This is a genomic window from Flammeovirga pacifica (assembly GCF_000807855.2).
Lineage (GTDB): Bacteria > Bacteroidota > Bacteroidia > Cytophagales > Flammeovirgaceae > Flammeovirga > Flammeovirga pacifica.
The window spans coordinates 4,776,070-4,833,740 of record NZ_JRYR02000001.1; the positions used below are offsets into that span (position 1 = coordinate 4,776,070).

The window sequence follows — 57,671 nt, forward strand, 5'->3', positions numbered from 1 at the left end:
GATCAATCACTTTGTCCATCTTCAACATTTGTAATTTCTATGTTAGCAAATTGCGGCTGTATGTCTGCTTCTTCATTATTATTTTTAGAACAAGATGCGAAAAACAATGCAGCAATAAATAAAAGCGAAATATTCTTGAAAGTATTCATTTTTTTATGTTTAAGTTTTGATGAGATACATATATGAAAACGGCAATACTGAACCTAGGATTTACTGATTTGGCCGTATTACTTACCAATTTTGTCAGAATTGAAAAAAGAATATGGACGCATACTTTTTGATAGAATAATTTGGAACCACCAAATAAATTAATACCTGAAGAGCTGATTTGTAAAAGCAAAAAAGACCTAGGCAGTAATTACTGCCTAGGTCAATATCTTATTTCACTATTAATAACCCTTACTTACTTTTAATTAGTAGGCAGAAACGCCCCTGTTGAAATAGTTAAGTCTTCAGATTTGATAATTCCTTGACTTTCTCCAACATACTCAAACTGAGCATGTATTTGATAAAAGCCTTCCGTTTTAGGTGTAAATTTAGTAGTAAAGTTCAATTCTTTTTGACCTTCATTAGTAGGTACTTTACCAATTAAATCGAACGATATTACTTCTCCAGTTTCTTCATGTGTAAACACTAAAACAGCATTGTTGTAATATCCATTAGGAGTATAAAGCTTAGTGTTTACGGTATTTTCTTGATCAATCACAAAGGTTTGTCCATCTTCAACATTTGTAATTTCTATGTTAGCAAATTGTGGCTGTATATCTGCCTCTTCATTATTATTTTTAGAACAAGAAGCGAAAAACAATGCAGCAATAAATAGAAGTGAAATATTCTTTAATGTATTCATTTTTTTATGTTTAAGTTTTGATCAGATACATATAAGAAAACGGCAATACTTAATGTAGGATTTACTGATTTGGTCGTATTACTTACCAATTTTGCCGAATGTGATAAAAGAATGCTAATACATACCCTGATAGAATAAATTGGAATTATTCTATCAATTAAGAATTGAAGATTGCTTTATAAAAACAAAAAGACCTAGGCAGTATGTACTACCTAGGTCAATATCTTAATTCACTATATTTTAAATAATCCTGATTTTTATCTTTTTTATTCTTCTGGTAAGAACGCACCACTAGCAACATTCAACTCATCAGAAATAATAATGCTTTGTGCATCATCTCCAGAGTAATCAAATTGTGCATGTAGTTGGTATGTACCAGGAGCTTTTGGTGCAACTGTAGCAGATAGGTAAACTGTTTTTTCTCCAGCAATATTAGGATTTTTACCTACTAGGTCTACAATAATTGTTTCTTCTCCTTCAGTAGCTTTAAATACTAATTTAGAGTTACTGAATTCGCCATTTGGAATATATAAAGTAGCTGTGATAGTAGCTTCTTCATTTAGAGTGAACATCTGTCCATCTTCTACATTAGTGATTTCTATATTTGCCATTGCAGGTATTGTTTCTTCGTTGTCATCTTTAGAACAAGAAGCGAAAAACAATGCAGCAATAAATAAAAGTGAAATATTCTTTAAAGTATTCATTTTTTTATGTTTAAGTTTTAATGTAACCCATATAGAAAAACGGTAATATTTTATTTAGGATTTACCTATTTAGTCGTATTACTTGCCAATTTTGTCGGAATAATAAAATAAATGCTTTGGATAGAATATGTGGGATTATTCAATCAATTAAGATTGGTAGATTGAATTATAAAAACAAAAAAGACCTAGGCAGTATGTACTACCTAGGTCTATATCTTAATTCACTATAATTTTAATAACCCTGATTTTTATCTTTTTACTCTTCTGGTAAGAACGCGCCACTAGCAACATTCAACTCATCAGAGATCACAATACTTTGTGCTTCATCTCCTGAGTAATCAAATTGTGCATGTAGTTGGTATGTACCAGGAGCTTTTGGTGTAACTGTAGCAGATAGGTAAACTGTTTTTTCTCCAGCATTTTTTGGAGTTTTACCTACTAGGTCTACAATAATTGTTTCTTCTCCTTCAGTTGCTTTAAAAACTAATTTAGAGTTACTGAATTCTCCATTTGGAATATATAGAGTAGCTTCGATTGTAGCTTCTTCATTAAGAGTGAACATTTGTCCATCTTCTACATTAGTAATTTCAATGTTTGCTACTGCAGGTGTTGTTTCTTCGTTGTCATCTTTTGAACAAGAAGCAAACACTAGTGTAGCGAAAAATAATACTGATATGTAATGTAAAAATTTCATTTTCAAATTAATTTTAGTTCGTTATTAAATACATATCAGATAACGGCAACAAAATGAGGGGGGTTTACCAATTTGGTCGTTTTGTTTACCAATTTGGTCGTTTTGTATTAAAAAGATTTAATTCTCTTAGATCCTCTTAGTTCAGAAGGAGTATATCCATAGTATTTTTTAAAAGCTCCTGTAAATTTTGATAAATGATTGTATCCTACTTGTTTACCAATATCGCCGATCTTATAATCAGTCATTCTTAATAGTCGATGAGCATCCATCATTCTATGAGAAGTAATAAAAGAAAAAATGGATTGGTCAAAAATACTTTTAAAGTCTTCTTTTAGTTTAGTTTCTCCAATACCAAACTTTTGAGATATATCTCTAGTAGTTGGAATAGAATGATAATCGGATAATATATAATCCTTTATTTCGAAGTATTGTTCTAATAGATCATCAGCAATAACTTTATCTGATGTCTTTTTTTTGTGTTCAATCATTTTCTTAAGTAGCATTCCCATCAATTGCATACCTAGTCCCATGATAATAGCATTTCTGCCTATGGTTAGCTTTTGAGCCTGAAAGATATCTTCTATTAATCCTTCTAATTCTGTTGTACTTCCTTCGTAATAATTCCTGTTGACTAAATAATCAATAAATTCATTGGTATCTTTTTCATTTAAATTGACAAGTGGACCAATTTCTTTAAAGTCCATCCTCATACCAATCCAATCTACTTCAATATTTTTCTCTAGTGTAGTCAGTAAATGCCTTTTATTATGGCGCATCATAATATTGTATTGTACACCGTGTTCTCCCAAGTTTACTTCACCATCATCATTTTCATAATCATTAATAGACAGGCTAGAGTTTTTTCTTAAAAATAGAAAGAAGAGTTGTTGCTGTTCTGCGTAATTATCATCTTTAACAAAGAAATCTTGTTTGAGTTTACAGCGATTGACACTCATTTTAAAGGGAGCATTGATGTCGAAATATTCTAAATAGATTTCACCGTATTTATCATCATTTAAAATGTAATGTCTATTAAATAGTTCTCCACCTAAATCGTCTTTTAGTTTTTGATAAGTAACATCAAAACTAGTAGAATCAAAATAGAGTATTTTTGTATCTTTTGAATTCATAAAAAGGGATGGAAATTTTTAGTTAATGAAATATACTCATTAGAATAATTATTACTTTCTTTTTCTCTTATATAAAAAGGAATGATTGAATAAGGAGTAGTGACAATGGATTGCTGAAAACGAATTAAAACCCGCTTTGCTTCTTTATTCTCATTGTGTTGTACAGCTCTTATATCTTTTATATAAAGTTGATTCTCTTTTGCCAATTGTAGGATGTTCTCTAAAGCATCTATTGGGTATATTAAACAAAAAGTCCCGTCAATGGAGAGAAGCTCGCTTACTTTTCTCATTAACTGATGTAATTTAAGAGAATCGGTGTGTCTGGCTAAATTTCTTTCCTTCGTATCTGCTTTAAGTGCATCATCAAAATAGGGGGGATTAGAAACGATCAGATCAAATGTTGTCGAAAATTGATACGTTAACACATCACATTGGAATACTTTTAATCTGTTATTCCAAGGACTGTTTTCAAAATTTTCTAAGGATTGATGATAAGCTCCTGCATCAATATCAATGGCAGTTACTGTACTGCTAAGATAACGTTGTGCCATCATTAAGCTAATTAAGCCAGAACCACAACCCACATCTAAAATATGTACAGGCTCAATTTCAGCTTGTGCCCAAGCACCCAATAAGATCGCATCAGTACCGATTTTCATCGCACACTTTTCTTGACTGACCGAAAATTCTTTAAAATGAAATGAGGCGTATTTAGTCATTCTTTTCTATTAAATGAAGGAAAGATAACAGCGATCATAAAATTAATCATATCTTCTATATATATAAATGATCTTATCACTTTCCCTTCTAAAAGGTAGGGTATAGTAACAAAGACTTTTGAATTCTCACAAATTATATGATTTTTTAAATTCCTATAAACTATTAGTGAACAATCTATGTTAAACCAAAAAAATAACGAAAATTCATATTTATATCTTTATAACATCACCCTTTGATAGATTGAACGAATAGCAATAATGCCATGTTATTTTTTCATTAATCTCTTCAAATAAGGTTTTGTTAATATATTCGTTAAGCTATTATTCTTATTTTTGCAACCGAATGAATGATAAAGAAAAGGTGATTTGTCTTTTTTTTATCAAAACTCATTCAGCAATTACTACTTAAACTAATATTGTTGTAAATAAATCAGCAGTCAAAATAATGTCTACTACAAAATTATTTCCGATAAAAGGAAAAGTTCAAAACTATGCTTGGGGCGGAGCCAATTTTATTCCTGAAATGATTGGAATTGAAAAAGAAGATCAACCTTATGCAGAATACTGGATGGGTGCTCATGATAATGCACCTGCAAAAGTTGGAGACAATCAGTTCTTAAATGAAATGGTTAAGTCTAACCCTGAAGGTACTATTGGTAAATATATCAATGATAAATTCGGTAGATTACCTTTCTTATTTAAAGTTCTTGATGTAAATGATGTTCTTTCTATTCAGGTTCATCCAACAAAAGTAGAAGCTGAGAAAGGTTTTGCTAGAGAAAACCAAGAAGGTATTCCTTTAACAGCCTCTCATAGAAATTATAAAGACGACAACCATAAACCTGAAATTATGGTGGCGTTGAGTGAATTTTGGTTATTGCATGGTTTTAAACCAAAAGCAGAACTAAGAGAAACTCTTGTAAACGTACCAGAATTCAATTATTTAGTAGATACTTTTGATGCAGAAGGATATTTCGGTTTGTATAAAACTGTGATGGAATATTCGGCAGAGGAGATCAATACTAAACTTCGTTCTTTGGTAGATCGAGTAATGCCTCTTTACAGAGAGAATAAATTAGAAAAGTCTTCTCCAGATTATTGGACAGCAAAGTCTGTTGCATTAAATGAAGAAGGGGCTGATTTGGATAGAGGTATTTATTCAATTTATTTCTTCAATATTGTTAGAGCAGACATCGGAGATGCTATTTTCCAAGATGCTGGTTTACCACATGCTTATATGGAAGGTCAGAATATGGAATTAATGGCCAATTCTGATAACGTATTAAGAGGTGGTCTTACTCCAAAACATATTGATGTACCAGAATTATTGAAGCACGTAACTTTCGAGGAAACTATTCCTAATATCATGAAAGGCGAGTTGCAAGAAGATGGTATTGAAAGAATTTACAAAAGCCCAGCACCAGATTTTGAATTAAGTAGAGTCGCTATTTCTAATGGAGAAACATATAAGAATGTAGCTAAAACGGCTCAAATTATTATTGTTTCTGAAGGTGAAGCTACAGTTAAAGAAGGTGATACAACTGTAACCATCAAGAGAGGTGAAGTTGTGCTTCTTTTAGTAGATGCGGATTATACAATTACTACTACAGACAAAGCGGTGCTATTTAAAGCCTCTGCACCTGTAGCATAATTTGATTTATATATCATTCTACATAAGGTGAAACCATCTTATAGTTTAGATAAAAAAAAGCCTTGTCTGTTTGGACAAGGCTTTTTACTTATGCTTGGTTTATTATTTCCTTTATCTTTTTCAATCTTTCATCGAGTGTTCCATTAATAATGTGGTAACCACCATAAATATCAGTCAACTCTTTTTTATAAGTATTGAATAAAAGTTCTCTTATTTCTTTTGATGGAGTCTCTCTGTATTCATCATATTCCCAAGGGAGATCAATATCCATTAGGAAGACCAAATCGAATGCTTGTAAAGAAAGGTGGTCTTTTATCCAGGGATCGCAAGTTTGATATTTAAATTCAGACCATACTTTTATTACTTCTAATCCAGTATCACAAAAGAGATAATCATTGGCTAGATCTGCGTTTATTTTTTGTATTTGAAACTGTTTTTGAGCAATCAACGCCAAGTCCTTATAATTATAAGGGCGTTGCAGTTGATCTAGATAATCTCTAGCGTATTCATTTACCCACAGAGTATCATACCATTCTGCTAACTGTTGAGTTACAGTACTCTTTCCTGTTGATTCAGGACCTGTAATTAATATTTTTTTTACTTGAGAATTGTGCATACGTTAAACAACACTACTATTTTATGTGGTTGTCAAAATAAAATTGATAGAATAATAGTACACTTACTCATTAAACTGTTTTAAGCTGTTTATGATTCCAATAATTCAATTTTAATTGTGATTTATTGGTATAGGCGTACCTGTTTCTGTAAAATGTTCAATTTTACTGGGGAGATGACAACTAAATAGTTATTAAAAAAATTATAAAAATAAAGTTTGTATATACTGTTTTAAATCGGCTGCTGAATCAATTTTCTCTTTCAATTGATGTAATTTTAATGTATTTGTTTCGAAGTTTTCTTTTAATTGAAATGATTTTCTTTTTATCGCCCGACCTTGTAAACCAGTATAATTAAGATAAACAAATTGATCTAGATTAGAGTTTAAAAATTCGTCTTTTTCGTGATCTAATAATTCTGATTTCTTAATTAATGAAGTAATAATTTTATTCACCTCATCTTTTGATAGCTCAATTTTTTCAGTCACAAACTTTTGGTATAAATGAATAAGAGAGAATAAGTCGTTCTCTTTTTTTGCTTTAATCACTAAAGACATATTTAAATGCCTCTCTTCCTTTTCTAGTTTATCTTGTACCAAATCAGGATGCAATTTTTTTGCCAACTGTTTGTATAAAAAAACTATAGAATCTTTTGGGGATTCTTTATGCTTTGTTATTTCCTTTTTTGGTGATGTTTCTTCTTGAATCACCTTGTCTAAAACTTCTTTTTTCTCTTGTTCAAATACAATAGGAGCAATTTTTTTTTGAAAATATTCTTCTACACTAGATGGATTTTTGATTAAAAATGCCCAATCTTCTTCAGTAATCAATGTATTAAGATTGACTTTTGATTTAGAACGAAATTTTAATTCAAGTAATATGGATTGTTTAAGCTCTTTTTTAATCTGCGATTTAGTATTCTTGATAGTGTTGTTTTCTATCGAATGGTAATACTGTGGAATAAGCTGATGTATTTTGCTATCAAATACAAATGGAGAATGTAAGGCAGTGGTTAGTAAATTTTGAACAATTATTTGATATACCTCTAATTGTTTATCATTTAGTTTAGCGTCTTTTTTAATAAAAAATAGATGTTCTAATAGCTCTTTTATTTGTTGAATGTATTTTTGATGGGCATCACCCACATGTAATTTATATTCTTCTACAGTCTCTTTAAACTCATCGTAAAGTCTTTTATTTCTTCTATCTTTTTTCTCAACTTCATTCCATAATTTATTTAATCGATCTTCTTCTGTCTTAGGTTTTTTTTTAGATTTTCTCTTAACTATTTTATCAAATAATATTAATTGTTCCTCTTTCATTTTATAAATGCTTAATTTTAGCTTTCGCCCAATATCATTAATTATTAGGAATATACCCCGATTTAATTTATGGCAACTTACCAAGAAATCAAACACAAATATTATATAGATCATAAAGAAGCTCATACATTTTTTGAACAGTTACATAGTCAAACTGGCGGAGAGCTTTTGAATGATAATAAAATACTCAAAATTAATAATGCAATAGGTAAAGTACAGTTTCATCGTTTTATTCATTTTGATCAAATTAGATTAATTACCCAAAGATGTCACTTAAACGAGACGGTAAGTGTAGAGCATATTCCATCTGAAATTCAAAAAGATTACCTATTTTTTGTTTTACATAAAAGTGGTACGGTACATCATTTATTTAAAAATGATGAAACTATTTCTGTCTATGGAAAAGACAGTCAACAAGGGGTGGTGATTACTAATTTTATGTCTTCTTTGATAAACATAGGTGAGGAGGGATTACCTTCGGAATGGGCTACTATGGTGGTAAAAAAGTCTTTTATCATAGATTTATTAGAGGATGTTCCAGAAGGTTTTGTTGATTTTATATTAAGTGATAAACATTGGTTACTATTCGAGCCTGTTAATTTTGCTATATCACAATCTTTAAATGAAATTTTTAGTAATGAAGATGATTTTGCCTTTAATAACTTCAAAATCTACGGAAGAGCTATCGATTTAGTGGGGGAGTTGCTTAAACACATGTCGAATAGAAATTTTGAGGATATAAGTAATCTAACACCTCAGGATGCTAAAAGAATGTTTGAGGTGAAAGACTATATTTGTCGTGACCTATCAATAACGCCTAGTTTAGAGGAAATATGTAAAGAATTTGGATTAAGTAGATCTAAATTGATAAGAGATTTTAAAACCGAATTTGGGGTGCCTGTCTATAAATTTTTCAATAAGATGAGAATGCAATTGGCCAGAGAGTTATTGGTAGAAAAGCAATATTCAGTAACAGAAGTATCTCAGCATTTGGGTTTCAAGGGATTATCTAAATTTTCTGATGCCTTTAAGAAATTCTATAATATTTCTCCAAAATCTATGATTGAACAACATAAAATTAAATAAGTTGTTCACATTTAGTGCTTTAAGGAATAGAGTTATCAACATATGTGAATAAACTATGTTGATAACTCTATTTTTTGTGAATTATTAATCCATTTTCTTTAATGTACCTGATGATGATGTTTTTACATCAAAACTAGGAGAACCTTTATAATAAAGGCTGCCACTTGAGCTTAATTGACCTATTAGTGTTTTAGTAGCATGAATATAGGCACTTCCAGACGAGCTGATAGAAAAATTAGCATAAGAAACTTTTAATCTTTCTGCATTTAAGCGACCTGATGAGGATAAAGCACCTGAAATAGATGTTGCATTACCATCAAGAGAAATACTTCCACTACTACTTAATGCTGTAGTGACTTTTAATGCATTTACATGTTGTATCTCTACATCTCCTGAAGAAGATGTTTTAATATTTAGTTCATTATTTACCTCGGATACATCGTTAACTCTGATTTGACCACTTGATGAAGAGGATACTGAAAAGTTAGGTTGTATAATTTTATCAATATCAAGATCTCCCGAACTACTTATACTTACTTTATTTAAGAAAGGAGTTGTAATGTAGATTTTTACAGAATGATCACTAAAAAGACGATCAAATTGAATCGCCCAATTTTTTCCACTTACTGTTGTTTTTAAGGCATTAACGGCATCTTCTTCACCTGTGACTCTTACCTCTACATCTTCGCCATAAGTAACGAATACATTCATAGAGCCTTTTACATCAATACTTTCAAAAGCATCAAGGTACAATTGTTTTTCTATCACTGGCCCCTCTGCTTTTTTAGCAATAATACCGCAACTAGTAAGGGATACAATAATTAATAAAGATAGTTGAATGAATATTTTTTTCATGGTTGAAGTCTTTTATTAATATTTAAGAGGAAAATGCAATTTGCTGAAGAATGGATTGATAAATCTTTTGAAATTCTTCTTTTTCAACTTTTTGAGAATTGACCTGAGCAACTTCAAATAAAGAAGTGTATTTAGAGGAAGTAGTGTGTTTTTTCTTTTTCATTAGTGGATGAATTTTACTTTAAAATCGTGCTTTCATATACATGACCCTTATAAAGAAAAATACCCCTACACGTTATCCGTTTTTTTTTGATTTATTTTAGAAACACTCTTAAAAAGTTACTGTCATAATATTTTTTACCATGTAAATTGTATTCCAAAATTGGCAGAAATCCACATTGGTCCACTTTCAAAATCATTTTTCCAAAAATGAGGAGGCACATTCATGGTTCTATTATCTAACACAGGACTCCAATTGACAGTAGGACCTGCTAAAATATTAATGTGTTTACCAATGGGTTGAACATATCTAATTTTAGTATTGATATAAAATGAAGTCCAATCGTTAAACTCATTATTAGAACTAATAATTGCACCAGCTTCTATGTTCAATCTTTTGAGTGGGAATGTACCGATACCGTAACCAAATCCAGGCCCTTCTTTATGAAAGTCCGATTCGAAATTATATTTTAATTGGAAGTAGTTGTATAGTTTTTTTGATCCAGACCTAAAATAGAAGTTAGCCCAAGTGGTTTCATCCCCTTCTATACCCGCAGAATGATACCCGTCGCTATACCATGCAAAAAGTCCAATAGGTAATGCATTGGCACCTTTTTTCGCAGAATTGATCAAACCAATTTGTACTCCATTCATCTTTTTAGCATAGTTGTAAATACCAGCTATTTGTACCCCACTAATTGTATCAGTTACGGTATTCGAGATACCAGCAACTTGTATTCCTCTAATTTTTTGACTGTAATTATAAATTCCAGACAGTTGCATTCCGTTCGATGTTTTTACAGTTGTACCTGTAATACCATTTATTTGAAGTCCGTTAAATTGGTCGGCATAACTATATATACCACCAATCTGAATACCGTTCACTTTTTTTGTTGTGGTAGCTACAATACCACCAATTTGAATACCTGTTGTAGCCTTTAGAGATAAATCAGTAATGCCACCAACATGCAACCCAATAACAGAGTCTTTGGCAACATTTAAAATACCTCCTATGTTTATGCCGTTTACTTTCCCTAAATTATAGTTGGTAATACCACCAACTTGTAATCCGGTAACATCACCACCAACAATATTGGCTAATCCACCAACTTGAAAACCCCTCATATTAAAACGATTGATATTGGCTAAACCTCCAATCTCTATCCCTTTAACACCTGCAGAATACCCCATCAAAGCATTAATAGAAAAACGATTTTCATAAGATCCGCCTAAGAAATTGGCATTACTTAAAAAAGGAACTAATGTAAATTGAAATACTCTTGTTTCCACTTGCTCGATGTTATTCGAAATGACATCCACTTTTTTCGGAACAAATTTTTGGACGATACCCAATGTATGCGGGCTGGTTGCTGTTAAAGCAAAATCACTATCTATTGGTCCAGGCTGATCCAAATAAGGAGTGAGACTGACATTATATTTTATGAAATTGGTTTCTTTATCTGGGTCAAATTGTACCATAGTATCATAAAAACCTCTTCCTCTAAAAAAGACACCTTCATTTAGCTGTTCTACAGGAATTTCCATACGATAGTACCCCGTTGAATCTGTAAGTGTTAGAATTTTTTTACGGCTATCGTAAACAACTACATTTTCAATTCCTTTTCCCGTCACCTCATCAATTACTTTTCCTATAAGCGGAATGTCTTCTTTTAAACGCTCTTGTTCAGCAGGAGTCAGACGTTTTTTGTCTTCCATAGGACGAATCGTTAAAGTAAACGCTTCTCTTATGATAATATGAGAATTACCTACTTGTTTAAACTCATAAGCATCACCTAATACATCGTACAAAACATTTTCGATAGTTTTATTCTGAATCTTTTTAGAAATCAACTGGTTTTTATCGATGATGGAAGAATTGTAGGAGAATAAGAAGCCACCCTTATTGGATATGATGGATAAGGCATCTTCAATAGGTTCATTTTTAATATTGATACTAATGACTCTGTTCAATAAGCTTTCGTTATCTGCAGCAATGGTATAGGAAGAAATGAAAACGAAGAAAGTCAAGAATTTGATGATACAATTTTTCATTAATCTACTAAATACTGCTTATCGGCTGTTTTTTGAACTCTTAAATTTAGGGTCACTTCTAATACTTGGAAAATACTCTCAATGCTATCATGATCGAAAGAACTAGTAATATTTTTCTGATACAAGTTCTCATTATTCACTTCAATATTCACTTGATAAGCATTTTCTATAGTGGAGATCACTTCTTGGAAAGGCGCGTCCTTGAATTCTAATTGCTGATCTTTCCAGAACATTTCATTGATCACATTCACTTCTTGCTCGGAAGGACTTGCTGTGTTGGGTTCATAAATACCTTTTTTCCCTTTAGGAAGTAATACATATTCTTTATTAGGAGCTGTGAGTTTTACCAAACCTTCCGTTACAGTAACAGTAACTTTATTATTAAGTGTATTTACATTAAACTTCGTACCTAATACCGTCACATCACCATATTTTGTGTGGACTATGAAGGGTTGATTTTCGTTATGACTTACTTCAAAATAAGCCTCCCCATCTAATGTCATTTCTCGAGAATTACCTTCAAAAGATTGTACAGCTAGTGCACTTTGTTGATTTAAAGTAATGATAGAACCATCATTTAAAGTGTCAAGTAATGGTGTATCCTGACTTTCTATTTTAGTGTATAATGTATCTTGAGTGGTATCGTCTTGTTGAAAAAAGCGAATACCCAAAAATAACAATAACATTGCGGCAACAACCGCTGAAATAGTTTGCCAAGGTATGAATTTGATAGTTTTTTGAGGCTTTTTGTCTATCTCAAGAGACATTTTATTCCATGCCTTATCTATATCCACCTCAACTTTAAGTTGGTGTGTAGCTTCCCATACAGCCTTCATTCCTTCAAAATGAAGCTGATGTTCATTGCTTTCTTTCATCCATTCTTGCAGTTGAATTTCCTCCTTAGGGGAAATCTCTCCAGAAAGATGTTTAGCAATTAATATATCTTCTATTTTTTGATTCTCTTCCATAGTTATTATTAGGACACTTCATCATTATTTTACCCCTATTCTTATTCAAAAAAGAAGGAGAAAAAGGCAATAATTATTGAAATGAATGAGGAAAGTTCTGTTTTTAAATATTTCAATGCAGAAGACATCTGATTTTCTACTGTCTTAACACTGATGTTTAATTGAGTAGCAATTTCTGAATATTTTAATCCTTCGAAACGACTTAACAGAAAAATGTTTTTCCTTTTATCAGGCATTTGATTAATGGCTGATTGAATTTTATCATCTAATTCAGAAGCTTCAAGGTCTTCTTCTACATGTTGCGAAGAAGAAGTATGATCCACGTGTACTTTATAGTTTTCTTTTACTTCAGTATGACGAATCACATTGAGACATTTATTTCTTACAGCCCTAAAGAGATAGGCCTCAAGAGAGGTATCGATATCTATTTGTTCTTTTTGTTCCCACAGTTTTATCAAGACATCATGAACTACATCTTCAGATGCCTGAATATCCTTTAGGAATGTATTAGCGTAGGCACATAATTTAGGGTATTGTGCCTTAAACAACACCTCGAACTGTTCTTTAGAAATGATTTCTTTTACCAATACTATTCTATTTAATTCGAATTTAGTTTTTGATTCTTCACCTAAGCATGCAATATAGGTATATTCAAAATTTATTACCTTTAAACCTGAGTTTGATAAAAAAATATTCACATTTAGTCATTTTTTTAGCCAGAAAATACATTTATCTATTTATGTGATTTATCCATACTCTTTTTTGTTCTGCAAACTTTAAAACGTTTTTCATGTCAGATTTTTTAGTGTCGGTTACACCCACTTCAATTTTTTATTTTACTTATACTTGGATAGGGCTAGGGGTTATCACGTTCTTGTGCCTTTTTATTGGCAGGGTAACTGCTCCATTTGGAAGACATTCCAGAACAGATTGGGGACCCATGATTTCTAATTCTTGGGGTTGGTTTTTTATGGAGATTATCTCTCCCATTGGATTGTGGATTGGCTTTTATATAGGAAGTAATGCTTTTGAAGATTACTCTTTATGGTCTCTAGTAGGTATGAGTTTATGGACCCTACATTATATTAATAGGACTTTTATTTTTCCTTTTAGAATGCCCAATCAGAAAAAGAAAATGCCCATGATAATCATGTCATCTGCTATTTTTTTTAATTCGATTAATGGGACGTTGAATGGTCTTTTTTTAGGCTATCAGTGGTTTGAAAATATAGAATGGCTAAGAATTGTAGGAGTAGGTCTTTTTGGAATAGGTATGTGGATTAATATTAAATCCGATAATATACTTCTTTCATTAAGAAAGCCTGGTGAAAGTCATTATGTGATACCTAAAGGATTTTTATTTGAAAAAGTTACATCGCCTAATCTATTAGGTGAAATAATAGAATGGACAGGCTTTTTCTTGATTGTTCCAAGTTATGCATCACTTAGTTTTTTGATATGGACATTAGCGAACTTATTACCTCGAGCAAGGGATCATTTTGAATGGTACATTAATAAATTTGAAGATTTCCCAAAAGATCGAAAGGTCATTTTCCCTTTTCTTTATTAATATTTGATGGATGAAAAGAGTAAACGATCATTTATTAGAAATGGCTCAATTAAGGTCTGAAAGGAATTTTTTTAGAGCGAAAGAGCGTATCATATCAAGTAATCTAATTATAATGTTTCATTAACGAAGTTAATATCAGGCTTTTGTTTCTTTTCTAGAATATCTTTTTTATCTTTGCATCTCTAAAAATTTTGTACGATAAATTTTATCAAACAATGGATTTAATTAAAAAAGTTGAAAAGGATTTTTCATCCGAAATGGAGAAACATCCCGCTTTCGGCGCAGGTGATACGGTAGACGTACACGTAAAAATTAAAGAGGGTAACAAGGAGCGTATTCAAAAGTTCCAAGGTACAGTTATCCAACGTCGTAATAAGGGTTCTTTAGGTGAAACTTTCACTGTTCGTAAGATCTCTAACGGTATTGGTGTAGAGCGTATCTTCCCTTTAAACTCACCAAACATCGACAAGATCGAAGTATTGAGAAAAGGTAAAGTAAGAAGAGCAAGATTATTCTACTTACGTGGTCGTTATGGTAAGGCTGCTAAAGTTAGAGAAAGAAGATTCTAAGCTTTTTGATCTTGGCTTTTTACCAAAGACATACAAAGTCAGTTCCTTTAAGGGACTGACTTTTTTTGTACAAAAAAAAACATTTCCCCATAAGAGAAATAGTTTCTATTTTTATTACTAACCTTTGTTCAACAATCAATTATTTTTTTCTCTTTTACTGTTGATGATTAATTGCTTTATCGGGTCATAATCATCTGGTACTTCTATTATGCGATTATTGGATTGATATTGTTGGTAAGCCGATAACATTTCATGTTTTATTTGTGGTTCACTAGTAGATATATCAAGGTCTTGATGAGCACCTGATGTATTTGGAGAAATAAAATCTAACTCTAAAGCAGTTTGATTAAAGGGTTCCTCAAAAAATACGGGGATGTAATCATCCTCCTTAAAATCTAATCCAGAAAATTCAAGTGTATCTTTCGTCTTAAAGTCAAACCTTAATATCTGTATTGACTCGTTTAATGCAAAACCTTCAATTTTTCCCTCACACAAGTTATTATCAAATGATAGAGTATTATTAGAAATGTGGCTACCTAGTTGATGTTGCCATTCTAAAAGAATAGGGATTTCAGTGTTCATACTTATCTCCTATAGGAGATATTATAAACTATCATTTTAAATAATAAATATACCTATTAAGATGTTATTAGTTATATTCTGAATTATTGAACTTCAAATTTATTTAAATAGATGAAAATGTATATCAGAATTATATCGAATCTATTAGTTTTGTAATTCAAATACGATCATACACAATAAATATCTATGTCTAAGAAAATATATTTTGCATCAGATTTCCATTTTGGAACCCCATCTTACGAATCTAGTCTCGAAAGAGAAAAGAAGGTTTGTCGTTGGTTGGATATGGTAGCAGAAGATGCAGAACATATATATTTATTAGGGGATTTATTTGATTTCTGGTTTGAATATCGTTTTGCTGTTCCCAAAGGTTTTCTTCGTTTTCAAGGGAAATTAGCTGAATTACGTGACAAGGGAGTAAATATTACTTTCTTTACAGGTAATCATGATATGTGGATGTTTGACTATTTTCCTAAAGAACTTGGAGTTGAAATTATTAGAGAACCTATTGATGTAGAATGGTGGGGCAAGAAGTTTCATATTGGGCATGGCGATGGATTAGGCCCTGGTGATTATACCTATAAATTAATCAAAAAGGTATTTGCAAACCCAGTATGTCAGTGGTTATTTGGTTTTTTACATCCGACAATAGGAATGGGCATTGCGCAAACATGGTCGAAACAATCTAGAGCAGCAGGAGCAGAAAAGGACCACGAATACAATGGTAAAGAAAACGAGTGGATTTGGTTGTATTGTCAAGAAAAACAAAAGGAAGAGTACAGAGATTATTATATATTTGGACATAGACACTTATATCTTGAACTAGATGTAGATAATGGAGGAAAATATATTAACACTGGCGAATGGCTCTCACAATACAAATACGCTACTTTTGATGGTGAAAAAGTGGAGTTGCTTACTTTCGATTAGCCTATTACTTGGCTTTACTTATAGCTCAAATGCTCAGACTAAACTTTTTGAAGTAGAAGTAGGAGAGGTGGCTGCTTTAGATATTGATAGAATGGGTCAAATATATATTGTAGATCATGAAGGTAATGTGATGCAATATAAAGATGACCAGGAAATTAGGAGATATTCTCCGACTGTTCCTGCTGAAGTCCAAATTGATGCTTGGGCAATGTTAAACACGGTAGTATTCTCACCTGATTGGCAAGGTGTCCGTATTCTAGGGCAACAATTAACCCAACAATCCGAATATTTATTTGATGAAAATTTGATAGAATATGCAACTATTGCTACAAATGCTACAGATGCAGGTATATGGCTATACGATCAACCCGCATTTCGTATCAAAAAATACTTTCCGAATCAACAACAAATAAGTATAGATGTATCTATCGAGCAAATTTTAAGCACTAGCTATTGGAATCCTACATGGATAAGAGAATATCAAAATAACCTATACATTGTAGAGGAAAGAATGGGAGTATTTACTTTCGATCTTTTAGGAAACATTTTAAGTGAGCCAGTAGATATAGGAGGAGCTAAAGTGATAGGATTAACTGATGATAAAATGTATTGGTTAAAGAAAGATCAGCTTCATTTTAAATCATTATATTCTACAGATAGAGAAACTTTAGATTTACCAACTAAAAAAGCGACCTTTGCAGTCTACGATACTTCTTTAAATAGAGTGTATTGTATTGTAAAGAATAAATTGATAGCATATCAAATGCAATAAGTAAGATGGATTTATACGAAGATTGGCAGAAAAACTCTAAGGTGAAATTAAAGGAGCACCAGACCTTTTTAAAGCGTTTAAAGAAACAAAAGAAAGGAAAGCAAATAGATCAAATAGTAAATGATTTAGACGAAAGAGCTTTTGAACATTTTGATTGTTTGGATTGTGCCAATTGTTGTAAAACCATTAGCCCTGTGGTTACCGCAACTGATGTAAAAAGAATAGGAAAACATTTAAGAATTAAAGAAACAGAAGTTATTGAACACTACCTTAATGTAGATCATGAAGGTGATTACGTAATGAACAAGCAACCTTGTCCATTCCTAGGAAGCGATAACTATTGTTCAATATATGAAGCAAGACCAAAAGCATGTAGAGAATATCCTTTAACCCAAAATCAAGGATTCAATCAAAGACCAGCATTACATGCAAGAAATACCATTACATGCCCAGTTGTATTTCATGTAGTGAAAGAATTAAAGAAAAATTTATAATTAGTTCCCTGTTTACAATTATTAGCATTCATCAACTCCTAACATTGATGAATAGTTGTTACATTTATCCTAAACGACTAGCAATATGTCTTTTATAAGGCGTATTAATAATTAACCTTTCTAACAATGAGAACCTTTACCCTAACCCTTACCCTATTTCTGGGGTTTACCCTTACGTTTACATCCCTATTTGCCACGGATGTAGAAAAGTTGACTGATGCACATTTATCATCAGTAAAAAACAAAGTCTTTACAGAGAAACAAGCCAAAATTTTCGTACAAGATTATATTGGAATCCATTCTGATGGAAAGGTGGATTATTTGTATCACACAGAATCGGAAGATTTAGTGGCAAAATTCAAAAAAGGAATCAAAAAAGCACAATTAGTGGACGTAATCAAGACGGGTCATATGACCAATGTTTACTTTGAAATTAATGATGTTTTGATTCATGCTTCTTATTTAAATGAAACAGGTGAAATGTACATCTGTAGATTTAAACATGAAGGAAAAAGCAACCGCTAGAATTAGTAAAAAAAATGCCATTTTGATTTTATTCAAAATGGCATTTTTTTAATTGTTACTCAATTTTAAAACCCAAATACTACATCTAGTGTAGCACCAAAAGTGGGTTGTCTAGTATGAACATCAATACCCGGAGATAGTGTAAAACCTGTACTCCAATGGTTGCTCAAAGAATAAGCTAAACCTGTTTGTACAATCACAGAACCTCCCCATTCTTTATGATTTCCATCTTCTACATGAGTATTGGAGTGATCATCGGGATGAGCAATTTCATCTACATCAATTTCAAGATAGTGTTCATCTGTAAAATCATGACTATCATGGTAACCAAATGTACCACCCACACCTACAAAAGTACCCCACTTAGAATGTCCAATAGGAATTTCTCTTACCACAACTGAGGCAAAATGTTTACCAGTAAATTCTACAGTACCTTGAAACTTTGTCAAATGTGCAAAATAAATGGATCCAGTAAACTCCCAAGTACCACTATTGGTATAAGAGATTTCTAATTCATATTTATGATGTTTGCCCTCGTTATCATGTTCAATTTGCTCATGAATGTCGTTATGATGAGCTAGATCTACCTTTTCTGATTCGGTAAGATTTTCACTTTCTACATTAGTGTATTCATGAGAAGATTGTGCATGCGAAAATGCATGAGCTCCTAAGAATAGAGCAAATGAAAGAATAGCTTTAATCGATTTTTGGTAATAAAACATATAGGTTAAACTTAGAATAGAGATTATTATTCAACCTAAAGAACGATTACCAATCAAAATAGTTAGGTATTAAACAGTTATTTAAGATTATTTATCTAAAAGACTTTAAAAACCAAAAACTAGATCGAACGTCATTCCAAAATTAGGTTGATGTGTTTCATAATCTAACCCTGGAGATAAAGTAAATCCGGTACTCCAATGTTTATCTAAAGAATAAGCAATACCAGATTGAAAAATAAGACTTCCAGACCAATCTAAATGATGTGATTCATCAGATGATACTGCATGCGAATTGCTAGTTTCCCCATCATGGACAAAACCAAAAGTAGAACCAAGGCCAACGAACGTTCCAAATTTTGAATGTCCTAAAGGAATTTCTCTAACAAAACATCCCGCAAAATGATGTCCGGTAAATTCTACAGTACCTTGGAACTTCATGAGATGCGCGAAATACACAGAGCTTGTAAATTCAAAATGACTTGAATTATTGTAAGATAACTCTACCTCAAAATGATTTTCATGATGAGCTTCTGAGTTTTTGACATGTTTTTTATCCTCCTCCTCCCCAAACGCTTCAGTTGGGTAAGGTAAGAAGCATAACATTGATAATAAGATCGGTAAATATAATTTATTGGTCACCACCATTATTGAAAGTTTTTAGTAGTAAAAGGGCTTTATTATAGAGTAATTTAATACACTATATAAATAACCAATGCACACGTTGTAATTAAGTTTTCTATCGTCAATTTATTAAAAAAGCTTAAATCAAACATAGTCTATTTGAGCTTGTTAACTAAAGAGTGTGTAATGTTATAGTTTATTGGGTGAACGTTTGAAGCACTTCCCAAAGGAAAATTTCGACGGTATCAGAATTTGCTATAGCAGTAGAACCTTTAACCGATGCATATTGAAAATTTTCAGGATTATCGTATCGTTCCAAAGTAAGATTACCTCTATATCTTATTTCCGTGTAAGTTAAAGTATCCATAATTGTATTTCTGCTTAAGCTTCGTGTACTTCCATAAACAGGGGGTTCTAATGGATAACGATCTAAAACGATTACTCTACCATTTAAAGAATTACATTTCTCCCAATTGAAAGCAACAATTACTGATTTCATAGGATAATTTTCTACAGGCTTACAAGCATGAAATAGGAATAACATGCTTGTAAGAATTGATATTTTAATAAGAATAACTCTCATTGATCACTTTTGATAGGATGCCGGATTTACAGCTTTGGCTGTCCACCCTTGAAGAAAACTCATGATTTTTTGTTTATCATATCCTTTTCCACTCTCTAAGTAGGCAGAATTTTGAATATGTAAAACGGAACCTTGTGCATTCAAGATAACAAAAACAGGGTAACCAAAACGTTGTGGGAATCCTAAATATTCCATTGTTTTAGGATTTTTATTATCATTGCTCCAATTTACTAATACTTTAACATAGTTATCTGTCATAAGTTTTGAGATTTCAGCATCTTCGTGCGTAAATTGAGCATACCTCTTACACCAGCCACACCAATTGCCTCCTACTTTAACAAAAACGTGTTTACCTTCTTTAGATGCGGTTTGAATGGCAGTTTGAATGTCATCCATAGCATCAGCATGAGGATCATATTTTTCTGTTTGAGCAAAAGTGTCTAAACTGAGAGTTAAAATAAGAACTATTGTAAAAAATTGAATTGTCTTTTTCATTAATAAAAAATTTATGAATCCTGAATATGTCGGCTACGTAGCCTCTGTAATTTTAATGATTTCCTTTACATTAAAAAAAACAAGCCAACTAAGAATTGTGAATACTGTGGCTTGTCTTGCTTTTGTTTTATATGGTACATTGATTTCTGCATGGCCTGTAATTATATCCAATGGTTTTATTGCCATTGTAAATACATACTACCTTATCAAGATGAAGTCTGCTGCTACCATAGAGGAGTCCTAAGAAGTGGCATACTCATACAGTGCGAACCACCTCTAGCTCTTGAGAGTTCTGCAGAAGGGAGTAAGATTAAAGTATCTTTGACTTCTGATGGATGTAGTTCCTCATTTTTGAACTTATCTAATAATTCTGCAGCCTTCACAACTTTGATACCTTGTTTTTGGAAACCTTTAGATGTTTTATCATTACGATCATAACCAATAACAACACCTTCTTTTAATGCCAATACATTACAAGAGTCTGTCCATTGTTCTCTTCGACCATGAGGGAATTCATTATCACCAGAGTAAATAAATTTTGTTTTTTCTTCAGATTTAAGGTCCGTAACACTGATGTCATTCAGTAAATCTTCTAAGTAATCAAATTGAATAGGATCATCATAAGACCTTCCTTTAATGTATTGAAGAATTTCAATTTCATTTTCACTTTTTGATCCACCTAGAGAAGAAATATAATCTCCTTTTTCTTGTTTTAAACCTTCTTTTGAGAATGAGCCAAAAATCACCCACATATTTCTTTTCACTTGTGTAAAAGTAGTATCAATATGCATGTATGCTCTTTTAGCAGGGATTTTTACAATGGTAACTTTTTCAACTATATCACGCTCGTGCATCAACTGAATCACCTTACTCGCTGCGTGAATAGAAGTTCTTTCGCTTACCCCAACTAATAAATGATTAGGGGCCACCATCATTACATCTCCACCTTCTATGGTTACAATTTTCTTTTCCTGTTCATCTTCATCCAATAAAAAGAAGTCTTCAGGGTCATTTATTTCAATAATATTGGAAGTATATTCTTTAAACATCGGGTGATTAAAGAAGATGTACTTCATGATAATAGATTCTCTTGTTCTCGCCTTTTTCTTGGGCTTGTTCAATAAAATATGATCATTTACAGTAATCCCTATATCTCTAGTAAAAATAAAATTAGGTATAGGAGGGAAGATCATTCTTTTATCTGGTAAAATGCCAGAAATCATAACTCTAGCTAAAACAGAGTTATCCAATTCCATTAGTTCTGCTTGTAAAGAATAGGCTGTTCCTTCATGAGCACAAATAGAAGCAATCATCCTTTGTTTTAAATCTTTACTTTCTAATAAATGAGCTAACAATCTTTGAGGCTCTATTACTTTATCAGATTCAAAGTAATTTTCTTTATCAGGCTTGTAGAAATGTCTTTGGGATTCGGGTAAATCTATGGTATTGATTTGAGAATGAATTTTCTCATAATCTAAAAAGTAAAGTAAGATTTTGAGATAGAGATCATACTCTTTTTTTCTCATTGTGTCTACATGAATGATGTCTTCAAATAGCCAATCTTGAGCTTTAGTAGGTATCACTTTTCCAATTCCTTCGTCAGGACTATGAATAAGTAATCTTTTCAATATTCCTACTTCTGATGAGACGTGTATATGATGTTGGTTTTCCATGAAAGTATATGGTGACAAATATGTGTGAGTTGAAGATAATCAATTCTTTTATAAATTTTATTGGATGAGTATATCAATCTATATTGATATACAAATTTCATTTTTGGACAAAATTATGAAAATAAGAAGACTATTGTTGTTGTGAAAAAGACTATAAATTGTCTTTTTAGAAGAAAATCTAAAAAATTAACCTCTTTTCTTTTGTATTAAAAAGTGTAATTTTTACATTTGAGTGTCCCAGTTCATTATTTTTTTTAATTATTAAATGTCTTTGAATAATATTTGTCCACTTATCCTATCTCAAATTTTAAAAATCACACATACTAAAGCGTTGTTTATAAAGTATTTAAGTTTTTCTTATTAATTATCATTATATAATGATGACTAAATTTTCTATAGTTATTGATAAAAGTCATTTATACACTTAATCAATAATGATAGGTTTGTATAGTTAACGATATACACATAGCCCTAGAAGATTCAGACAAAAGCAAAACACATAAGCAATATTTTATATACAACAAACTACTTTATGATATTGGATTATTCTGGTATTTTAATGGTGGTATTAATTAACCAATACAATGACAAAAACACACAAATTAGCCAGTAAACTTTTAGCAGAGTCGAAACAAGTTAACCGAGACTTGTCTGTAGCACAACTTGTTGCAGAAGCAATCAAAAATGGTGAAGGAGTACTAAATTCCACAGGAGCCATTATGTGCGACACTGGTAAATTTACAGGACGATCGCCCCAAGACCGTTTTATTGTTGAAGACGATTATACTAAAGATCGTGTTTGGTGGGGAAGCATCAATAAGCCTTTCCCACAGGATAAGTTCGATGGACTTGCCCACAAAATGGTCGATTACCTACTAGATAATCAAAAGTTGTTTGTAAACAATGTGTATGCTGGTGCTGACCCTGCATATAGAATTAAAGTAAGAGTAATTACACCCCTTGCTTCAGTTTCTCACTTTGTGAACAATATGTTTATTGTTCCTTCTGACGAAGAATTAAGATCTTTTGGAGAACCTGACTATGTAGTAATTCAAGCTCCAGATTACAATGCTAATCCTGCCCTTGATGGTACAAGACAAGGTAACTTCTCTATTTTAAATTTTGAGGAAAAATCTGCCTTGGTGGGTGGTTCTCGTTACACAGGAGAAATCAAAAAAGGTATTTTCTCTGTATTGAATGCATTATTAATAGATGAGAATGTACTCCCGATGCACTGTTCAGCAAATGAAGGTAAGGAAGGTGATTCAGCTGTCTTCTTTGGTTTGTCAGGTACAGGTAAAACTACATTGTCAGCAGATCCAAATAGAAACCTAATTGGAGATGATGAACATGGTTGGTCTGATAATGGTATTTACAACTTCGAAGGCGGTTGTTATGCCAAAACAATTGACTTAACCAGAAAAAATGAACCAGAAATATGGGATGCAATTAAGTTTGGTGCAACATTGGAGAACACACGTTTCTTCCCTGGTACATCTGTAGTAGATTATACTAATGTTAATGTTACTGAGAATACTCGAGTATCTTACCCGATTCATCATATCGAAAACGCTAAGATTCCTTCAGTATCAGAAACCCATCCTAAAAATATATTCTTCTTAACTTGTGATGCTTATGGTGTACTACCAGCCATCTCTAAGTTAACAAAAGAACAAGCAATGTATCACTTTATGTCTGGTTATACAGCAAAAGTAGCAGGTACAGAAGCAGGAATAACTGAACCTACTCCTACATTCTCAGCTTGTTTTGGAGCTCCATTTATGCCTCTTCATCCATCTGTTTATGCGATGAAACTTGGAGAGAAAATGACAGAGCATAATACAAATATATGGTTGATCAATACAGGTTGGTCAAATGGTCCTGCTGATAAAATAGGACGTACTAAATTAAAATATACTAGAGCAATGATTACAGCTGCTCTAGAGGGAAGTTTAGATAACGTTGAATTTATTGAACATCCTATATTTGGGGTTCAAGTACCTCAAGAAGTAGAAGGTGTTCCTTCTCAAGCACTAGATGCAAGAGCTTCTTGGATTGCCAATGGTTTTGACGGTTATGATCAAACTGCTGAGAAATTAGCTCATAAATTTGTAGATAATTTCAAAAAGTTTGAAGATGGACTTGAAGATAAAGCTATCCTTAAAGGTGCTCCTATAGTTAATGTTAAAGTATAGCTTCAACATTAATTTATGGAGAGAAAGTATTAAAAAATGGGTTGCCAATTTAATTGGTAACCCATTTTTTATACAAAAAACCGACTTCTAATTGATTTAACAGTTAAATTTTCAATGTTGTATTGGTTTCTTGACTCTTCTTAGACCTAATGATCTGATTTTGAGTAAATGAAACTAATACTGAATAAATATTCATTTTATTGCTGTTTTGTTAAAATTTATTTATAAGTGTCTATTTGTCTTTTCTCAGTGTAAATAAATACTAAAATAATGCTATTTCTAATTAAGTGTTAATGCGTGTAACATTAAGTATAACTTAAGGCTTTGTATGTTTCTTTACTGTATCCCTAACATGAACTTAATGTTAACTTATTATTTTGGTGATTTTTTTCTTGTTCTGTCCTCTATAATTGTGTCACAATCGCATACTACGTATTTAATTATTTAATTTATGAAATCGCATAAGGCACTTTTCTTTGTTGTGCTATTCACTATGATGTCTTTTGGTGTAATTGCACAAGACAGTTTTGACAATGATGTTATTTTAATTGATTCTGTCACATTAGACTTAGATGATCAAGATGGAGAAGGATTAATTCAACAATCATTACCTAAAAGTTGGACGGATAGAATTAAAGTAAGTGGTTATATTCAAGCACGTTACAATGGTCTATTTGAAACAAACCCAGATCTTGAAGTTCCACAAATGGATAAAAATTGGGGAGCAGACAAAGGTATCTCATTAAGACGTGTACGTCTTAAAGTAAGTGGATGGTTATTAGATAATGTGTACGCTTATATGCAAGCAGATTTTGCAGGTACACCAACACTTAGAGACGCATACATGGATGTTTATTTTGATCATCACCGTTCTACTTGGATTAGAGTTGGTCAATCTAAAGTGCCTTTCGGTTATGAAAACATGCAATCTTCTCAATTCCGTATTCCATTAGACCGTACGGATGCGATTAACTCAGCATTACCTAATGAACGTGACTTAATGGCTGTTTTATACCATACTCCACAAAAAGTTAGAAAGGTATATAACTACATGAAAGATAATAACCTTAAGCATTCTGGTAATTATGGCACTTTTGCTTTAGGTGCTTTCAACGGTCAAGGTATTAATACTCCAGACGCAAATGATAATCTTCATATTGTAGGTCGTGCTTCATGGCCTTTCCAATTGGCAAATAAACAAATCATTGAAATTTCTGCACATGCTTATACAGGTAAATACATTTTACCGAATGTTACTGATGGAATGCAAGCAAAAATCACAAATAATGGAAAAAGTGAGCTAGTAGATGCTGCAGGTTTCAATTTTAATGATTCAAGAGTAGGTGGTACTTTTGTTTATTATCCACAGCCTATCGGTTTCCAAATTGAAGCAAATTATGGAGTGGGACCTGAATATGATCCACAAGAAAATGTGATTAAAGAGCAAACCCTTTTTGGTTTTTATGGAATGGTCTATGCAAAAGTAAATTATCAGCATCATACATTCTTCCCATTTGTTAGATACATTAACTACGATGGTGGTAAGAAATTTGAGTTAGATGCAAGAAGTTATAAAGTAAATGATGTGGAAATAGGTATAGAATGGCAACCAAATAGAGCATTTGAAATTGTTGCAATGTATACTATGGCCAATAGAACATATGTAGATTCTAAAAATCCTGTCAATGATCAAGCAGGAAATTTACTTAGACTACAGATGCAAGTGAACTTCTAACAAAGATTTTAATTAAATATATAAGAGCTTCAATAATCAAGATTTATTGAAGCTCTTTTTATTTGCATTCAAGATTTAAGTGCGAACTAAAAAATAGATTAGAATTAATTGAGATTTAATTTAGGCTTAGTTCTTTAATGAAAGATCAAAACCTTTTACCAATCCCAATACCAAAGGTCAATGCATCGTACACTCCATGCCCATTACTAGATTTTAATTCATAAGCTAAAACAGGAGTTACATCCCAACCACCTTCTCCCATAATGGGGAATTCTCTTTCTAATGATATTTTTCCTACAAAGAAATTGTGATTTTTTTCTATTTCGACCCCAGGACCGATACCTAGAATAAATAAATGACCTACTTCAAACATGGCCATAATTGCACCAACATACGCATACTCCCTTTCCAGTTCGTTGAATTCTTTAGTTTCAATAATATAATTAGAAAGTTCTAGTTCATTGGTGATACCTATAGCAAATCGATGAGAAAAGAAATATTCATAATCTAAACCTATAGTAGGAATAATTAAAACTTGTGGATTATCTGGGTTAGATATTCCTTTAGGAACATAACCGTGTCCCCAGATAAGAGCAATACGATGATGTTTTAATTTGCCATGTGCTTCTTCTCTTGCATGTATTTCTGTTTCTTGTGCTTGACTATTTTGGATAAGTAGAAAGATAAATAATATAGTAGAGATAATTTTCTTCATAAAAATAAAGGAGTAGTTTATTTAAACTTAATTAAACATCTACTCCTTTACTTATTTTTTTGATGAAAATACCATTAGAAATCAATTGATTCCTAGATTTGTACTATATCCTGCTCACCCTTTAGAATTTACTTTTACAGTGTTATCACTATAGATTCTTTCGATTAATATTCTTTTAGGATCAACAGCTGCTTTAACTGCTTTTTTGTCTGTGGTAATTTTAAGTTCTGTCTGATTTTGATTTAGCTTAACTCTTTCCACATAAATCAGTTGTTGTTCATCATTATCTTCATATAAACCTATATCAACCCAATCATTTAAAGGTGCTTCCTTTTCATTACCTAAAGAATCGGAATGAAATTTTGTTGCTTCAATTGCTAATGTATAGGTATACAAAGAATCTGATTGAGTTACTTCAGCATTTGTAAGACGATAATCATATAGTGTGATTTCTTTAAACCAATCATCTACTAAATAGTGTAAACTATCGGGTACTTTATTTTCTAAATGATTTAAAAAATCTATAGAAGTAGGGTATGGAGGTTCTTTGTATCGAAAATCTGTAAGAAAGTCTTTTAAAGTTCCATTTACAGTTTCTTCACCTATATAATCTTGTAGGGCATACATAATTAAAGAACCTTTTCCGTAATGAATATAGCCTTGGTTTTCTACTTTATAAAGGGGAAGTTCTTTTTCTTTTTCCATTGATCTTCCACTTAAATAACGATTCATATTGTACTTCAAGAAATTCTTCATCTTGATGTCATCACTATTTTGTTTCATCACCATTAAAGCGGAATATTCTGCAAAAGATTCAGTTAGCATAGTTGATCCTTGCATATCGGCCCCAATTTCTTGATGTGCCCACCACTGATGAGCCATTTCATGTGCAATAACAGCATCAATGATATTATTTTCATTCTCATCTTCAAGATCAATTACAAACCCAAAAGCTTCAGAATAAGGCATAGTACCAGGAAAGGCTTGTGCAAATGTGGAGTACCTTGGAAACTCAATAATCCTAGCTTGTTTATGGAAGTAGGGACCAAAGTTTTCTGTATAATACTTAAGTGACCTCTCCATTGCATTGATCATTTTAGGCACATTTACTTCATGTTCCTTGATGTAATACACTTCCAAATCAATACCATTCCATTTTTTTCTTTTGACTTCATAGCGAGCTGAAATAAAAGAAGCAAATCCTTGTGAAGGGTGATCAACTTTATAAGTAAAGTAATTTCGACCTCCTTGTGACCATTGATTCACCAACGAACCTGGAGCAACTGCCAATTGATCGTTAGAAGTGGAAATGGTAGTAGAAATGTTGACCCAATCTGCTGTTCCATTAGTCAGATAATTTTTGAAACAGTGTTCATGGTTTTTATTCAGTTTTGGAGCTCTTTCTCTTTCTTTAAGTTGATGTTCTCTTCTCTTAAATTTATCATCAATCTCAAAATTTTTGGAGTAGCCAATTTGAGGGAGAATATCTAAATTATTAAAGAAAGTACCATTTTCGATAATTTTTGTACTTGCTGACCCATTATAAAAGCCTTCAGAGATATAATTAGATTTAATTACTAATTGTATACTTTCACCTGCCTCAAGTGGAGAAGAAAAAGCAAATTTTCTAAATCCAGTTTCTTTATCATGAAATACTTCCTGACAATTCGGAATCAAGAACTCTAAAGACCAATTTTCATCAGTAGTAAAGAAAAGAGTATCAATAGGTGAAGTAGATTTATTTTTTAAAGTTAATTTGTTGACAGTATAAACATCCCCTTCTTTAGGATAAATACTGATATTATAATTGACATCAGTGATTACTGGCTGAGGTGTATTTTCATACTTCTTAAACTTCTTCTCATAATTCACCTGTACCATTTCTTTTTCATCAGATGATTTATAAGAATTGATAATTTGTGTATTGTAATAAATTACAGCTGCAACAGCAGCCCATACAATACCTATTAATGAAATTCCGCCAATATAACTTGTATCAGCATTATTTTTAAGATTCCTTAATCGATCAATAAATGAGTTGGATGTACCTCTAGACCACATTAATGATCCAATTAACAGTAATAGTATACCCAAAAGTACCCAATATGCATTGAACCAAAGTGCTCCCTCTACATTAGGACCAAAAGCATTCATATCAGAATATTTGATGTAGGGAGTTTCTCCAATTCGGAGCATCTTAGAACGTATATCGGCAAAAGAAAAGAAGATTTCAGAGCCAAGTAAAAGTAATACAGAGGCACCGTAACCAATATATTTATGATTGATTATGACATGGATGAAAGTACAAATTAATGTAATAGTGATCACATAAGGTAAACGTTCTAAGAAGAAGGTAATCACATACACATCTAACTTAATATTAAAATACCCATGATATAATTGATATAAAATCCCTATACAAGTATTGATAAAGTATAGAAGGCAAACACTTAAAATGATGGATATGACATTCGATAATAATGATAAAAAACTAGAGTGAGGGGTGGAGTCTATTACTTCATTGATATGGGCATCTCTATTTTGCCATATAAGTTCACCACTATAAAAAATAATGATGATCATGATAATCAAAGAACTATTTTGAGAAATACTTTCTATGATATGAAAAGTGACAGGGTAGGATTTTAAACCGTAATATTCGTAACCTTGGAAGAAATCAATAAGAATTAGAATAAGATTACAAATAATCAATATTTTGAACGTGTTACTTTTAGTAATATTCTTAAAGTTGATTTTTAAGAAACTAACAAATTGAACCCAATCAGTAGCAGAGGTAAAGTGATGATGTAAAGACGGTTTATTAAATGTTGTATTGATTTCTTTAGTATGTGTCTCTTCTTTCTTCATTTTTCTTTTCACTTCAAAACTGAAGATCTTATAAAAAATGAAAGTGCTGAGAATACTAAAAGAAAACCAAATAAGTCGGTTTAATCCTAGATAAGAATAGATAGATGGTAGTAGAGTATTTTTTTCTACAGGTGTGTAATATTTAGTTTCAAGACCTATTGCACTACTTCCGAAAAAATCAACTAATGCAGCAATAGTCTCATTTTCAATATCAGAACTTAAAGTTAAACCAACTATGTAGCCCACCAATAATATAACAGCTCCTACAAAGGAAACAGTGGTTGATCTAAATATTGAAGACAAACCAAAAATGATAGCTCCTGTGATAAACATATTTGGGACAACAATGATGAAATAACACCAAAGAAATCCCAACCATGGAGTAGGGCCAAACTTTTCTGGATCTATAGAGTCAAAGGCAGGTCCAATAATACTTCCTAAAAAGATGCCGATAAAAACACCTAAAAGAGGTATGGTAGATAAAACTAATGCTCCTAAGAAACGCCCTAAGAAATAATCTCTTTTACGAATAGGGGCAGAAAAAAGTATTTCGTTAAAACCATTATTGAAATCTCTCAAAGCTGCATTATTAAAAAATGCGGCAGCAAATAAAATTCCGAAAATGCTTAATACCAATGTAAATGTAATTACCACTGAGGGGGAATTGGAATGAATATTACCAATAGCTCCACCGATCATTACTTTATCTGAAGCGGTTGCTCCTAAACACAACAAAGTGACTATACCTAAAAAGATATAAATCATAGGTTGCTTTAAGGCACTTAATATTTCTTTTTTAAAAAATTCGAAAAACATAGATTAAAAAGTTGATACAGATAATGAAGTTTTTGAGAAGAAAACATCTTCTAAATCAGGTTCTACTTGAGTAAAGCCATTTTGAGGGTCAATATTACTTAGAATGTGAATAACGGTTTTTCCCGCAACCATTTTATTTGATAAGATTTTATACTGATCATTATAAGTATTGATTTCTGACCTTTTAATCGTTTTTTGCCATACTAACCCTTCCAATTCGCTAATCACATTTTCAGGAGAGCCATTATAAACAATTTCTCCTTCTCTCATAATCGCCATATCAGTACACAATTCTCTAACATCATCGACAATGTGAGTAGAAAGAATAACAATAGCACTATCACCCACATCTGCCAATAGGTTATGGAAACGATTTCTTTCTCCAGGATCAAGTCCTGCAGTAGGTTCATCTACAATGATTAGTTTTGGATCACCAATTAAAGCTTGAGCAATACCCACTCTTTGTTTCATTCCTCCAGAAAAACTCTTTACTGCTTTGTCTCTATGCTCGTAAAGGTTGACTTTGTTTAATAGGAAATCCACCAAATCATTTCTCTCACTTTTTTGAGTAATTCCTTTTAGAATTGCTAAATGATCTAAAAGTTCTTTGGCGGTAATTCTAGGATAGACCCCAAACTCTTGAGGTAAATAACCTAATATTTGTCGTAATTGATCTTGGTTTTTTAAGACGTCAAGACCATTTAAGGTAATCGATCCACTATCAGGTGTTTGAAGAGAAGCTAATGTTCTCATCAAAGAAGATTTTCCTGCACCATTTGGTCCCAGAAGTCCAAACATACCGTTATCGATAGATAAATTGATGTTGTTGAGAGCATGTACCCCATTACTATAAACTTTGTTGAGGTCACGAATAATTAGTTTAGCCATTATAAGAATGTATGAGAGTAAGTTATTAAATCATCTAAAAATAGTAATAATGGAGATGATTTAAAAATGAAACCAAAATGGAATCATTCCAAATTAAAATCACGAGCAACATTATAAACTATTTTCGGAATCTATTAAGAAATAATCTGTCATTTATAATGACAGGAAGAATAACTAAAAGGTTGCACGTATTTTTTCTAATGAGCTTTTTATTAAACTAAGAATAATCGTATATTCAGAAAGGCAAGTTCCAGTGAATAGTTTTATCGATAAGAAATGAACAATTGATGAAAATGATGATATATCTATTCCTAAGATTACAATAAACAGTTACAGATTTAAATTGAGATAAGTAGGTGATTAAGAAAAGCCACAACTTTCAATTTTTATTGTACAACTACATAAATACCAAATAAAAACCAAATAACTATTCAATATGAGCAAGTCATTTAAATTAAACAATGGCAAGACAATTCCAAGTATTGGTCTTGGCACATGGAAATCTCAGGCAGGGGAAGTCTATGATGCAGTAAAAAAAGCAATAAAACTAGGGTATCGCCATATCGATTGTGCTTCTATTTATGAAAATGAACCCGAAGTGGGGAATGCCATTAAGGAGTGTATTGATGAGGGAGTAGTAAAAAGAGAAGACCTTTTTATTACCGGAAAGTTATGGAATGATTCACACTTGAAAGAAGATGTACCAAAAGCATTAGAGCAAACACTAAAAGATTTAAAATTAGAGTATTTAGACTTGTACTTAATTCATTGGCCTATTGCTTATAAGCCAGGAGTGAAATTCACTCAAAAAGCAGAAGAATTTTTAACCTCGGAAGAAGCACCGATTTTAGAAACATGGACAGCAATGGAAGCGTTAGTAGATGCTGGAAAAGTGGTATCTATTGGAGTGTCTAATTTTGGAGTAACTAATCTTGAAAACATCTTAACCAACTGTAAAATTAAGCCGGTAATTAATCAAATAGAAATGCACCCGCTTAATCAACAGCGTACGATGATGGAATATGCAGATGCTCATGGTATCATTTTAACTGCTTTTTCTCCATTAGGTACAAAAGATAGTTTACAAGAGAAAAATGGAGTACATCCTCCTATTTTATTAGAAAACGAGTTATTGATGGAAATAGCTGAAAAACATGATGCTTCACCTGCACAAATAATGTTGGCTTGGGCAAACAGAAGAGAAACAGTAGCTATTCCAAAATCAGTACATGAAAACCGCTTAAAACAAAACTTGGCGTCTCAAGATATTCAGTTAACACCATGGGATTTAAGAGAAATCTCTCGTCTGAATGAAAGATATCGATTTGTGGACGGCACAATATTTACAGAGGGTGGAAGTCCGTATACTTTAGAGTATTTATGGAATTAATCTCTAATTAGGTAAAAGCATAGATGATATGTAACGTGTTTTGTTCAACTATTTTAAAAATATATTCACCAAAAAAGGCTATCACTTACCATATGGTAAAATTGATAGCCTTCTTCATTTTTGATGGAAAGGAGTTTATAAATCCTTCACTTGATATATTTGAAACGAATCAATTCTATAATTTGCTAAGAAATGAGACGAAGATAAAAAACTCACTCTTTTTGATGAACTATTAAAGAAGTCTTTAAATTTTCCGGAATGGACCTCTTCAATATTAGCAAAGCTGAAATTTCTTGGAATCGTAAGCTTTGAATTATTTCGACTAAAAGAATTAACCCTAAAATAGAACGTTCTATTATCTTCTTTTGGTTTATCTATCAATAAATCGATTGAGTTTATGATGTTATAAGGTGAATTATGTTCCACAGGTAATAAAGATATATAATCCTCTTTGATTTCTATTTGTTGCTTAGAAAAGCTAAAGGCAGGTGTAAATGATTCATTTAAGGAATTTACATGAGAGTAAAATGATGAAGTGTTGTCATTATCCTTTATTTCCTTACCAGCGAAATATGAAACTTTGTCACTGCTTAAATTCATATACTCATATAAGTAATACTTATTACCTTCATTTACAACTTTAAAATGATCAACTAATATTAAATCATTAAAAGGAAAACATTGCTGAAGAAATGCAATTCCATCAACTTCTGTTTCTGTGGGAAGTTTAAGAGCCTCTTTTGTAACGATAATTGTATCTCCCTCTGATGCAAAGTCAAGAATAACCTTTGTTCCTTTCTCATTTGTTGTATCTTTAATTAACACAGTGTTACGAGATTCAGAAGTATTGTTTTCAGCAGAATGATACCAATCACTAATACGAACAGAATAATATGTATAGTTATCATCACTTTCAATTGAATAACTTCTTTGGCTTACAAATTCTAAATTGTTGTCGTTCCCTTTTGCTACAGCAACAACCACAGTTCTATCATTCTTTTCACCAATAAAATTGTTATTTTTTTCCATTCGGAAGTCCTCTCCTTGAGTAGGGAAAGTATATATGGTTAAGTTTCTATTATCTGTAATGGAATCAGTTAAAACTTCATCTCCTTTTTTTGCATAATCATAATATTCACGACTATTAAAATGGTATATTAAAAAGTTTTGCCCAATTGCTGTAGATGGAATTTCTAAGTTATGACTCATACCCGAACCATCTTCATCAAAAACTTCAGAGACAGGGTTAAGGTTCTCATCAACAATTATAAAGCTTTCTTTTTTAGCATAAGTTCTATTGATTACTTTGTATAAGTAGCCTTCATATTCAAACTCTGATATAAATTCATCATCTTTTAACCCAAAGTAGTCACTTTCAATGTAAAATAAAGGTAAATAATTATCAACATCGACCAAGATATCTTGAGAAATATTAGAAGAAGGGATCTCAAGCTCACTGTTTAATGATAGTTCTAAGTTGATATTATGTTCACCATCTTCAAGTTGTTTTGAATCAAAGAATACTAAAAGCTTCTCATCAGATGTAGAATGATCCACATTCAAAACCTTATCTTCAGCAGATACTTTAATATCTACAATAGATATTTGTTCGTTAGCGTACTCTCCAAGGTTAATCTCAAGAGTATCTGTTCCTCTGAGGTAGTCTACTTCTTTGATATTAAGAGAAGGTAAATCATCTTCTGTTAGTTCGATAACAGACTCAACTTCTTCTTTAGTGCATGAAAATAAAAGAACACCCAGAAAAGTTGTAATTAGTAGTTTTCTATTGAACTGCATGATGTCAAAATGAAAAATTAAAAAATCTAGTTTGTTTAATGATTAAATATAAGGGAAAAAGAATTTAATTTAAATTAACATTAGATGATTTTTTTCGTAAACAGTATATTAATTTAATCTTGATGAGATTGTGTTAGGAGCGTGAATTTTATTGTTGAAATAATACAAATACAAAAAAGTCCTTGACCATTAAATGATCAAGGACTTTTTTATTGAGCTAAAATCTTTCGATTATCTTAAATCTACTACTTCAACATCAGGATGTTTTGAAGTATCAAATTTAAAATCAGTATCGGTTACAGTAATATTTTTCTTAAAGTTACTGATAGTAAATACCTGTTTATTTTGGTTACCCTTTTCAAACATTTCCCATTTTACTAATTCGTGTGTAGCTGGTTTAATGTACATGCGAATTCTAAAATAGTTGATATCAGTACCTTTTTCTGGAGATAAATCAACGATATCGTAACCGCCTTCTCTACCTGTATAAAGGTATTTGAAGTTCTTTTTATATAGTTGATATATTTCGGCAGGAGAACTTGCTAATTCACCTTCAGAATCTGCTTCCTCAATGGTTACTTCATCCATTTCTTGGTCGTAACGATAAACAGTTTTTGCATCACTGTATATCACTTGACCTTCTAAATGCATTTGGTATTTGTTACCTGAAATAATGGCTTTGATATCTAAATCACCCATTTTTCCATCGTTAATAGAGATCATTTCTTGATGGACATCGGCACTAAATGCAGATAAGCCAAGATAGAATTCACTCATATCATCTAATATTTTTTGTGCTTTCTCATCTTTTTGAGCCATAGTAAAATTGGCAGTAAACAAAAAGGCGAGTAATAAAATTAGAGATTTGAATATATGTTTGTTTTTCATCTTTTTCTGATTGTTGAACTGAAAATAATTTGACATGTTTATTATAAACGTAAAAACATAGGGTAAAAGTTACATTACAGCGTGGCAAGTAATGCTTCTAATTCCATTTCCGACTTCACATTTACTTGTCTTGCTTTGCTACCTTCGAAAGGTCCCACAATGCCAGCAGCTTCTAATTGATCAATAATTCTACCAGCTCTGTTGTAACCTAAACTAAGCTTTCTTTGAATTAATGAAGTAGAACCTTGCTGATGTCTCACAAGCAATCGAGCAGCTTCTTCGAATAGATCATCTCTATCGTCTGGACTACCTGCTCCTCCAGATTTTGACGAAGGTGGTTCCTCCTCAAATTCAGGAAGCATATAAGCAGTATGGTAACCAGTTTGTTCCGCAATGTAATCACAAAGTTTTTCTACTTCATCTGTATCAATAAAAGCACATTGTAAACGTGTTAGATCGTTACCAGTAGATAAAAGCATATCACCCATACCAATTAATTGGTCTGCACCTCCTGCATCAAGAATAGTTCTAGAATCAATTTTTGATGTTACTCTAAATGACAAACGAGCAGGGAAGTTGGCTTTGATCATACCAGTAATTACATCCACAGATGGACGTTGTGTAGCTACAACCAAGTGAATACCAATCGCACGAGCCAATTGAGCTAAACGAGCAATTGGTCCTTCGATTTCTTTACCGGCAGTCATCATTAAATCTGCTAATTCATCAATAACAAGTACTATGTATGGTAAGAAACGATGACCTTTTTTAGGATTCAATCTTCTTTGACAGAACTTAGCATTGTATTCTTTAATATTTCGGACACCTGCAGCCTTCAATAAAGAATAACGCATATCCATTTCAGTACACAAGGAGTTAAGAATATGTACTGCTTTTTTGGTATCTGTAATAATAGCTTCTTCCGCATCAGGAAGACTGGCTAAGAAGTGTCTTTCAATTTTATTGAAAAGTGATAATTCAACCTTTTTAGGGTCAATCATCACAAATTTTAATTCTGATGGATGCTTTCTGTATAATAGGCAACTTAATAGCACATTAATACCTACTGATTTACCCTGACCAGTGGCACCTGCCATCAATAAGTGAGGCATTTTGGCCAAATCCATGACAAATACTTCATTAGAAATTGTTCTACCAAAGGCAACAGGAAGAGCCATTTTAGCTTTGGCAAATTTTTCAGTAGCAATAACTGAAGAAATTGAAACCATCTCTCTATTGTTATTTGGTACCTCAATACCAATAGTACCTCTACCAGGAATTGGAGCAATAATACGTATTCCGAGTGCCGCTAAACTTAATGCAATATCATCTTCAAGGTTTCTAATCTTAGAAATTTTGATACCTACTTCGGGTACAATTTCATAAAGTGTAACTGTTGGTCCAATAGTGGCACTAATAGAAGCAATACCAATTTTAAAATGTCTTAGCGTATTGACAATTCTTTCTTTATTGGCTTCTAACTCTTCTTTGGTCACTTTTGCTTTTGACTCTTTCGGAGGATGAAGTAAAGACATATCAGGAAAACGATAATTACTAAGGTCTAGCCTTGGATCGTATTCATCCATATCTTCTACCTGTACTAATTCGTCAGGTTCGTCCTCTAATTGATTGATCGCATTAGGATCAACTTTATCCACATTATCAGTAGTATTAATACTGCTTAAAGAAGTAGGATCTACTGATTTATCTTTTGGTTTAGGTGGTAAAGGTTTATCTAGCTCAATGGTTTGAGTACTCTTTTGTTCTTCTTGAATATCAATCATTGGTGTAGGTGTAGTGGCCTCTTTTTGCACCATTGAAGGATTTTTTGGAGCCTCAACTTTTGGTGTAGATTTTTTAGGAGAGTTTATCTCTTTAGCTTCTACTTCTTGTGGAGTACCATCTTGTCCCACATGAACGTGTTCAACTTGAATGTTAACATCAACAGAAATAGGGTCAACCTTAATAGATTGTCCATCTTTTTCTTCTTTCAATTCAGGTAAAACAGGAGAAGGAGCGGCAGGGACAATTTCTTGACCTTGGTTAGTTGGTAATTCTTCCTCTTCTTCCGTAGTTGAAGGTACTTCTTGAGATTCCTCTTTGGTCTCTTCAACTGTATTTTCAGGAGTTTCTGTATTTTGAGCTTCGTTACTGTTCCCTTCAAATTCATTTAAAGCATCAGCATTAAATCGAGCGATTTCTTCTGCGGCCTCATTGTCTGCTACTTCTTCTACCACTTCGAATCTATTGGTAGTCACCTTGCGAAGTACTTTATCTAACTTTTTGAATTTAGAAATGTAAACCGAGTGAATCAATACCATTAAAACTAATAAAATAACAGTACCAAAACCGATAAGACTATATAATGCATCAGCTATAGTATAGCCTACTTTTCCACATAAGAAACCTAGAATGTTAGGAGAGTCTTTAACAACTACTACATAGCCTAAAAATAAACTAGTCCATAACATATAAAAGAAACAGATGTAGCCTAACTTTCTAAAATGAATAACTTTTCCTCTACCTATGGTAAATAGTTCGTATCCTTTAGATAAAAGCATAGGAACTATCAATATAGATCCGATACCAAATAAATTATAAACAAGAAGGTGAGATAGGGCAGCACCCAATAGACCTAACCAATTACTTACTTCTTTACCTGTTGAGATCAACTCTGTAATCCCTCCAACATTTTCAATAACACTTTGATCTGCTTTACCCGTAAATACAAAGGATAATAGGGCTAAAAAAGTATATATTGATAGAAAAATGAGTGAAAGCCCGAGGCTGGTTTTTAATCGGGGGTCGTTGAGCTTATCACCGCTAAATTTCACCGTTTTAAAAGACAATCTTTGAGGTCTTTTTTCTTCCTCAGGATGATGTGTATTATCATCATTTGAAGAAGGTTTATATATATTTTTTCTTACGTTCTGTTTTCTTTCAGAAGACATATTTAGAATTTTGTGGCTGCAAGTTTAAAAAGTGTTCCATTACACCAGAATGAATCTTGTCAAAATTAGAATAAATTCATTGGATATGGAATATCTTTATATCTTTTTAAATGGTTATTTCATGAATACCATCAAATAAATTGATTGAAATCGACAGTCTTAACAGGTATAGAAAATTACTTAGATGATTGATTGGGCATCTTTGTAAGATTATAAACAGCAAACATTAGTATCAAAATCAAAAGTGAAAAGATATAGTAATTCTAATTTACCATTTTCAGTAGAGAATAAAAACAACCTAAAGAAATTCAGAGAAAAACGGTAAATTAATAATAGAAAAAAGAACATCTGATAAATTTTATTAGAAATTTTCGCTTCTAATTTTTACATATTAGAAATAGCACCTCTGAAATACATTTTTGATGAATACTAAAAAATGTACCTGAACGTTTCTTTTTAAAGCCGAGTCTTAAATTAAAATGCCTTTAGCACCAATATTGCAGGGTGTATAATAACATTGAGAAGTATTTTTTGAAGATGAATTTAATTCAACAAGTTTTTAATATTGGAATAACAAATAACACCAAAGGTGTTATGAAAGAAAAGGTATTGACTACCAATCAATTTGCCTTTTACCTAATGGTATTCCACATTTTCTATTTGGTCGTTTCTATTATTAAAGCACCAACTTTATTGCAGTGGCCACTTTTGGGTATTTTAGCCAACTTATCAGTACTGGCTTTAAATTATTTAAGGCTATTTAATCTGTCTAGAATAATTGTTTGTACTGTACCAATGTCTGTCGTTATCATTTATAATTCTTATTTGACACCATTTGAGGCTGTACCAAGAATGACGGGTTATTTAATTGCTATGGTGCATACAATTATTCCGTTTTTAGTTTTTGATAATAAAGAAAAAATAGCACAATGGTCTCTTTTTGTAATCTTGTGTTTCTCAATATTAGGCATGTTCCCTTTATCAGATCTATTGATTGATCCTTTCTTAGATTATGATCTAAACTATGCTCCTAAGTCTAAAAGGGGATTAATTATGGGCTTGGTTGGTCTTGGAATATTACTTTATTTGATGCAGCTAGAACAATTAAGGTATAGAAATGAAAGTGAAAAACTAAATAGAGAGAGAGTTGAAAGAAATATTTCTTTAGAAAAGTCTGAAAAAGAACTAAAAGAAGCATTAACTCAAGTACAAAAAACAAAAAAAGAAGATCAAGAAAGGTCTTGGACCACTCAGAATATTTCAGATTTTAATGATTTAACCAGATCAATAGAAAATTTAGATGAACTGATAGATCATTCAGCCAGTTTTTTAGCAAGAGTTTTAAACCTAAACCAAGTAGCTGTCTTTACAAGAAAAGTGGACGCAGAAGGTGACGATTATCTGGGCAAACAAACTGTCTACGCTTATGATCGAAAGAAATATTTAGATAAAACTAGAATTGAAAAAGGTGAAGGACTCATCGGACAGTGTTACATTGAGAAAAAACCTATTGTTTTAGAAAATGTACCTGTAGGATACGTTAATATAAGTTCTGGTCTTGGAGATGCTACCGCTTCTTTTGTGGCGATTTACCCTTTACTTGCTTATGATAAAGTAGAAGGTGTAATTGAAGTTGCAGGTTTTAACAAACTAAAAAAGTTTGAATTAGACTTCTTAAAAAGAATAAGTGAGAGTTTAGCTATCACTATATTAAATAAAATCGGAGCTGAACGTTTAAAGGAATTACTGAAAACTTCCCAAGAACAAGCAGAACAAGTGAGGTCTCAAGAAGAAGAGATGAGACAAAACCTAGAAGAAATGATGGCGACTCAAGAAGAGTTGAAACGCCAAAAAGAAGGATATGTAAAGGAGATCGAACGTTTAAAGATGTTGTTGAACTCTTAAAAAACATACTTTTTGAGCATCTCAAGAAATATTTTGTTAATTTTCTTCTATTACTCTTGTAAGTTGGTAGACTTTGTGTACTTTTGTATAGGCAGTAAGGAAAACAGCCGAAAAAATACTATTTAAAAAACATATCATCCTTTTAATTATTACGTCCTATGAGCTTTATTTTATCTAAAGAAAAGATCGTCCCAGTAGGGGAGAAATTAAGAAACAATCCAATTGGAGTAGTGTATAGTTCTGAAACATACGGAGCTGGAGAAACTAAACTTTCAATGTTTTCTGACGATCAGAAAAAGCAACTTGATCAAATTTGCAAAAGTATTCTTAACAACCTTTCAGCTAACCCAGAAAGAATTTACCGTATCTCATTAGAAGGTAGAGGTCAAGCATCTGGAGAAGCGGATGAAAGAAATATCAAGTTAGCCTCTTTTAGAGCAAAATACATGCGTGATATGGCGTATAAATATATCTTGAAGTATGAGCAAAATGGAGTTACAATTGCTTCTCAAGTACTATCAGGACAATTAACACTTAGAATTATTGATAACAAACCATTCTATGATGTTGTAAAAGGAAGAATCCTTTGGGCGGATGGCCAAGCAGGTGACCGTCAATACCAAAGATCAAAAGTAAATGTATACTATGAGTCCAAATTAAAGAACTAATTTAATTAAGGACCAAAAAGGATATTATGGAGCCATCATGAAAATGATGGCTTTTTTTTACATCATATGATAAAACTCTCCATTCCAAATCACAGATAATTTACCAGAGTACTCTGTAACTGATACGTAAATTTCATCATTCATATTATTATCATCGAAAGTAACCACACTAGGAGTGTCATTATTTTTTTCAACATGAATTCCTTCCATGACTTCTTGATGCATGGAACCGTCAGCTCCTTTAAAATCTAAAATGATTTGATTTGTACTCTTATTATAGGTGACTTTAGCCTTGACATCAAAAGACTGTCTGAATTCTACAATATAAACGTGAATGACGTCTTCAAATTCTCCCCCTTTCTCGCTAAAAGTAGCTAATTGTGTATATGGGTTTTCATTGTTAAGGTTTTTGAAACTTGCTAATGGGAGTGTTAGGAAAATGCTAAAAATTAGAGATATAAAATACTTCATGTGTTTAATGTTTGGGTCAACTCAATAACACATAATCTTATCAAAAAAATAAATGTAGATTCAAGATTGTTTAATAAGTGATGTAATTTCGCAATTAATTAAAATTCAGTGATCTATAAACATCTTTTGCTTATGATGAGTTTAATAAATTATAGAGTAATTGAGGCTCTAAATACATTTTAATAATTTATGAAATTGATATTTTTGTTACATTCAAAAACTATTTGATAATTTAATTTTTAAAATCGAATTTCAATCAAGTATATTTGGACTATACTTAAATTTTAAAGCCCATGGATACTGAAAATTTTGTATTTAAAGCGATTTTTATTATCACTTTAAGTACTGTTTTTCCAATGATAGGTTACTATTTGGATTACAGATCAAAGAAAAAAAGGTTCAAAGGAAAGACTAACACAATGTCTAATTCGATAGATAAGAATGTTTGAACTAAATAGGCTCCAACGTTGATAAACGTTGGAGTTTTTTTATTTTTTGAACGTTTTTTTACATGTGTATGTTTTAGTCTTGTAAATAGCATACGTTATGAAAATCCAATTACACCTTATTCTCTTAATTTCTATACTATTTAGTATAAATCATTCTGCTTTCTCATCATGTGGAATCCCATCTCCATTGAACTCAAATGTTACCTTAACAACATGTAGCGAAGGAGATGGATCAACCAATCTCACAATTGATGGAGATTTCTCTGCAGATACAGTTTTTATAACTGGTTCAGTAGATTGGGATTATGATACTCTTTTTATTCTAAATAATGCCGTTGTAGTTATTAGTGCTACAGGTGATTTAAATCTAACAGCAGCACACTTTCAAGTAGGGGCAAATTCATCTTTTATAATAGAAGGAGGGATTACTCAAAATCAATCTATAAAAAATGAAGGTGTTTTGGTTCTCCATAATGAACATACCTTTTCAAACATCACCAATAGTCATCGTTTGTTGGCAAAAAAAGATTTAAATACACTAGGGTCAATATCCAATACGGATTCAATTAAGGTGGGTGGAGATATTAATATTGCGGGTTCATTGCTTAATTATTCATCATATGTTTATAGCATGAATAGTATAAATATTGTAGGTGCCACAGTAAGCGGTTTTGAAATTGAAAATCATACATTTCCACCTGATGATCAATTTTGGGATTATTTTAATCCTTTAGATTTACCAGTAGAATTAATTTTTTTCAGCATCTTTTTATCAAATGATCAGTTGAAAGTACAATGGGCTACAGCCTCAGAAGAGAATGCTTCTCATTTTATTTTGGAGAGGTCTTTTGATGAAATCAATTGGGAAAGTATTCAAAGAGTAGAAGCACAAGGTAACTCACAAGTGAGGGTAGATTATCATGCTAATTTTCCCGTTTCAGAGAAAACGGTTCATATAAGGTTAAAGCAAATAGATTTTGATGGACAAACCACTTATTACTTGCCACAGAGAGTTGCTGGTTTAAATACAAAAAGTGATCTTTCTATTTACCCAAATTATATCGTTAGTGGTTCTAATGTAAATATCCATTGTACAAATGAAAATCCTATATCAATTGAGATTTATGATATTCATGGTATAAAAATAACCTCTTTAAAGGATGAAAAAAACACAACTATTAATACCAATGGATGGGCTTCGGGTTACTACATATTGAAAGCACTGATTGGTACAGATTACGTAACAAAAAGGTTTTATATACAATAAACTATTGCTGCTTAAATTCAAAAAAGGTAATTTCATGCTCTTGAAATAAATACCCCTTTGATGAAAATACTTCATACAGCAGACTGGCATATAGGAAAACGCTTATTAAATCATTCTTTTCATGATGATTTTGAACGATTCAAAAATTGGTTAATCAAAACCATTAATTCTAATAACATAGATTTACTATTGGTAGCAGGAGATATATTTGATTCTGCCTATCCATCTCTTGGAAGCCAGCAACAATTTATGGAATTATTAAAAAGGTTAAACCGACAATGTCCACATTTACAAACTATTATTACAGACGGTAATCACGATAGTGTGTCTTCATTGCTTGTTCCCCAACAAGTTTCTGATGTATTAAATACCACTATTATTACTGGGGTTACAGATAGTATAACAGATGAAATAATTGAGATCAAAAGTAATGATGGACTATTGAAAGTAGTGGTAGCTGCTGTTCCTTTTTTAAGAGATAAAGATCTAAAAAAGATGGTCGATGGTAGTACTTATGATGAGCGAATTCAAGCCATAAAAGAGGGAGTGAGATTACATTATGAAGCCATCGCACAAGAAATAGAAAGTAGAAAGTATGAAGTTCCTGTTTTGGCAATGGGGCACCTCTTTGCTCATGGTACATCATCAGATAAGAACAGTGAGAGAGAAATTCAAATGGGGCATCAAGCGGGAGTAGAAGGAGATATCTTTTCTAAAATCTTTGATTATGTCGCCCTAGGACATATTCATAAATCACAACAAGTGAAAGGACATGTACCTATTTTTTATTCAGGGTCACCTTATCCTCTAAGCTTTTCAGAAAGGAATTATGTACATGGTGTTCGATTAATCGAAATTATCGATAATGAAGTAACCTCAGAAAAATTGGAAATACCATGTCAGCGTAAGCTTATAAAAGTGAAAGGTAACTTAGATAAATGTAGGCAAGAGTTGGCAGAGATAAATAATAGTGAAGAAAAGCTAGATCAATTAATAGAGTTAGAAGTAGTAGAAGAAAAATACAACCCTACTTTATTTTTAGAAATTGAAGAATTGATTAAAGAGTTCTCTTCAAATTATTCCAAACATAGATCAATCATTTTAAAACATCGTTTTTCTTTTGATGAACAAACACAAAATGCAGCGGAGTTATTTGAAGAAGAAGTAGATTTAGACGAGTTGAAACCATTGGATATTTTTAAAAAGCGACTGGATCAAGAAACAAAAATGAATCTTGATGAAACACTGAAAAAGCAACTTATTGAGGCATTTATCCAAATTGAAGAGGCACAAGAAAACTAAACTAGCATGAGATTAAAACGGTTATTTATTAAGAATATCAATTCTCTTAAAGGGGAGCATACTATAAATTTTGATGAGGCACCTTTAAAAGGCGTTGGGTTAATTGCTATTGTTGGAAAAACAGGAGCAGGAAAGTCCACTATTTTAGATGCGATCACTTTAGGTCTTTACAATAGGATCTCAAGAACAGAAAAGGCATTTTCAAAAAGTATTATTCAAGACACAGGCGCTTTACTTACCAGAGGAGAAAGTGAAGCGGTGATTGAGGTAGATTATGAAGTAAGTAAACATGGTGTCAACACGCTATTTAGAAGTAAATGGACTTTGGCTACAATTAAGCAAGGTCCTACAAAAGGGGAGGTGAAAGACTACTATATGGAAGTAGCAGATCTTACCAATCAATTGCAGTTTGATATAAAAAAGAAGGAAGTACCCACTAAGAATGAAGAGTTGATAGGCTTGAGCTATGATCAGTTTGTTAAATCAATAATGCTTTCTCAAGGTGAATTTAAAAGATTACTAACCTCTGATGAGAATAAAAGAAGCGAACTCCTAGAAAAGATTACAAAAAAATTAGACTACCGTCAGATCAGTACCGCTGTATTTGATAAAGCCTCTGAAGTAAAGAAAGCCCATGATCTATTAACTCAGTTAATCGATAGTATTGCACTTAAAAGTGAGGAAGAATTAGAACAAATTGAACAAGAATATCAATTAAAAAAAGGGCAATTAGTACAACTTGAAAAGCAAAGAACACTTTGGGAAGGCGGGATTATTAATAAACAGAACTGTCTTAATTTTACCCAAAAAATAAAAGAACATCAGGAGGAATTACAGCTTGTTTTAAGTGAAAAAGAATCACTAAAAATAGTAAGAAAAAAGGTAGAGCAATATGAAGAAATTGTGCCTCTCATTTCTATTTTTAGAGAGATTGAAACCATTAAAAAAAATCAAGAGACAGTAGTATCAAGAAAAGGTGGTTTAGAAGAAAATTTGAAGCACTGTACGACTAATATTGAGCTGGAGAAAAAGCTAAATGATGATTTAAAAGTAAAGAGTGATCAACTCCAAGCATCGAAAGAAGAGGAAGAGAAAAAGTGGTTAGAGGTAGAGAAACTTGATTTAGCAATTGATTTATCTGAAAAAGATATTAAGAATAAAGAACAAGCTGTTACAGAAAAACAATTGGCTATTGATACACTCATTAAAGAGTCAAAGGAGATACAAATAGCCATTGATCAAAAAACAGAAGAGATCACAATAAGTAAGGAGTGGTTAAAGGGAAATCAACATTTAGTTGAATTGGAAAATGACTTGCCTTTAATCAAAAACTTACTGATAGAAGAAGAACAAGACGTCAATGCTTACGAAAAGAAAGTAAAAGAAAGTGGGGAGAAAATTAGTGCTGAACTGAAGAAATACTCCTTTTCGGATCAATTAATTACTTTAAAAAAATGGGAAGGAAGTGCCAGAAAGAGTATAGAAACATTAATTGATGGTAGAGTTTTTAAACACTTAGAAAACAATCTATTTACAAAAGTTTTTGATACTGTAAAGAGATTGAGAGCTTTAGAAGAACAAGAAAGTGTTTTGAAATCTCAGGGAGATGATCATCAAAAACGAATTACAGCTTTAAATAAGGAGCTTATTGTTTTTACTAATGAAGTAGAGGAAGCCTCTAAAGAATTGAATGGTTATCAGTTGACTTTTAATGAAGTTGAAGCTCATCAAAAAAGAGTGCAATGGGAAGCTTCTGAAAATATTACGAGCATTAGAAAGCAATTATTGGAAGAGGAACCTTGCCCAGTTTGTGGGGCGGTAGATCATCCCTATACAAAGGGACAATATCAAAAAGATGACGAATTAGAGAAAGTTGAAAAAGAGTTTGAAGCGATAAGCGAAAAGTTAGAAAAGCAGAAAGAAAGTGTAGTAAATAGTAACAATCAACTTCTAAAAACGAAAACTCTTTTAGAAGAGAAAGAACATCAACATAAGGCAAGTAAAGTTCAATTAGACGAATTGAATAAAGAGGTGATGAAGGAGGTCAAATGGTTGAAAGAAAATGAAATTGACTATACGACAGAGACATTAAAGGCTTTTGAAGAAGAACATTCAAGAATTGAACAGCTTAGATCTAAAGAAGAAGGATTAAGACAGGTGACTGATTTACTTGTGAAGGCTGAAGAAGTATCGAAAGTGAAAGAGCAACGCTCTAAGTTATTGAATAAGTATGAAGGCTTATATTCTGATGAAATTATTATAAATGATCTAGAAAAGAAGAAAATAGCATTTCAGCATCATCAAAATGTTGTAAAGGAAGGACCTAATTGGTTGAAAGAATATGAAAAAAATAGTACTAAACTAAGTAGTAATATCTTAGATAGTAAAAATGTTATATCAAATGAGACCACAGAATTTGAGAAGACAAAAGAAGAGTTGATCTCAACAAAGAAATCTAGGGAAGCTATTTTTGAAGATAAAGTGATCAGTGTTGAGCGTCAGAAAATGGAGGAGAAAGTCCAGGAATTAGTTGAACAACGAAAGAAGGTGGAGTTGAAAATGACCGTGCTAGAGACCGATAAGAAAAGCTTTGAGACACAAATTAATGGGCTTGATGTAGACTTAAAGAAGTTATCAAGTGAACTAATTGATATAAATACTGACTTTAAAAATGGATTAGAGGAGAAAGGTATAGATGAAGTTACTTTCAAATCATTATTAATAGAAGAGTCAAATCATCAAAGAAATAAACTGAAGTTAAAAGAAGTTGATGAGAAAGAAACGGTTTTGAAATCTTCGATTAGTACTTATCAACAAGAGAAAGAGATTGCCGAAGAAAAAGACCAATTAAAAGAAGAGTCGTTAGAGGACTTGACGGAGAAATTGTCTGATTTAAAAGATCAACAAGAAAAAGAACTTTCGGAACTGGAGGCACTTGGCGGTAGTATCAAAAATAATGAGGATAAGAAGAAAGAGGTCGCAGATAAAATTAAAGAAAGAGAAGAACTAGGTCCAGAATACAAACTTTGGATGACCATGAATGAATTGATTGGCTCAGCACAAGGAGATAAGTTTAATAAATTCGCTCAAAGTATTGTATTGAGAACTTTACTGTTGAAGGCGAATCATCATTTAGAAAACTTTACGGATAGGTATCTGTTTGCACCTCCTAGTGTTGGGGATAATAAGCAGTTATTTATTATTGATAGATATGCAGGTAATACACCTAGAGTTGTCAACTCAGCAAGTGGAGGAGAGTCATTTTTGTTAAGTTTATCGTTGTCTCTTGGTTTGGCTGATATGGCAAGTAATAACGTAAAAGTAGAAAGTTTATTTATCGATGAGGGCTTTGGTACTTTAGATGAGGATACATTAGATCAAGCAATATCTGCTTTAGAAAGATTGAGAGATACGGGTAATAAGACTATTTCTCTCATTTCTCACTTACCTCAAATAAAAGAAAGAATAAGTACTAAAATTGTTTTACAACCTGCGGAAGTATCGGGTTACAGTAGAATAGAAGTAGTCGGATAAAATAAAAAAGGCTGTCATCAATTTATTATTGTGACAGCCTTTTTATCTCATGAAAAAGTTCCTTTATTAAAATATATAATGGTAAAAACCATAATAGATACTAGCCGCTCCTGCAACAACAAATAAATGCCAGATAGCATGGTTGTATCGTAATTTTCTCCATAGGTAGAATGGTACTCCAAATGTATAGAATAAGCCTCCCATGATTACAAATTTCATTCCGTCACCAATTTCAGTAGCCATTTCTGGAAGAAGAAAAATACCTATCCAGCCAGTACAAACATATAAAGTAACGGATAACCATTGAAACTTATCTGCATAAATGAGTTTGAAAACTGTTCCTAAGAAAGCAATAATCCAAACCATGATAAAAAGCCAATGACCACCAAGATGAGGAATTTTAATTAATGCCATCGGAGTATATGTACCTGCAATAAGCCAATATATGGCACTGTGGTCTAAAATAACAAAGGTTTTAGTAAAGGCATCATCTGTATGCAGGTGCAATAATGTTGAGCATGTAAACAGAATGATCATAGAGCCACCATATAGCATAACACTAATGACCATTTTAGGATCATGTAAGTCTATTCTACTTAGAAGTGCCCACAAACCAAATACAGCTAGTAGCGCCGCCACACCATGTGTTAAAGTGTTGATGCGTTCTTCTTCTGGAGTATCCCTTGGGATTTCTAATTCGTGTGCAGTTGAGGGTTGTTCGAGTTGTGATTGATGGATGGTTGAAGTGGGTATAAATGGGAATTTTTTCATGAGATAATTATATTTTTCGATGAGATTAAGTTATTAGGTAAATGTTCTTAATATACAGACAAATAGCTAGTTACATATGTCAATTATAAGAACGTATTATAATTATGATAATTGGGCTTTTATTGATTATTTGCTCTTGAATCGAAATATATTATACAAAAAATTTCGACCATAATCAAGCTTTTTGTTTATTTGTGTAAGATTAATTACAAGCTTGTATTAATTTAATGAACAATCTTAGAATAGTACAATAATAATGATAGATAAAACATATTTAGCAACTAACCCCAATATTTGGGATGGCAGAAATGATGGAGATGATTATGATCTTCAAAGATGGCATCAAAGAGTAGAGGTAATTGATTTACATTCTGCAGTTATTCCAGCATTACAAAACGGGCAAAAAGGTATCGCTTTTATTGGTTTCATGTGTCAGGAAGGAGTGAAAAGAAATAAAGGTAGATTAGGTACTGTAGACGGTCCCTATGAGTTGAGAAAAGCTTGTGCTAATTTACCTGTTCATTTTTCGGAAGACTTGAAGATTGTAGATTTAGGTAATATTCAATGTATGGGAGAGGACTTAGAAGGTGCTCAGATAAGTCTAGGTAAATTAATCACAGAAACTTTATTAGCAGGATATAAACCTCTAGTTTGGGGTGGAGGTCATGAGATTGCTTATGCTCATTATTTAGGAATTAGAGATTTTATCGATCAAAAATATCCAGGAAAAAAAATAGGTATTATTAATATTGATGCACATTTCGATTTAAGAAAACCAGATCCTTTACCAAGTTCAGGAACGCCATTCTATCAAATCGCAATGGATCAGAAAGAAAGAGGCAACAATTTCAATTATTTAGTAGTCGGTATTCAGAAGAATTCAAACACCAAGAAATTATATAACACAGCTACTGAGTTAGGGGCAAAATATATTTCTGGTAGAAGAATTACCGAAGCAGATAAAGTAGGGACAACTCATAAATTGGTCGATTTTATTGATAAAGTAGACTTCATTTATCAGACAACTTGTTTGGATGTTTTTGCTGCTCATTATGCTCCAGGTGTGAGTGCATCAGCTTATAATGGTATTTCACCGAATCCAACTTTTATGAAAATGTTTAAGAAGATTCATAAAAGTGGTAAAGTGATTAGTAGTGATATTGCAGAATTGAATCCGTCGCTTGATTTGGATCGTCGTACAGCTAAATTAGCAGCGGCGTTATCATTTGAAATTGTAAAAGACTAGTCTAAAATATGGATGTAACTATAGATAAAAGTTGGAAAACTAAACTTCAAGAAGAATTCGATAAACCATATTTTCAGAGTTTGATTTCTTTCATAAAAGAAGAATATGCTTCCAAAGAAATATTTCCACCAGCAAGTCAAATTTTTAACGCATTTGATCGTTGTAAATTTGATGACATCAAGGTAGTAATCATAGGACAAGATCCTTACCATGATGTAAACCAAGCAAACGGCTTAAGTTTCTCTGTAAATGAGGGTGTAAAGATTCCCCCATCTCTGAGAAATATTTTTAAAGAAATTCAGAATGATCTTGGAATACCTCCGGCATCTTCTGGAAATTTAGAAAGGTGGGCAGATCAAGGAGTACTTTTATTAAATGCTACATTAACTGTAGAAGCACATAAAGCAGGTGCTCATCAAAAGAAAGGATGGGAGGAGTTTACAAGTGCTGTGATTAAAAAAGTATCTGATGATTGTGAAGGTGTAGTCTTTTTCTTGTGGGGCAACTACGCTCAGAAAAAGGGAGAAGTAATTGATTCTTCTAAGCATTTTGTCTTAAAATCAGTTCATCCATCTCCATTATCTGCTTCAAGAGGTTTTTTTGGTAATCATCAATTCAGTCAGGCCAATGCATATTTAGTAAAGCAAGGTAAGACAGAAATTCAATGGTAAATATCAAATATTATTTGATTGTATGAAGAAGAAAATTGTAGGAAGCTATCCTTACGCAAACGTTTTATTTAGTATCTCTGCGGCATTATTTATGATCGCTCTTTTTGCATTATTCGCATTAGGAACATCAAGGTTAGCCACTCGACTTTCTACGGGTCTTGAAATGCAGGTAATACTCGAAAACAATCTTTCTGATGGTCAAAAAGAAGCATTATTAAAACAGATTACTTCTTTTGATTTTGTAGCCAAAGAGGAAACCCCCACATTTATTAGCAAAGAAGACGCTGCTAAAATCATGATGGAAACAACAGGAGAAGATTTCGTGAAGTTTTTAGGAGATAATCCACTACGAGATGCATATGCTGTACGTGTAAATATAGGGCTAGATAGTGACGATGAATTAATGACCTCTAAAAAAAGCTTGGAAGCTTTAAAAGGTGTTTATGAAGTGATTTATACTAGTAACCTCATCAGAAGCGTAAGAAACAATATGCAGGTAATAGGTTTGATTATAGTTTCATTATCCATCATATTCTTTGTGATAGCAATTATGTTGATCAATAATTCTATTCGATTAGCTTTATTTTCACAACGTTTTCTTATTCGATCTATGCAATTAGTAGGTGCAACTCAAATGTTTATCAAAAAACCATTTTTGATAAGAGGAGCAATACAAGGTGCGATAGGAGGTTTAGTAGCCTCTCTATTTCTACTTTTGATAAGTTCTTCTACATTTAGTTCTATTCCTCAAGTCGCAAAACTTTTAAATAATTTAGACGTAGGATTAATAGCAGTATTCTCTATCTTACTCGGTGTTTTGGTTGTAGTAGGTAGTGTTTATTTTTCTATCAGCAAATACTTAAAAATGAAATTGGATGATTTGTATTAATACAACATCATTCATTTAAATAGATATAATTATGGCAAAAAAAGAATCTGGAGATTGGAAAGATCGTTTGGGAGTAGTATTTAGTACGGATCCCGATTATGATTTTAATTATGATGAGGAGCAAGATGAAGATACTTTGCCGCCTCAGCAACAAAACTTAAAAGTGATGTTGGACCGTAAAAACCGAAAGGGGAAATCGGCTACATTAGTAACAGGTTTTGTAGGAAAAGAAGATGATTTAAAAGCATTAGCCAAAACTTTAAAATCTAAATGTGGAGTGGGTGGTTCTGCCAAAGAAGGCGAAATTATTATCCAAGGAGATTTTAGAGATAAGGTATTAGAATTGCTTAAAGAAGCTGGTTATAAAGCAAAGAAGGCTGGTGGGTAATAAGATGAAGTCATTTAAAATCAAGATTTTAAATGACTTTTTTTTATAAAAAAAAACATAACAATGTAAAAAACTGATTAAACATGTGTTAATGATAATTGAAGTCTTTTTTGTTAATTATTCTTTAAATACTTTAGTGTTTCAATAAATTAACTTTTCAATTTTTTTATGAAACCATTTTTTAACAAAGCTTTACTATTTGTTGTGTTTTTAGGACTATTTTTTAACTGTACTGTAAAAGATGAAGTACCTGAAAACCCAATTGCCAAAGAAATCGATTTACCGAATTTATCTTTAGTAGATTCTGTTGATTTTTTAAGAAGAACAGCAAAATTATCCGTTGTATTTGAAGATTATGATAAAGAAATAATCAACTTACAAGAAGTAGGTTTATACTATAAAGGATCATTATTAGTAGAAGGAAATGCATCAGCAGACCTAGTATATGATTTTGAATTTGATTCTAAATTACTTTCAGAAGGAATACAGGATTTAGAAGTAATTGCTCAATTTGAGGAAGTAGAAGGTTTATCTGAAACGAAAAACACATTAGATTTTTCGGTCGAAATAGATAACTATTTCCCTACAATTAGTATCAAGGAAGGGTATGTAGAAAATATTATTTCAAGTGCTTTTAATAATTCTTACCTACAAGATCATAAAGCTAATTTTGCTTTTTTTATTGCCGACAATGAAGGGAAAAGAATAACAGAAATTTTTGATGTGTCACAACACGAAGGAGATTCAATTAATGTTGAAATTCCTGAGGGATATGAAGGACAAGAATTTTACTTAGGTAAGATTTCTGTATTTTCTTATACATATACTCCTAACGACTTTTATTATAATAATAAGGATAAAAATTTTTATTTAGAAAAGAAACATTCAAATGAAAGCTCAATCGCTTATGGAGAAGGATCGGGTAATTCTAATGGTGATAAGGAAATCACAATAACTTACCCTAAAGCATTTGAAAATTATAACTTTAGTTTTAGTGGTGACATTATTGAACAAACAGAAGAAGGGGATAATATTACACTTAAATTAGAAGTGATAAATCATAAAGAAGGTATTGAGTATAAAAATGTTTTTGGTAACTATTTTATTCTTAAAAAGAGTAATGGAGAATATATTTTTATTGTAACTAGTTTACTTGAATCAGGTTCTGTATTAAATTTGACTGAAAGTGATTTTAGAAATGATTACTTAACACAAACTTTTGAACAATCTGATTATGAACATGCAGAAGGTCCGGTGAGTTTTATAATTTATCCAATCTATGAAAATAAGAACCAATACTGTGTTACTACAAATGCCATAAGTAAAAGTTATGATAATGGAATAACTATTAATAAAATTATGAAACCTTTGAATGAAGTAAATGTTGAATATCATATAGTTTCCTATTTATTTGGAGCAACTGTTGATAGGAGAGTAACTTCATCATTTTCGACTTTACCTGGGAATAATTTTGTTAATTTCACTTCCGACGAAAAAATAACAAGATCTATAAATGGAAATGAGATTAAGTTAGAAACAACTTTGGAAGAGGGAAATTTGAAATTTCAATTTAGAAAGACAACCACTTCAACTGAAGAAGGTTATAAAGTTTATAATGTTTTTGTTTATCATTCCAATAGTGAGATCGATATTAACTTAAGTAATTTTGAATTAAAATTAGAGGAATATAGCGACCCTGATATTAATGAAATATTTCTCTCAAATAATTCAAACATTTCACTAATAGTACAAAAAGATGAATTTTTCATAACAGATAAATACTTCTATAATAGTTATAAAATTAATAGTTCAAATTCTAGGACAAACTATGTAGAGTTACCCAAAAATCAACATGAATTTTTGATTTTTGATGAGACTAATTTTTAAAGAAATTAATAGATAAAAATAAAAGAAGAGGCTGTTTCAATCATAAATTGAAACAGCCTCTTTTTATTATGCTAATGCCTTCTTATACGTTTCTATGGCTTTCAGTCTAGCCTCTTTATGGTCCACAATAGGATCAATATAATTGGCTGGATCATAATTAGGAATCCATTTTTTTACATACTCTAAAGATTTATCAAATTTCTTCATTTGTGCCTCAGGGTTAAAAACACGAAAATATGGTTGTGCATCTGTGCCTGTACCTGCTGCCCATTGCCAACTTCCATTATTGGCAGATAAATCATAATCTAATAATTTCTCAGCAAAATAAGCTTCACCCCATCGCCAATCAATCAAAAGGTGTTTACATAAGAAACTTGCTACAATCATTCTTGCTCTATTGTGCATATAACCTGTTGTATTCAATTCCTTCATAGCAGCATCTACAATAGGATAACCGGTTTCACCTCTTTTCCATGCTTCAAAATGTGTCTCATTATTTTCCCAAGGGACTTTATCGTATTTACGATTGTAATTATCACTTACCACATGAGGAAAGTGATATAAGATGGTCATATAAAAATCCCTCCATATAATCTGATTTAAGAACACCTCATTTAAAGATTGGTATTGCCTAACTAATTCACGAACGCTAACAGTACCAAAACGTAAATGTAGCCCTAAATGTGTGGTTCCTTGAATGGCAGGGTAATCTCTTTGTTCATCATATTTACGAATGATATCTGTATCGATATCAAGAGATGGAATACTTAGAGAAGATTGTTTAAAATTCATATCTTCTAAGGACAGCATCGACAGAGGTGAAGTTTGGAAGTAATGATCATACAGAGTACAATTTCTTACTTCAATTGCTTCTGGCTCATTTAGTAAACGAGCTTTCCATTTTCTTGAGAAAGGAGTATAAACTACATAAGGTTTACCATCATCTTTAGTGATGTCATTTTTCTCAAAAATACATTGGTCTTTATGCGTAATAAATCGTATGTTTTTTTGATCAAGAAAAGTTTCAATATTTTTGTCTCTTTGTATAGCATAAGGTTCATAATCATGATTGGTATGAACTGCTTCAATTTCATATTTTTCAGTTATTTCTTTCCAAGCATTTTCGGGGGTGTCATAATAAGTAAGTAGTGAACTTCCATACTCTTCTAGTTGTTCTTTTATATGGTTTAACTGTTGATGTATGAAGGTAACTCTAGCGTCAGATCTGTCACTTAAATCTTCTAGTATATGTTTATCAAAAATAAATAAGGGAAGTACATTTTGGGAAGTTTTTAATGCAGCCGAAAGAGCAGTTTGATCAAATAATCTAAGATCTCTTCTTAACCAAACAATAGTAATTTTGGACATAGTATATTACTTTTTCGTTTTTGTTATTGTGGAATTAGGATAATATTCAAAATACTAAACTATCTAATACCATACTTGTTTTAATTTTTATATATTCGATTATCAACTATAAGAGAGGTATTTTAATATTATTACTTAAAATGTTGATCAACTATTATTATAACTTAATGAGACCACTTTTCATATTACTATTTTTTGTATTCATCTCTGAGTCACAAGCTCAAGATTCTTTTTTCCTAGTTACTTTTCACAACAAGGATAATACTACACATTCTTTAGAAAGACCAGAAGAATTTCTATCCGTCGAAGCAATAGCAAGAAGAGATAAATTCAATATCGATATAGATTCAACAGATTTACCTATTGCATTATCAAATATTGAGGCAGTAGAAACGGCTGGAGCAAAAATTTGGTACGCAACAAAATGGTTAAACGGTGTTATTGTGTCTGAGGCAGACTCTTCTGCCATTGCTCAACTAGATATTGTTGAGAAAGTACGAAATATGAGTGATAAGACTTTGGGAGGTATAGAAAAATCCTATGATTATAAAGAATCATTTAAAGTCAATAATGCAAGAAATCAAGTTCAAAATGAAATGATTGGCCTTGATGTAATGCACGAGATGGGGTACAAAGGTCAAGGCATAAAAATAGCCGTTTTAGATGCTGGTTTTAGTAATTATAATAATGTTCCACAATTCAGTGATGTTGATATTGTCGATACTTATGATTTTTATTCTAAAAATAGCACAGTAGAAGACGATCATCATCATGGTACAGAAGTGATGTCTACGATGGCTGCTTTTGAGGAAGGAGAGTATGAAGGAGGATCGCCCGAGGCCAGTTATTATTTATATAGAACAGAGAACACCTCTTTTGAAACAAGAATAGAAGAGTTAATGTGGTTAATGGCTGCCGAAAGAGCAGACTCTATTGGGATTGATATTATTCAATCTTCTTTAGGATATTATGATTTTGACGAGCCTTCCCAAAACTATACACATGAAGATTTAAATGGGAAAATTGCATGGATAACTCTTGCGGCTAATCATGCATTCCAAAAGGGGATTGTCGTTGTTGTTTCTGCAGGGAATGAAGGGAATAGTTCATGGGAAAAGATTACTTTTCCGAGCGATTCACCTTTTGTTTTAACCATAGGATCAGTAAACGCAAATGAAGAAAAGGCACTTTCTAGTTCTATTGGTCCAACAGCAGATAATAGAATTAAGCCAGATGTGATGGCCTTAGGTCAAAGTTGTGTCGTTATTGGTACTAATGGTACTGTGAAATCATCAAGTGGTACTTCTTTTTCAGCTCCTCAAATGGCCTCATTTGTTGCGGGTCTATTAGAACATAATGGCAGTCTTACTCCTTCCCAAGTGATGAATATGGTGAAACAATCGGGTGACAGAAAGTTTAATTTAGGAAATGAATATGGCTACGGTATCCCCAATTTCTCAAGGGCTTTAAATGTATCAGCAATATCAGATATAACTACTCTTGATGAAGTAAAAGTATATCCTAATCCAGTAAATGGTGAAAGGATTTCTTTAGAATTGCCTCAAGAAATGTTAGGTAAAACCATAAAAATTGAATGGTTTAACATGGAAGGCAGAAAGTTAGATAAAATTAAACTAAGCCAATTAGATAAAATAAATACTATTGATGTCCCTGCAAAAGCAAGAGGACAATACATATTGCTTCGTATTCAATTTGATGGTGGAGTAAGAACTATAAAAGTGAAAGTAAATTAATTAAATATATAATGAAACAAATTCTTGTTACAGGAGGAACCGGCTATATAGGTTCTCATACTGTCGTAGAATTACAAAAGAAAGGTTACGATGTCGTTATAGTAGACGATCTTTCTAATTCTGAAAAAAGTGTTCTTGATCGCATTGAAAAGATATCAGGGAAACGACCTCATTTTGAAGAGCTTAACTTAGTTGATCCTATTAAAACGAATCAATTATTCGAAAAATATTCCAATCTAGAGGCTATTATTCATTTTGCAGCATTTAAAGCTGTAGGGGAATCTGTACAAAAACCATTGGCTTATTATCAAAATAACTTGGTGTCACTCATCAATTTATTAAATGCTATGAGGACTTATGATGTACCCAATATGGTATTTTCTTCTTCTTGTACAGTATATGGTCAGCCAGACAACTTGCCGGTTACAGAAAATGCTCCTGTACAACCTGCAGAATCACCTTATGGTAATACCAAACAAATTTGTGAAGAAATCCTTAGAGATTCGGCAAAAGCTTAT

Annotated in this window: 52 protein-coding genes (1 of these 52 running past the window's edge); 25 read left to right on the forward strand and 27 right to left on the reverse strand. The window is 32.0% G+C overall.

The window, feature by feature from the left end; all coding sequences use genetic code 11:
- On the forward strand, positions 1–186 hold a 186-nt coding region (locus NH26_RS25690; RefSeq protein WP_206780204.1), incomplete at its 5' end, for a hypothetical protein.
- 223 nt (positions 187–409) lie between these two features.
- On the opposite strand, the gene NH26_RS19005 is transcribed toward NH26_RS25690, so the two are convergent.
- From NH26_RS19005 to NH26_RS19025, 5 genes are all read right to left on the reverse strand, one after another.
- Complete coding sequence (locus NH26_RS19005; protein ID WP_071397209.1) at positions 410–850, reverse strand: hypothetical protein; 441 nt, start codon at positions 848–850, stop codon at positions 410–412.
- A 266-nt stretch (positions 851–1,116) separates the two neighbouring features.
- On the reverse strand, positions 1,117–1,554 hold the full coding sequence (locus NH26_RS19010; protein ID WP_071397210.1) for a cupredoxin domain-containing protein: 438 nt from the start codon (positions 1,552–1,554) through the stop codon (positions 1,117–1,119).
- Positions 1,555–1,810: 256 nt separating this feature from the next.
- Positions 1,811–2,248 (reverse strand): hypothetical protein, encoded by a 438-nt coding sequence (locus tag NH26_RS19015; protein ID WP_044226971.1) that lies wholly within the window; start codon positions 2,246–2,248, stop codon positions 1,811–1,813.
- 107 nt (positions 2,249–2,355) lie between these two features.
- On the reverse strand, positions 2,356–3,378 hold the full coding sequence (locus NH26_RS19020; protein WP_044226974.1) for a helix-turn-helix transcriptional regulator: 1,023 nt from the start codon (positions 3,376–3,378) through the stop codon (positions 2,356–2,358).
- Positions 3,375–4,097, reverse strand: coding sequence for a tRNA1(Val) (adenine(37)-N6)-methyltransferase (locus NH26_RS19025; RefSeq protein ID WP_044226975.1), 723 nt, complete (start codon positions 4,095–4,097; stop codon positions 3,375–3,377). Before NH26_RS19025 ends, NH26_RS19020 begins: the two co-directional genes overlap by 4 nt.
- Before the next feature lie 445 nt (positions 4,098–4,542).
- On the opposite strand from NH26_RS19025, the gene manA reads away from it, so the two are divergent.
- The gene (gene manA / locus NH26_RS19030) at positions 4,543–5,748 is read left to right on the forward strand and encodes a mannose-6-phosphate isomerase, class I (RefSeq protein ID WP_044226978.1); all 1,206 of its coding nucleotides are present in this window, start codon (positions 4,543–4,545) and stop codon (positions 5,746–5,748) included.
- An 88-nt stretch (positions 5,749–5,836) separates the two neighbouring features.
- Here manA and NH26_RS19035 read toward each other — a convergent pair whose 3' ends face one another.
- Together NH26_RS19035 and NH26_RS19040 are read right to left on the reverse strand one after the other, a co-directional pair.
- Positions 5,837–6,364 carry an AAA family ATPase gene (locus tag NH26_RS19035; protein ID WP_044226981.1) on the reverse strand — a complete coding sequence of 176 codons (528 nt, stop codon included), beginning with the start codon at positions 6,362–6,364 and terminating at the stop codon, positions 5,837–5,839.
- Between the two features lie 201 nt (positions 6,365–6,565).
- Positions 6,566–7,684, reverse strand: a complete 1,119-nt coding sequence (locus NH26_RS19040; protein ID WP_044226985.1) for a hypothetical protein — start codon at positions 7,682–7,684, stop codon at positions 6,566–6,568.
- A 69-nt stretch (positions 7,685–7,753) separates the two neighbouring features.
- Between NH26_RS19040 and NH26_RS19045 the strand changes: the two genes are divergently transcribed.
- Positions 7,754–8,770 (forward strand): helix-turn-helix domain-containing protein, encoded by a 1,017-nt coding sequence (locus NH26_RS19045; protein ID WP_044226988.1) that lies wholly within the window; start codon positions 7,754–7,756, stop codon positions 8,768–8,770.
- 84 nt (positions 8,771–8,854) lie between these two features.
- Here the strand turns inward: NH26_RS19045 and NH26_RS19050 are convergent, their stop codons facing one another.
- From NH26_RS19050 to NH26_RS19065, 5 genes are all read right to left on the reverse strand, one after another.
- Entirely contained in the window at positions 8,855–9,625 is a 771-nt protein-coding gene (locus NH26_RS19050; protein WP_044226991.1) for a head GIN domain-containing protein, read from the reverse strand.
- Positions 9,626–9,647: 22 nt separating this feature from the next.
- Positions 9,648–9,788, reverse strand: a complete 141-nt coding sequence (locus NH26_RS25495) for a hypothetical protein (RefSeq protein ID WP_158021966.1) — start codon at positions 9,786–9,788, stop codon at positions 9,648–9,650.
- A gap of 134 nt (positions 9,789–9,922) precedes the next feature.
- Positions 9,923–11,836: a hypothetical protein gene (locus tag NH26_RS19055; RefSeq protein ID WP_044226994.1), complete on the reverse strand. Its 1,914-nt coding sequence runs from the start codon at positions 11,834–11,836 to the stop codon at positions 9,923–9,925.
- Positions 11,836–12,804, reverse strand: a complete 969-nt coding sequence (locus tag NH26_RS19060) for a FecR family protein (RefSeq protein WP_044226997.1) — start codon at positions 12,802–12,804, stop codon at positions 11,836–11,838. Before NH26_RS19060 ends, NH26_RS19055 begins: the two co-directional genes overlap by 1 nt.
- A gap of 41 nt (positions 12,805–12,845) precedes the next feature.
- Positions 12,846–13,502, reverse strand: a complete 657-nt coding sequence (locus NH26_RS19065) for an RNA polymerase sigma-70 factor (protein ID WP_052432204.1) — start codon at positions 13,500–13,502, stop codon at positions 12,846–12,848.
- 92 nt (positions 13,503–13,594) lie between these two features.
- Between NH26_RS19065 and NH26_RS19070 the strand changes: the two genes are divergently transcribed.
- Positions 13,595–14,374, forward strand: a complete 780-nt coding sequence (locus NH26_RS19070) for a phosphatidylethanolamine N-methyltransferase family domain-containing protein (RefSeq protein WP_052432205.1) — start codon at positions 13,595–13,597, stop codon at positions 14,372–14,374.
- Positions 14,375–14,589: 215 nt separating this feature from the next.
- Entirely contained in the window at positions 14,590–14,943 is a 354-nt protein-coding gene (gene rplS, locus NH26_RS19075; protein WP_044227000.1) for a 50S ribosomal protein L19, read from the forward strand.
- 135 nt (positions 14,944–15,078) lie between these two features.
- Here the strand turns inward: rplS and NH26_RS19080 are convergent, their stop codons facing one another.
- Positions 15,079–15,525 carry a hypothetical protein gene (locus NH26_RS19080; RefSeq protein WP_044227003.1) on the reverse strand — a complete coding sequence of 149 codons (447 nt, stop codon included), beginning with the start codon at positions 15,523–15,525 and terminating at the stop codon, positions 15,079–15,081.
- Between the two features lie 186 nt (positions 15,526–15,711).
- Here NH26_RS19080 and NH26_RS19085 point away from each other — a divergent pair, with 186 nt between their 5' ends.
- From NH26_RS19085 to NH26_RS19100, 4 genes are all read left to right on the forward strand, one after another.
- Positions 15,712–16,455 carry a UDP-2,3-diacylglucosamine diphosphatase gene (locus NH26_RS19085; RefSeq protein WP_044227006.1) on the forward strand — a complete coding sequence of 248 codons (744 nt, stop codon included), beginning with the start codon at positions 15,712–15,714 and terminating at the stop codon, positions 16,453–16,455.
- On the forward strand, positions 16,421–17,227 hold the full coding sequence (locus tag NH26_RS19090; protein ID WP_044227008.1) for a hypothetical protein: 807 nt from the start codon (positions 16,421–16,423) through the stop codon (positions 17,225–17,227). Before NH26_RS19085 ends, NH26_RS19090 begins: the two co-directional genes overlap by 35 nt.
- Positions 17,228–17,232: 5 nt before the next feature.
- On the forward strand, positions 17,233–17,721 hold the full coding sequence (locus NH26_RS19095; protein ID WP_044227011.1) for a YkgJ family cysteine cluster protein: 489 nt from the start codon (positions 17,233–17,235) through the stop codon (positions 17,719–17,721).
- Between the two features lie 126 nt (positions 17,722–17,847).
- On the forward strand, positions 17,848–18,246 hold the full coding sequence (locus NH26_RS19100; RefSeq protein WP_139263174.1) for a hypothetical protein: 399 nt from the start codon (positions 17,848–17,850) through the stop codon (positions 18,244–18,246).
- Between the two features lie 65 nt (positions 18,247–18,311).
- Here the strand turns inward: NH26_RS19100 and NH26_RS19105 are convergent, their stop codons facing one another.
- From NH26_RS19105 to NH26_RS19120, 4 genes are all read right to left on the reverse strand, one after another.
- A complete protein-coding gene (locus NH26_RS19105; protein ID WP_044227017.1) occupies positions 18,312–18,968 on the reverse strand; it encodes a hypothetical protein in 657 nt (218 codons plus the stop codon).
- Positions 18,969–19,073: 105 nt separating this feature from the next.
- Positions 19,074–19,571 (reverse strand): hypothetical protein, encoded by a 498-nt coding sequence (locus NH26_RS19110; RefSeq protein ID WP_139263175.1) that lies wholly within the window; start codon positions 19,569–19,571, stop codon positions 19,074–19,076.
- 214 nt (positions 19,572–19,785) lie between these two features.
- The gene (locus tag NH26_RS19115) at positions 19,786–20,133 is read right to left on the reverse strand and encodes a hypothetical protein (RefSeq protein ID WP_044227023.1); all 348 of its coding nucleotides are present in this window, start codon (positions 20,131–20,133) and stop codon (positions 19,786–19,788) included.
- Positions 20,134–20,175: 42 nt separating this feature from the next.
- Entirely contained in the window at positions 20,176–20,667 is a 492-nt protein-coding gene (locus NH26_RS19120; protein ID WP_044227026.1) for a thioredoxin family protein, read from the reverse strand.
- Positions 20,668–20,680: 13 nt separating this feature from the next.
- Here NH26_RS19120 and NH26_RS19125 point away from each other — a divergent pair, with 13 nt between their 5' ends.
- A complete protein-coding gene (locus NH26_RS19125) occupies positions 20,681–20,911 on the forward strand; it encodes a YgjV family protein (protein WP_044227029.1) in 231 nt (76 codons plus the stop codon).
- On the opposite strand, the gene NH26_RS19130 is transcribed toward NH26_RS19125, so the two are convergent.
- A complete protein-coding gene (locus NH26_RS19130) occupies positions 20,892–22,340 on the reverse strand; it encodes an arginine deiminase family protein (RefSeq protein ID WP_044227032.1) in 1,449 nt (482 codons plus the stop codon). The two genes, NH26_RS19125 and NH26_RS19130, sit on opposite strands and share 20 nt — an antisense overlap.
- A gap of 584 nt (positions 22,341–22,924) precedes the next feature.
- On the opposite strand from NH26_RS19130, the gene pckA reads away from it, so the two are divergent.
- Both pckA and NH26_RS19140 read left to right on the forward strand, forming a co-directional pair.
- Positions 22,925–24,535 carry a phosphoenolpyruvate carboxykinase (ATP) gene (gene pckA / locus NH26_RS19135; protein ID WP_044227035.1) on the forward strand — a complete coding sequence of 537 codons (1,611 nt, stop codon included), beginning with the start codon at positions 22,925–22,927 and terminating at the stop codon, positions 24,533–24,535.
- 451 nt (positions 24,536–24,986) lie between these two features.
- Positions 24,987–26,270, forward strand: a complete 1,284-nt coding sequence (locus NH26_RS19140; RefSeq protein ID WP_044227037.1) for a porin — start codon at positions 24,987–24,989, stop codon at positions 26,268–26,270.
- A gap of 145 nt (positions 26,271–26,415) precedes the next feature.
- Here the strand turns inward: NH26_RS19140 and NH26_RS19145 are convergent, their stop codons facing one another.
- The 3 genes from NH26_RS19145 to NH26_RS19155 form a co-directional block, all read right to left on the reverse strand.
- On the reverse strand, positions 26,416–26,985 hold the full coding sequence (locus NH26_RS19145; protein WP_044227040.1) for a hypothetical protein: 570 nt from the start codon (positions 26,983–26,985) through the stop codon (positions 26,416–26,418).
- Between the two features lie 114 nt (positions 26,986–27,099).
- Positions 27,100–30,669, reverse strand: coding sequence for an ABC transporter permease/M1 family aminopeptidase (locus tag NH26_RS19150; protein WP_044227044.1), 3,570 nt, complete (start codon positions 30,667–30,669; stop codon positions 27,100–27,102).
- A 3-nt stretch (positions 30,670–30,672) separates the two neighbouring features.
- Complete coding sequence (locus tag NH26_RS19155) at positions 30,673–31,557, reverse strand: ABC transporter ATP-binding protein (RefSeq protein ID WP_044227048.1); 885 nt, start codon at positions 31,555–31,557, stop codon at positions 30,673–30,675.
- A 436-nt stretch (positions 31,558–31,993) separates the two neighbouring features.
- On the opposite strand from NH26_RS19155, the gene NH26_RS19160 reads away from it, so the two are divergent.
- The gene (locus NH26_RS19160; protein WP_044227051.1) at positions 31,994–32,947 is read left to right on the forward strand and encodes an aldo/keto reductase; all 954 of its coding nucleotides are present in this window, start codon (positions 31,994–31,996) and stop codon (positions 32,945–32,947) included.
- 135 nt (positions 32,948–33,082) lie between these two features.
- On the opposite strand, the gene NH26_RS19165 is transcribed toward NH26_RS19160, so the two are convergent.
- The 3 genes from NH26_RS19165 to NH26_RS19175 all read right to left on the reverse strand — a co-directional run bounded on the left by NH26_RS19165 (position 33,083) and on the right by NH26_RS19175 (position 38,583).
- The gene (locus NH26_RS19165; RefSeq protein ID WP_044227054.1) at positions 33,083–34,744 is read right to left on the reverse strand and encodes a hypothetical protein; all 1,662 of its coding nucleotides are present in this window, start codon (positions 34,742–34,744) and stop codon (positions 33,083–33,085) included.
- 231 nt (positions 34,745–34,975) lie between these two features.
- The gene (locus tag NH26_RS19170) at positions 34,976–35,632 is read right to left on the reverse strand and encodes a LolA family protein (RefSeq protein ID WP_158021967.1); all 657 of its coding nucleotides are present in this window, start codon (positions 35,630–35,632) and stop codon (positions 34,976–34,978) included.
- 74 nt (positions 35,633–35,706) lie between these two features.
- A complete protein-coding gene (locus NH26_RS19175; RefSeq protein WP_242427340.1) occupies positions 35,707–38,583 on the reverse strand; it encodes an FtsK/SpoIIIE family DNA translocase in 2,877 nt (958 codons plus the stop codon).
- 537 nt (positions 38,584–39,120) lie between these two features.
- On the opposite strand from NH26_RS19175, the gene NH26_RS19180 reads away from it, so the two are divergent.
- Both NH26_RS19180 and NH26_RS19185 read left to right on the forward strand, forming a co-directional pair.
- Positions 39,121–40,488 carry a GAF domain-containing protein gene (locus tag NH26_RS19180; RefSeq protein WP_052432206.1) on the forward strand — a complete coding sequence of 456 codons (1,368 nt, stop codon included), beginning with the start codon at positions 39,121–39,123 and terminating at the stop codon, positions 40,486–40,488.
- 158 nt (positions 40,489–40,646) lie between these two features.
- Positions 40,647–41,156, forward strand: a complete 510-nt coding sequence (locus NH26_RS19185) for a hypothetical protein (RefSeq protein WP_044227059.1) — start codon at positions 40,647–40,649, stop codon at positions 41,154–41,156.
- Positions 41,157–41,213: 57 nt separating this feature from the next.
- Here the strand turns inward: NH26_RS19185 and NH26_RS19190 are convergent, their stop codons facing one another.
- The gene (locus NH26_RS19190; RefSeq protein WP_044227061.1) at positions 41,214–41,627 is read right to left on the reverse strand and encodes a hypothetical protein; all 414 of its coding nucleotides are present in this window, start codon (positions 41,625–41,627) and stop codon (positions 41,214–41,216) included.
- 546 nt (positions 41,628–42,173) lie between these two features.
- Here NH26_RS19190 and NH26_RS19195 point away from each other — a divergent pair.
- The 3 genes from NH26_RS19195 to NH26_RS19205 are packed head-to-tail and all read left to right on the forward strand — an operon-like array spanning position 42,174 to position 48,179.
- Positions 42,174–43,343: a T9SS type A sorting domain-containing protein gene (locus NH26_RS19195; RefSeq protein WP_044227064.1), complete on the forward strand. Its 1,170-nt coding sequence runs from the start codon at positions 42,174–42,176 to the stop codon at positions 43,341–43,343.
- A gap of 60 nt (positions 43,344–43,403) precedes the next feature.
- Complete coding sequence (locus NH26_RS19200) at positions 43,404–44,645, forward strand: exonuclease SbcCD subunit D C-terminal domain-containing protein (protein ID WP_044227068.1); 1,242 nt, start codon at positions 43,404–43,406, stop codon at positions 44,643–44,645.
- Positions 44,646–44,651: 6 nt separating this feature from the next.
- Positions 44,652–48,179, forward strand: coding sequence for an AAA family ATPase (locus tag NH26_RS19205; protein WP_044227071.1), 3,528 nt, complete (start codon positions 44,652–44,654; stop codon positions 48,177–48,179).
- Positions 48,180–48,245: 66 nt separating this feature from the next.
- On the opposite strand, the gene trhA is transcribed toward NH26_RS19205, so the two are convergent.
- Positions 48,246–48,950 carry a PAQR family membrane homeostasis protein TrhA gene (gene trhA / locus NH26_RS19210; protein WP_084812247.1) on the reverse strand — a complete coding sequence of 235 codons (705 nt, stop codon included), beginning with the start codon at positions 48,948–48,950 and terminating at the stop codon, positions 48,246–48,248.
- Positions 48,951–49,206: 256 nt separating this feature from the next.
- Here trhA and hutG point away from each other — a divergent pair, with 256 nt between their 5' ends.
- The 5 genes from hutG to NH26_RS19235 all read left to right on the forward strand — a co-directional run bounded on the left by hutG (position 49,207) and on the right by NH26_RS19235 (position 54,031).
- Positions 49,207–50,196, forward strand: coding sequence for a formimidoylglutamase (gene hutG / locus NH26_RS19215; protein WP_044227077.1), 990 nt, complete (start codon positions 49,207–49,209; stop codon positions 50,194–50,196).
- Between the two features lie 8 nt (positions 50,197–50,204).
- On the forward strand, positions 50,205–50,867 hold the full coding sequence (ung, locus tag NH26_RS19220; protein ID WP_044227081.1) for a uracil-DNA glycosylase: 663 nt from the start codon (positions 50,205–50,207) through the stop codon (positions 50,865–50,867).
- Between the two features lie 22 nt (positions 50,868–50,889).
- Entirely contained in the window at positions 50,890–51,756 is an 867-nt protein-coding gene (locus NH26_RS19225) for a cell division protein FtsX (RefSeq protein WP_044227084.1), read from the forward strand.
- A gap of 31 nt (positions 51,757–51,787) precedes the next feature.
- A complete protein-coding gene (locus tag NH26_RS19230; protein WP_044227086.1) occupies positions 51,788–52,144 on the forward strand; it encodes a translation initiation factor in 357 nt (118 codons plus the stop codon).
- Positions 52,145–52,312: 168 nt separating this feature from the next.
- Entirely contained in the window at positions 52,313–54,031 is a 1,719-nt protein-coding gene (locus NH26_RS19235; RefSeq protein ID WP_044227089.1) for a hypothetical protein, read from the forward strand.
- A gap of 66 nt (positions 54,032–54,097) precedes the next feature.
- Here NH26_RS19235 and NH26_RS19240 read toward each other — a convergent pair whose 3' ends face one another.
- Complete coding sequence (locus NH26_RS19240; RefSeq protein WP_044227091.1) at positions 54,098–55,399, reverse strand: cryptochrome/photolyase family protein; 1,302 nt, start codon at positions 55,397–55,399, stop codon at positions 54,098–54,100.
- Positions 55,400–55,566: 167 nt separating this feature from the next.
- Between NH26_RS19240 and NH26_RS19245 the strand changes: the two genes are divergently transcribed.
- Both NH26_RS19245 and galE read left to right on the forward strand, forming a co-directional pair.
- On the forward strand, positions 55,567–57,153 hold the full coding sequence (locus NH26_RS19245) for a S8 family peptidase (protein ID WP_052432208.1): 1,587 nt from the start codon (positions 55,567–55,569) through the stop codon (positions 57,151–57,153).
- Between the two features lie 11 nt (positions 57,154–57,164).
- A protein-coding gene (galE, locus tag NH26_RS19250) for a UDP-glucose 4-epimerase GalE (RefSeq protein ID WP_044227094.1) crosses the window boundary here: on the forward strand, positions 57,165–57,671 show its start. Its footprint extends 522 nt past the window's final position; the window shows 507 of its 1,029 coding nt (coding positions 1–507); its start codon is at positions 57,165–57,167; the stop codon falls past the right edge of the window.

Coding starts and splice junctions, on each gene's coding strand:
- NH26_RS19005 (WP_071397209.1), bottom strand. CDS start 850: ATGAATACATTAAAGAATATTTCACTTCTATTTATTGCTGCATTGTTT.
- NH26_RS19010 (WP_071397210.1), bottom strand. CDS start 1,554: ATGAATACTTTAAAGAATATTTCACTTTTATTTATTGCTGCATTGTTT.
- NH26_RS19015 (WP_044226971.1), bottom strand. CDS start 2,248: ATGAAATTTTTACATTACATATCAGTATTATTTTTCGCTACACTAGTG.
- NH26_RS19020 (WP_044226974.1), bottom strand. CDS start 3,378: ATGAATTCAAAAGATACAAAAATACTCTATTTTGATTCTACTAGTTTT.
- NH26_RS19025 (WP_044226975.1), bottom strand. CDS start 4,097: ATGACTAAATACGCCTCATTTCATTTTAAAGAATTTTCGGTCAGTCAA.
- manA (WP_044226978.1), top strand. CDS start 4,543: ATGTCTACTACAAAATTATTTCCGATAAAAGGAAAAGTTCAAAACTAT.
- NH26_RS19035 (WP_044226981.1), bottom strand. CDS start 6,364: ATGCACAATTCTCAAGTAAAAAAAATATTAATTACAGGTCCTGAATCA.
- NH26_RS19040 (WP_044226985.1), bottom strand. CDS start 7,684: ATGAAAGAGGAACAATTAATATTATTTGATAAAATAGTTAAGAGAAAA.
- NH26_RS19045 (WP_044226988.1), top strand. CDS start 7,754: ATGGCAACTTACCAAGAAATCAAACACAAATATTATATAGATCATAAA.
- NH26_RS19050 (WP_044226991.1), bottom strand. CDS start 9,625: ATGAAAAAAATATTCATTCAACTATCTTTATTAATTATTGTATCCCTT.
- NH26_RS25495 (WP_158021966.1), bottom strand. CDS start 9,788: ATGAAAAAGAAAAAACACACTACTTCCTCTAAATACACTTCTTTATTT.
- NH26_RS19055 (WP_044226994.1), bottom strand. CDS start 11,836: ATGAAAAATTGTATCATCAAATTCTTGACTTTCTTCGTTTTCATTTCT.
- NH26_RS19060 (WP_044226997.1), bottom strand. CDS start 12,804: ATGGAAGAGAATCAAAAAATAGAAGATATATTAATTGCTAAACATCTT.
- NH26_RS19070 (WP_052432205.1), top strand. CDS start 13,595: ATGTCAGATTTTTTAGTGTCGGTTACACCCACTTCAATTTTTTATTTT.
- rplS (WP_044227000.1), top strand. CDS start 14,590: ATGGATTTAATTAAAAAAGTTGAAAAGGATTTTTCATCCGAAATGGAG.
- NH26_RS19080 (WP_044227003.1), bottom strand. CDS start 15,525: ATGAACACTGAAATCCCTATTCTTTTAGAATGGCAACATCAACTAGGT.
- NH26_RS19085 (WP_044227006.1), top strand. CDS start 15,712: ATGTCTAAGAAAATATATTTTGCATCAGATTTCCATTTTGGAACCCCA.
- NH26_RS19090 (WP_044227008.1), top strand. CDS start 16,421: ATGGTGAAAAAGTGGAGTTGCTTACTTTCGATTAGCCTATTACTTGGC.
- NH26_RS19095 (WP_044227011.1), top strand. CDS start 17,233: ATGGATTTATACGAAGATTGGCAGAAAAACTCTAAGGTGAAATTAAAG.
- NH26_RS19100 (WP_139263174.1), top strand. CDS start 17,848: ATGAGAACCTTTACCCTAACCCTTACCCTATTTCTGGGGTTTACCCTT.
- NH26_RS19105 (WP_044227017.1), bottom strand. CDS start 18,968: ATGTTTTATTACCAAAAATCGATTAAAGCTATTCTTTCATTTGCTCTA.
- NH26_RS19110 (WP_139263175.1), bottom strand. CDS start 19,571: ATGTTATGCTTCTTACCTTACCCAACTGAAGCGTTTGGGGAGGAGGAG.
- NH26_RS19115 (WP_044227023.1), bottom strand. CDS start 20,133: ATGTTATTCCTATTTCATGCTTGTAAGCCTGTAGAAAATTATCCTATG.
- NH26_RS19120 (WP_044227026.1), bottom strand. CDS start 20,667: ATGAAAAAGACAATTCAATTTTTTACAATAGTTCTTATTTTAACTCTC.
- NH26_RS19125 (WP_044227029.1), top strand. CDS start 20,681: ATGAATCCTGAATATGTCGGCTACGTAGCCTCTGTAATTTTAATGATT.
- NH26_RS19130 (WP_044227032.1), bottom strand. CDS start 22,340: ATGGAAAACCAACATCATATACACGTCTCATCAGAAGTAGGAATATTG.
- pckA (WP_044227035.1), top strand. CDS start 22,925: ATGACAAAAACACACAAATTAGCCAGTAAACTTTTAGCAGAGTCGAAA.
- NH26_RS19140 (WP_044227037.1), top strand. CDS start 24,987: ATGAAATCGCATAAGGCACTTTTCTTTGTTGTGCTATTCACTATGATG.
- NH26_RS19145 (WP_044227040.1), bottom strand. CDS start 26,985: ATGAAGAAAATTATCTCTACTATATTATTTATCTTTCTACTTATCCAA.
- NH26_RS19150 (WP_044227044.1), bottom strand. CDS start 30,669: ATGTTTTTCGAATTTTTTAAAAAAGAAATATTAAGTGCCTTAAAGCAA.
- NH26_RS19155 (WP_044227048.1), bottom strand. CDS start 31,557: ATGGCTAAACTAATTATTCGTGACCTCAACAAAGTTTATAGTAATGGG.
- NH26_RS19160 (WP_044227051.1), top strand. CDS start 31,994: ATGAGCAAGTCATTTAAATTAAACAATGGCAAGACAATTCCAAGTATT.
- NH26_RS19165 (WP_044227054.1), bottom strand. CDS start 34,744: ATGCAGTTCAATAGAAAACTACTAATTACAACTTTTCTGGGTGTTCTT.
- NH26_RS19170 (WP_158021967.1), bottom strand. CDS start 35,632: ATGAAAAACAAACATATATTCAAATCTCTAATTTTATTACTCGCCTTT.
- NH26_RS19175 (WP_242427340.1), bottom strand. CDS start 38,583: ATGTCTTCTGAAAGAAAACAGAACGTAAGAAAAAATATATATAAACCT.
- NH26_RS19180 (WP_052432206.1), top strand. CDS start 39,121: ATGAATTTAATTCAACAAGTTTTTAATATTGGAATAACAAATAACACC.
- NH26_RS19185 (WP_044227059.1), top strand. CDS start 40,647: ATGAGCTTTATTTTATCTAAAGAAAAGATCGTCCCAGTAGGGGAGAAA.
- NH26_RS19190 (WP_044227061.1), bottom strand. CDS start 41,627: ATGAAGTATTTTATATCTCTAATTTTTAGCATTTTCCTAACACTCCCA.
- NH26_RS19195 (WP_044227064.1), top strand. CDS start 42,174: ATGAAAATCCAATTACACCTTATTCTCTTAATTTCTATACTATTTAGT.
- NH26_RS19200 (WP_044227068.1), top strand. CDS start 43,404: ATGAAAATACTTCATACAGCAGACTGGCATATAGGAAAACGCTTATTA.
- NH26_RS19205 (WP_044227071.1), top strand. CDS start 44,652: ATGAGATTAAAACGGTTATTTATTAAGAATATCAATTCTCTTAAAGGG.
- trhA (WP_084812247.1), bottom strand. CDS start 48,950: ATGAAAAAATTCCCATTTATACCCACTTCAACCATCCATCAATCACAA.
- hutG (WP_044227077.1), top strand. CDS start 49,207: ATGATAGATAAAACATATTTAGCAACTAACCCCAATATTTGGGATGGC.
- ung (WP_044227081.1), top strand. CDS start 50,205: ATGGATGTAACTATAGATAAAAGTTGGAAAACTAAACTTCAAGAAGAA.
- NH26_RS19225 (WP_044227084.1), top strand. CDS start 50,890: ATGAAGAAGAAAATTGTAGGAAGCTATCCTTACGCAAACGTTTTATTT.
- NH26_RS19230 (WP_044227086.1), top strand. CDS start 51,788: ATGGCAAAAAAAGAATCTGGAGATTGGAAAGATCGTTTGGGAGTAGTA.
- NH26_RS19235 (WP_044227089.1), top strand. CDS start 52,313: ATGAAACCATTTTTTAACAAAGCTTTACTATTTGTTGTGTTTTTAGGA.
- NH26_RS19240 (WP_044227091.1), bottom strand. CDS start 55,399: ATGTCCAAAATTACTATTGTTTGGTTAAGAAGAGATCTTAGATTATTT.
- NH26_RS19245 (WP_052432208.1), top strand. CDS start 55,567: ATGAGACCACTTTTCATATTACTATTTTTTGTATTCATCTCTGAGTCA.